The organism is Vibrio sp. R10-SG3-ISO3 (assembly GCF_059834225.1).
In genome coordinates, this window is the sequence record NZ_JCBDHE010000004.1 from 1 (window position 1) to 56,979 (window position 56,979).

Below are 56,979 nucleotides of genomic sequence, written 5' to 3' on the forward strand. Positions count from 1 at the left end.
ACTTCAGGCCGAGCGTGATGGTAAAACTCCCAGCAGCAAGGCTTTGACGCCTGAGCAGCAGAAGATTCAAGAGCTTGAGGCCCGCATCAACCGGCTAGAACGAGAAAAAGCGATTCTAAAAAAGGCAACAGCTCTCTTGATGGCGGACGAGTTCGAACGTACGCACTGATAGACCAGTTAAGAGAGCAAGAGTCCACTGAACTGGTCTGCTCCGCTTTTGGTATTTCCACGTCCTGTTTCTATGAGTACAAGGCCCGAAAACGTAGTGTCGATCCTGAGCGACTAAAACTCCGAAGTGAGCTTCGTCGCCTATTCAAGGCGAGCCGTGGTTCTGCAGGGAGTCGTTCGCTAAAGTCAATGATGCAGGAGCTGGGGTATCAGGTTGGTCGTTTCAAAGTGCGTAGCCTGATGAAAGAGGCAGGATTGTTGTCTAAGCAACCTGGCTCTCATTCTTATAAATCAGCGCAGATGGAACGACCGGATATCCCGAATCGACTAGAAAGGGAGTTCGACGTTGTCGAACCTAATAAAGTCTGGTGCGGGGATATCACATATATCTGGGCTGGCAGTCGTTGGCACTACTTGGCTGCTGTTATCGACCTTCATACCCGGCGAGTCATAGGTTGGGCGATGTCAGAAAAGCCAGATGCAGACTTGGTTGTGAAAGCCCTAGATATGGCTTACCAGCAACGAGGATGCCCTCGTGGAGTCATGTTTCACTCAGACCAAGGTAGCCAATATGCGAGCCGGAAGTTCAGACAACGGCTATGGCGTTATCAGATAACACAGAGTATGAGTCGCCGTGGCAACTGTTGGGATAATGCGCCAATGGAGCGCTTGTTCCGGAGCTTAAAGACAGAATGGATCCCATCAACAGGCTACATGACTGCTCGAGAAGCGAGACGAGACGTGGGTCTGTTTTTGATGGATTACTACAACTGGCAGCGCCCGCATCAGCACAATGATGGGGTGCCGCCCGCTAAAGCCGAGAATCGGCCTAACAAAGTGTCCGGATTTAGTTGACCACTACAATGTAGCGGCAATTATTAGAGCGTCAGCTTTGATTATTGTGCTGTTCATTTAACCTTTAGAGGGGAGGATTGCAATCCTCCTCTTTATAAATCTTCAAACTGCCACTCCAAACATAACAAACGCTTTAAGACGGATTCGCAACGCTCGGCGGTTTTGGTTTGAGTTAGCTTTTGTGGTTACGGCGCAATAATTAAATGCCGTGTAAGCGTTGCTCACCACTTAAGCGGGCGTTAGTTTACCAGTGAAGATCATCACCCTAAATCCAATCCTAGGGTGAAATCTTAATTACAGGTGGTTCTGCGGAAGTTGTGATTGACCGAGTACAGCAACAACTAAAATGAAGCCATCTTCTTTTGTAAAGTAAGCGGTATGCTTGCCCACTGGGAAATAAAAACCACTTGGGTATATCTCATCGCAACTGCGACCAACAGCCGGGTTGTCAGCAAGCATTTGAAACCCTGTTAGTAAGGTATCTTTGTAGCTTCGCCATTGCATCTCAGAGAAATTGTTGACGGTATAGTTTTTGATTTTTTGTAAATGAGCCTGTGCTAATTTACTTAGCTTATATTTATTCTTTTGCATAATGGGTTATAAGGCGTTTAAAAAGTCTTCGCCATCAACCACATTGCCTTGCGCCAAGTCTTGCTTAGCTGACTCGAAACAATGTCTCAGGTAATCAGTTTTCATTGCCTCCAGCTCTTCATAGTCCTTAATCGACATAACAACTACGGCATCTTTGCTATTTTTGCTAATTTTCACTGGCTCACGTTGAGCGCTCAGAAGTAATTCACCAAAATTACGTTTGGCATCATTTGCTGTTAATGTGTGCATGGTTACTCTCCAAATCTGGAATCACAGTAAGATTATAGTTGTTCGCATGAAATGGTCAATATGATTAAATCGTGTGATTTGTGCGGAAGGTAAACTAACAAGCAATTTAAGAGGGATTCTCAACGCTTGGCACTTTTGCTTCTACTTCAAATTTAGTGTTTATGGCACAATTCGTTAGGTTTGGGTGTAGGCGTTGTTCACCCCTTAATTGGGCGTTATAAGCCCCACTAGTATATTGATCCATCAAAAGGTAGTTGAAATGGTTCTAGATATTCCATCTAAAGATGATTTTTTCAACATGGGTGATTCATTGTTGAATTCCTGACCTTTCCCCGAGATTAATACCACCGCCTCGATGAAGTTTCCCATGTTTACGCCACTTGATTGGCATAATCAATTGGCGACATATAATTTAGAGAGCTATGTGGTCGAATATGGTTATAGTGCTCTCTCCATAGATTTATTTCGTAACGTGCTTCATCCAGAGTGCGGAACCAGTGTTGATTGAGACACTCATTTCTGAACTTGCCATTTAGGCTCTCCACAAAGGCATTTTGAGTCGGTTTACCTGGTTGAATAAAGGCGAGTGTTACCGACGTTGTCTTTGACCAAAAGAACATGGCTTTGCTGGTAAATTCCGTCCCGTTGTCGCAAACAATGTTATCTGGCTTGCTGCGCACCTCGGTTAGTTGAGTTAAAAAACGGGCAACTTGTTGGCCACTGATTGATAGGGACACCAGCTGCCCAATGAGTTCTCGTGAAAAATCGTCAACGACATTGAGCACACGAAAACGTCTACCATTGATCAATTGGTCAGAGACAAAGTCCATCGACCAGCGTTGATTGGCTCTTGTGGGTGAATTCATAACTAGTCTCGGGCGCTGTAGCTTTTTGCGCTTCTTCGTTCTGACTTGCAGTCCTTCCTCAGTGTAAATACGATACGTGTGCTTCTTATTCACAACTAAGCCCTCTGCTTTTAGTAAACTGTGCAGCATCAGATAGCCATAACGGGAATATTGAACGGCTAACGCTTTTAAACGTTCTCGTAAGGCCCTATCTACAGGGTTTTTAGCTTTGTATCGAAACGCCGTTCGACTCAAACAGGCAAGCTTACAGGCCGCTCTTTCACTCAGTCGGTGAGTGTCAATAAGGTATCGGGCAATAAGCTTTCGAGAAGATGGCGTTACCACTTTTTTGACACAACATCCTTCATTGCTTCGACTTCAAGCAACTTCTCCGCGAGGAGCCGCTTAAGCTTATTGTTCTCAGATTCAAGCTCTCTCAGCCTTTTGGCTTCATTCACTTCTAGCCCTGCATACTTGCTGCGCCAGTTATAAAAAGTGCCCGATGATATCCCCATGTCGCGACAGATGTCGTCAACCTTAGCGCCCGCTTCATGCTGTTTAATCGCCTTGATGATTTGCTCTTCCGTGTATCGCTTTTTCATTTTGAGATCTCCATTAGTTCTAGTGTATTAGAAATCTCATCAAAGTCATGGTGTTAATTTAGGGGGAAAGCTCACCACCAGCCTTCTCGCCACCTAAGTTGGCTCACTCACGGCGCTCTGCTCGGTTGGCGAAACTGTTTCACTCGGAGAAAATAGGTTGCGGTAAATAAACAAAAGCCCCGAGCGAACTCGAGGCTTTATCTAGCGATTCAACGCACAATCATACTAGCGACGGCTGCTGCGTCTCACGAGCTCAATGACTTTCAATTGAGCGACCGCTTTCGCCAGCTCAGCCGCAGCTTTCGCGTAATCAACGTCACCGTGAGGTAGGTTGATCAGCTCTTCTGCACGCTGTTTTGCTTCTTCCGCTTTTGCTTTGTCTAGGTCTTCACCTCGAACAGCGGTATCCGCCAAGATGGTGACATCGTGAGCCTGTACTTCAAGAATACCGCCCGAAAGGTAAATAATTTCTTCCTCACCTTTCTTTGTTACGATGCGAACCATACCAGGACGAATCAGCGTCAACAACGGAGTATGACCCGCTAAAACACCGAGATCACCCTCTTCACCTGAAACTTGAATGCTGCGAGCATAGCCAGAGAAAATACGCTCTTCGGCACTCACAACGTCTAGGTTAAAGGTCACTGATGCAGTCATAACGCCTCCTTAAAGTCTTCGCTTACATCTTCTTCGCGTTTTCTAGAGCGTCGTCGATGCTTCCGCAGTACATAAATGCCTGCTCAGGAATATCATCATACTCACCAGAAAGAAGACCTTTAAAGCCACGAAGTGTCTCTGTAAGAGGTACGTATACACCCGGGTCACCCGTAAAGACTTCCGCTACGTGGTAAGGCTGAGTCAAGAAACGCTCAATCTTACGTGCACGAGATACGACTTGCTTATCTTCTTCAGATAGCTCGTCCATACCTAGGATAGCGATGATGTCTTTCAGCTCTTTGTAGCGCTGAAGTGTCTGCTGAACGCCACGAGCGATGTCGTAGTGCTCTTGACCAACGACCAATGGGTCAAGCTGACGAGACGTTGAGTCAAGTGGGTCGATCGCTGGGTATAGACCCATAGCTGCGATGTTACGGTTAAGTACAACCGTTGCATCCAAGTGCGCGAACGTGGTGGCTGGAGACGGGTCAGTCAAGTCATCCGCTGGTACGTATACCGCCTGTACAGACGTGATAGAACCCGCTTTTGTTGACGTGATACGCTCCTGAAGTACACCCATCTCTTCTGCAAGAGTTGGCTGGTAACCTACTGCAGAAGGCATACGACCTAGCAGTGCAGATACTTCCGTACCCGCCAGCGTGTAACGGTAGATGTTATCAACGAACAGTAGAACGTCACGTCCTTCGTCACGGAAACGCTCAGCCATCGTTAGACCTGTCAGTGCAACACGTAGACGGTTGCCTGGTGGCTCGTTCATCTGACCGTAAACCATCGCAACCTTTGATTCTTCAGGTTTTTCGATGTTTACTACGCCCGCTTCCTGCATTTCGTAGTAGAAGTCGTTACCCTCACGAGTACGCTCACCTACACCCGCGAATACAGAAAGACCAGAGTGTTGTAGTGCGATGTTGTTGATAAGTTCCATCATGTTAACGGTCTTACCTACACCTGCACCACCGAATAGACCGATTTTACCACCCTTAGCGAATGGACAAACTAGGTCGATTACTTTTACGCCGGTTTCTAGAAGCGCTGTCTCGTTTGATTGCTCTTCGTAGCTTGGCGCTTGACGGTGGATAGAGTAAACCTCTTCTGCACCGATTTCGCCACGCTCGTCAATCGCGTCACCTAGAACGTTCATGATACGACCTAGGGTCTTAGTACCTACTGGTACTGAAATTGGAGCGCCTGTGTTAACCACTTCCACTCCGCGACGTAAACCATCAGAGCTACCCATTACGATACAACGAACTACGCCACCGCCTAGCTGTTGCTGAACTTCAAGAACAAGACGCTCTTTTGAGTCCGTAACGTTTAGAGCGTCATATACACTTGGTACATCGCTCTGTGGGAACTCTACGTCGACTACCGCACCGATGATCTGTACGATCTTACCTGTAGCCATCGTTAATCCTCTAAATTTAATCTGCCTAAATTACACTGCTGCCGCACCAGAAACGATCTCGGATAGCTCTTGTGTAATCGCCGCTTGACGGGCTTTGTTGTACACAAGCTCTAGTTCATCGATCAAGTTTCCAGCATTGTCAGATGCTGCTTTCATAGCAATCATACGAGCAGCCATTTCGCACGCTAAGTTTTCAACCACAGCCTGGTACACCTGAGACTCGATATAACGAGACATCAAGGTATTGAGCAGAACCTTTTGGTCTGACTCAAACATATAGCTCCACGCATGCTTGAACGACTCATCGTCACTCATGGACTTAGGCAAAGGTATTAATTGATCAATTTTGGGTTGCTGTGTCATTGAGTTCACAAACTCATTGAACACTAGGTACAAGCGATCGATTTCACCCTCTTCATACTTCTTAAGCATGACTTTGATAGAACCGATCAGATCATCTAATGATGGCGTGTCTCCCAAACCTGAGGTTTGAGCGACAATCTTCGCACCTATGCTATTGAAGTAAGATGTGGCTTTTGAACCGATCACTGCCAGCTCAATCTCTACACCTTGATTCGACCAATCGTTCATCTCCTTGACGGCTTGCTTGAACAAGTTAATGTTCAAGCCGCCACAAAGACCACGATCGGTCGATACCACAATATACCCAACGCGCTTAGCGCCACGTTCTACAAGGAATGGATGTTTGTATTCCAAGGTACCGTGCGCTAAATGACCAATGACTTTACGTATTATTTCAGCGTAAGGACGAGGGCCTTCCATTGCATCTTGCGTACGACGCATTTTGGAAGCCGCTACCATTTCCATCGCTTTCGTGATTTTTTGAGTGCTTTTGACACTACCAATCTTGCTACGAATTTCTTTTGTATTGGCCATCGTTACTCTCCGTTAATTACAAAACTTGCTTGTAATTACCAAGTTTGGGTTGCTTTGAAATCATCAACCAAGGCTTTCAGTTGAGCTTCGATTTCATCGTTGTAAGCGCCAGACTTGTCGATCTCAGCTGCAAAATCTGCATGCTGAGCACGAGCATACGATAGTAGAGCACCTTCAAAGTCGAGGACTTTGTTGAGCTCGATATCATCGAGATAGCCACGTTCCGCCGCGAAAATAGACAATGCTTGGTCAAACACTGACATTGGCGCGTACTGCTGCTGCTTCATCAATTCAGTCACTTTCTGACCGTGATTTAGCTGGCGTTTGGTCGCTGCATCAAGATCCGATGAGAACTGAGCAAAGGCTGCCAATTCACGGTATGCCGCCAATGCAGTACGGATACCACCTGACAGTTTCTTGATGATTTTCGTCTGAGCCGAACCACCTACACGAGATACTGAGATACCTGGGTCAACCGCTGGGCGTACACCCGCGTTGAACAGTTCAGTTTGTAGGAAGATCTGACCGTCGGTAATCGAGATTACGTTGGTCGGTACGAATGCCGATACGTCACCCGCTTGAGTTTCGATGATAGGTAGCGCAGTCAAAGAGCCTGTCTTACCTTTCACTTCACCGTTGGTGAAACGCTCTACGTACTCTTCGTTTACTCGCGCAGCGCGCTCTAGTAGACGTGAGTGGAGGTAGAATACGTCACCCGGGAAAGCCTCACGGCCTGGTGGACGTTTTAGGAGTAGAGAGATCTGACGGTAAGCAACCGCTTGTTTAGACAGATCATCGTAAACAATCAGTGCATCTTCACCGCGGTCACGGAAGTACTCACCCATCGCACAACCTGCGTATGGCGCTAGGTATTGAAGCGCTGCAGATTCAGAAGCCGATGCTACGACAACAATCGTGTTCTGCAGTGCGCCGTGCTCTTCTAGTTTGCGAACCACGTTAGCAATGGTCGATGCTTTCTGACCAATCGCTACGTAGATAGAGAAAATACCCGAGTCTTTCTGGTTGATGACGGCATCGATCGCCATCGCCGTTTTACCAGTCTGACGGTCACCGATGATAAGCTCACGCTGACCACGACCGATTGGGATCATTGAGTCAACAGACTTGTAACCGGTTTGAACAGGCTGATCAACCGATTTACGGTCGATAACACCTGGTGCAATCACTTCAACTGGTGAGCTCAGTTTCGCATCGATAGGACCTTTGCCATCAATTGGTTGACCCAGTGTGTTAACCACACGGCCAAGCAGCTCAGGGCCTACAGGTACTTCAAGGATGCGTCCAGTACCCGTCACTTTCATCCCTTCTTTAAGGTCTGCGTACGGGCCCATCACTACAGCACCAACAGAGTCGCGCTCTAGGTTTAATGCCAATGCAAAACGATCACCTGGAAGCTCGATCATTTCACCTTGCATCACATCTTCAAGACCGTGAATGCGGAGAATACCGTCACTTACAGAGACGATCGTACCCTCATTACGAACTTCAGACACGACATTGAATTTTTCAATGCGCTGTCTAATCAGTTCGCTAATTTCCGTGGAATTAAGTTGCATTGCTCCAATTCCCCTAATTTAAGACTTAATAACGTCTTTAAGACGAGTTAAACGGCTAACGAGTGAGTTATCCAACACAGTATCGCCATCACGGATAACCGCGCCGCCGATCAAGTGCGCATCAACGATACAGTTTAATTTCACTGTGCCACCAAAACGCTGTTCAAGGCTGGCGATAAGCTGCGACTTTTGCGCTTCAGACAATTCAGTAGACGTCGTAACCGTCACCTCTTTCGTGTTTGAAGCCTTGTCTGCCAGTTTCTTGTACTGCTGATAAATATCACTTAACGCTGAGGTGCGACGATTCTCGATCACCACTTTCAAAAAGTTTTGAAAGGGTTCATCAAAGTATTCCCCGCCAACATCAACATACAATTGCACTAGTTGCTCAGGCTGCAAACTCAAAGCAGCGGTCTTTAGCTCTTTTACTGAAGACATCTCTTTGGCAAATGCAAGCATCTGTGACCATTGTTCAATGGCACTATTATCACTCGCAAAGCCGTATGCAGCCTTAGCATATGGTCGAGCAATAGTTGTCAAATCCGACATACTGATGCCCTCTTGTTATAGTTTTGCTGAAATACTATCAAGGATGTCTTGATGTGCAGCTGGATCAATAGAACGCTCGATCACTTTCTCTGCGCCAAGAATCACTAAGCTCGCCACGTCTTTCTTCAGCTCATTGCGCGCACGCAATGTTTCTGCTTCCAGCTCAGCTTTACCTTGAGAAAGAATATGATCTCGCTCGACAGTAGCTTCGTTGCGGGCTTCATCCAAAATCTGAGCTTTGCGTTTATTCGCTTGCTCGATGATTTCTAATGCTTGTTTCTTCGCGTCTTTCAGCTGGTCTGCCGCATTGTGCTTGGCAAGCTCTAACGCTTTGTCCGCACGTGCAGCCGACTCTAGACCTTCAGAGATCTTCTTTTGGCGTTCTTCAATAGCAGCAATTAATGGTGGCCACACGAACTTCATGCAGAACCACACAAAAATTAGAAATGCTATTGCTTGTCCCAGCAGAGTAGCATTGATATTCACAATGACCCTCCTTTACCTATTCTTAGTTTCGAAACATCGAAACGACGTATCATGAATGAATAAGAGAGGTCTATTACAGTGCGAATAGCATGTACATAGAGATACCAACACCGATCATTGGAACCGCATCCAATAGACCCGCGATGATGAACATGTTGGTTTGTAGAACAGGCGCCATTTCAGGCTGGCGAGCAACTGACTCAAGGAACTTACCACCAAGGATCGCGAAACCAAAACCTGTTGCGATAGCACACATGCCTAGTAGTAGACCTACAACCAAATAAATTTCCATAATTATCTCCAAATCAGATTTGATAAAAAAGTTAGGTAAAAATTAATGTGAATCGTTACTTGCCATGCTGAGGTAAACAACAGTCAGCATTGTAAAAATGAAGGCTTGTAAAACAATTACTAATATGTGGAAGATTGCCCAAATGACGTGCGCGACGACACCTAATCCACCCAATACAACACCAGCACCGTAGGTCACAGCGATCAGAATAAAGATCAACTCGCCCGAGTACATGTTGCCGTAAAGACGTAAAGAAAGAGACACCGGCTTAGCCAGCAATGAGACACTTTCCAAAACTAAGTTGAAAGGAATTAACGCTTTATTGTTAATTGGGTGAAGCGTAAATTCTTTCACAAATCCTTTAAATCCTTTGTACTTGATGTAGTAAACCACCGTCAGTACTAGGACACCTAATGCAAGTGCTAGCGTGATGTTTAAGTCAACCGTTGGTACGATCTTAAAGTACTCAAAGCCAGCCGCCCCCATTAGATGAGGAATAAAGTCAACGGGTACTAGATCCATCAAGTTCATGAGGAAAATCCACACAAACAAGGTGAGAGCTAGTGGTGCGACTAATTTATCACGACCATGGAAAGCATCTTTTACAATGGCATCGACTTGCTCTACGACCATTTCGATAAAACATTGCAGCTTACCAGGCGTGCCTGTGGTTGCATTTTTTCCGACACGATAAAACAACCACAAAAATAGTGCACCTAGACCAACAGAGAACAACAATGAATCCCAATGTAAGGTCCAGAACCCAGCGTCGGCACAACCATAGTTGGTTGCTACGCCACCATCAACCACACAAATCTTCGCGTTGGTTAGGTGGTGCTGAATATATTCCTGCGGAGTATCAGCCATGGTTAATCCCATTTTTATGAAAAAATAAAATTGGTGATAACCAGAAGATCAGCAGTGTGAGCTTGTAACCTGTAAAGAACGCCCCTGGTTTGAGGAACTCGTTGACAGAAAACACCAACACAAACATCACTATGGTAAACACCAGCTTTAACGCCCATCCCACCATCAGGAAGCCAAGAAGAACTTTCCCATCGGACCCTGGTTTAGGGAAAAACGTAAACAGGGCATAAATGTAATTACCCATCACCGCGATAAAGCCGCCTTTTAAAACAAAGCGAGCCGTTTCAGGGCTGATCATCACATAAGCCAAGCTCCCGATGAGGAGCACAAATATCAGCTGGAGGTGGACGAGTCTAAAAGCAGCTCTTCCTTGCTTGCTTCGATTTGCACTAAACATCAAAAGCACCTGTTTCTGTATCTAACACCGCATTGATCACAGTCAATGCATGGTGAAAAAAAGCACGAAAATTATATAGTTCTTACCCAAAAACACAATAATTGCTTCGGTGATAAGCTTTATTCCTACTAGGAAGTGTGAGCTAGGAAGCGGAATCGATGTTTTGTAGTTGTTTTAACATCGATTGAAGTTGCTCATTGTCTGCAAAGTTGATGACAATTTTACCATCGCCTTTTGTTGACATTTGTAGGGCAACTTTTGTGTTTAATTGTTCAGACAAATGCTTTAACGACAACTCCGTCGTGTTATCAATTTCTGGTTTTGGCGTGGTTGATTCAACTTCGCCCTGGAGCGTCTTTTTTACTAAGTTTTCTGTTTGACGCACCGTCAGTTTTTTCTTGGCAACGTGATTGGCGAGAGCCACTTGCTGCGTGGCTTCTAACGCCAGTAACGCGCGAGCATGGCCCATCTCAATCAATTTGGCCGACATCAAGGCTTTCACTTCATTGTCTAACTGGTTGAGTCTTAACAAGTTACTCACAGTGGTGCGTGACTTGCCAATCGCATCCGCCACTTGCTGATGAGTCAATTCAAATTCGTCTTGAAGACGCTCCAATGCTTGGGCTTCTTCAATTGCATTGAGGTCTTCGCGCTGAATGTTTTCAATCAATGCCATCGCAACCGCCGCACGGTCTTCGACATTTTTGACCACGCAAGGCACTTGCTTGAGACCGGCTTTACGCGCCGCACGCCAGCGACGTTCGCCAGCGATGATTTCGTATTTGTCCGCCTCAACCTGACGCACAACAATCGGCTGGATAATCCCTTGCGACTCTATCGATGAGGCCAACTCTTCGAGCGCTTCAGGCTCCATCTCTTTGCGGGGCTGATACACGCCCGGTTGTAACGCATTGATACTCAGTTCAGTCAAATGCCCATCGGACGACAACGCTTGGCTATTGAGCGCACTTTGCTGTTTCTCACGCGCCAGTGAGCTGGTCGATAGCAGAGCGTCAAGCCCTTTACCTAAACCACGTTTAGACATAAGACGGAATCCTTCGGTTGATTATGCGGGTACTTCTTCGCGGCGAAGCATTTCTCCAGCAAGGGCAAGGTACGCTTTTGCGCCCGCTGAATACTTGTCGTAATACATGGCAGGTTTGCCATGACTCGGCGCTTCGGCCAAGCGAACATTTCGGGGAATAACAGTGCGGTACACTTTGTTGCCAAAGTGCTTTTTGAGTTGATCGGACACTTCATTCGAGAGGCGATTACGCGGGTCATACATGGTGCGTAACAAGCCCTCGATTCTTAGATTTTCGTTGACGACAGCAGCGAGCTTGCTGATTGTATCCATCAATGCCGTTAACCCTTCTAACGCGAAATACTCGCACTGCATCGGAACCAAGACGGAATCAGCTGCAGCCATAGCATTGATTGTAAGAAGGTTTAGCGACGGAGGACAATCGATAAAGATGAAATCATAGTTATCACGAACGGAGGATAAGGCGTGCTTGAGACGCACTTCGCGGGCAAACACTTCCATTAATTTGATTTCTGCGGCGGTGACATCACCGTTAGCCGCGATCAAATCGTAATTGCCAGACGTCTTACGACAGACCACCTCTTCGAACGGTACGTCTTCAACCAGCAGTTCGTAGGCAGTGGCGTCGACTTGGTACTTATCAACACCGCTTGCCATGGTTGCGTTTCCTTGCGGGTCGAGGTCAATGACCAACACTTTGCGCTTAGTCGCAGCCATAGATGCGGCTAAGTTGACACAGGTCGTTGTTTTACCCACGCCACCTTTTTGGTTAGCAATTGCTACGATTTTTCCCACAGTGAACCTCGCTATTAATCCTTGCGCGATAAGATTACTAGATGACGCTCGCCTTCCAACTCTGGAACATTCAAAGCTTTGATCTCGCTCACAGAACACCAGTCGGGCAATTGTTCAATCTCATCCTGAGGCAATTGACCTTTCAGCGCCAGAAACACGCCTGACTCCGCTTTTGGAAGGTGATGACACCAACTGACCATGTCTACCATAGAAGCGAATGCGCGACTTAGAACAGCGTCAAACTTCTCTTCTGGTTGAAACTCTTCGACGCGACTTTGAATCGGCGTCACGTTTTTTATCCCCAGCTCATGCAGCACTTGTTTGACAAAGCGAATGCGTTTGCCGAGACTGTCGAGCAAATAAAAGGTTTTGTCTGGGTGCATGATCGCCAAGGGGATCCCTGGCAATCCTGGGCCAGTGCCGACATCGATAAAGCGCTCACCAACTAAGTGAGTACTCACAACAATGCTATCCAAGATGTGTTTAACTAACATCTCAAACGGGTCACGCACTGAGGTCAGGTTGTAGGCTTTGTTCCACTTGTCCAGCATTGCCACATAGCCCACCAACTGCTCGCGTTGTGCATCAGAGACCTGCAAGTCAGTGGTCGCGATCAGCGCATCGAGTTTGTCACGTAGTGCGCTCATGCCGCTTCCTCACCTTTTTTCAACATACCGTGCTTTTTCAAATGCACCAACAAAATGGAGATCGCGGCTGGCGTAATACCTGAGATACGAGAAGCAATACCAATCGACTCAGGTTTGGCTTCTGACAGCTTGGCAATCACTTCGTTCGACAAACCTTTCACTTGTCGGTAATCCAAATCGAGCGGCAACTTGGTGTGTTCATGACGCAATGATTTCTCAATCTCGTCTTGCTGACGCTTGATGTAACCTTCGTACTTGACTTGAATTTCCACTTGCTCTGCCGCTTGCTGATCATCCAGCGCGGGGTGGAAGGTCTCTAGCGAGGTCAGCTGCTGATAGGTGATTTCTGGGCGACGAAGAAGATCTTCACCGCTTGCCTCACGCACCAACGGAGTTTTCAGCAGATCGTTCAGCGCATCGACCCCCGCCGATTTCGGGTTGATCCAGATATCTTGTAGGCGCTGACGCTCTTTTTCCATCTGCTCGATCTTTTGATTGAATCGCGTCCAACGCGCCTCACTCACCAAGCCCAATTCATGCGCTTTTTCGGTCAAACGCAGATCGGCGTTGTCTTCACGCAGCAGCAAACGGTACTCGGCGCGCGAGGTAAACATACGGTAAGGCTCTTTCGTGCCCATGGTTGAGAGGTCATCAATCAACACGCCCATGTAGGCTTGGTCGCGTCGCGGGTTCCAACCTTCTTTGCCCTGGCTGTGCAAACTGGCGTTCAAACCGGCCATCAAACCTTGTGCCGCCGCTTCTTCGTAACCGGTGGTACCGTTAATCTGGCCTGCAAAGAACAGACCAGAGATAAATTTGGTTTCATAGGTTTGCTTGAGATCGCGAGGGTCGAAGAAATCGTACTCGATCGCGTATCCCGGACGCACGATGTGCGCGTTTTCAAACCCTTTCATTGAACGCACGATTTGTACCTGAACATCAAACGGCAAGCTGGTGGAAATACCATTGGGGTAGAGTTCGTGTGTCGTTAAGCCTTCCGGCTCAATGAAAATCTGGTGGCTGTTCTTATCCGCAAAGCGCATCACTTTGTCTTCAATCGAAGGACAGTAACGTGGCCCAATCCCTTCAATCACCCCGGCGTACATCGGGCTACGATCGAGGTTGTTGCGGATCACTTCGTGGGTGCTCTCGTTGGTGTGCGTGATGTAACACGGGATCTGCGCCGGATGTTGGCGACGATCACCTAAAAACGAGAATACCGGGGTCGGGTTGTCACCGTGTTGCACTTCTAGCTGTGAAAAATCCACACTGCGTGCATCGATGCGCGGAGGCGTACCGGTTTTCAAACGATCAACGCGGAACGGTAATTCACGCAGACGATCCGCAAGCGCGATCGATGGTGGATCCCCAGCGCGGCCACCAGAAGCGCTTTCCATGCCAATGTGGATCTTGCCACCTAGGAATGTCCCGACGGTGAGTACCACTGCTTTGGCGCGAAACTTGAGACCCATTTGAGTCACCACACCGACCGCCACTTCGTTCTCAACAATCAGGTCATCCACCGATTGTTGGAATAGGGTTAGGTTTGGCGCGTTTTCCAACGCATGGCGAACATACGCTTTGTACAAAGCACGATCCGCTTGAGCGCGAGTGGCGCGTACCGCTGGGCCTTTGGAAGCGTTGAGTGTACGAAATTGAATACCTGCGTGGTCGATGGCTTGTGCCATCAAACCGCCCATTGCATCGACCTCTTTGACAAGATGGCCTTTACCGATCCCACCAATGGCAGGGTTACATGACATCTGTCCTAGGGTGTCGATATTGTGCGTCAGCAACAGCGTCTTTTGACCTGTACGTGCAGACGCGAGGGCGGCTTCCGTTCCTGCATGACCGCCACCGACAACGATGACGTCAAAGTTTTCGTGATAAAGCATGAACTGACCTCAGGTATTCAATCAAGCAATAGAAAAGTTAAAAGAGCGTTATTCTACCTTCTTTCCAAGGGAGAGAAAATGCTTTTGACGCTTTTGTCTTAAAGGGCTGAAACTCTTATATATATAAGATCTATATATATGATCTTTTATTAGATCTACTATTAGGATCGACGATCTCTGTGGATAACTAGAAAATGATCAACTAGATCATGGATCTTTTTATGATCATATCATGTGATCTTACCTTGATCTGATCGAGGATTACCTGGGATCAAAATCGATGGTTATACACAGGGGTTGGCAAAGGTAAAAGTTGTTATTTGGATAACTAAAGGAAGATAACGGGATATCATCTTAGTTATCCACAGACACTTTGGCTAAAAAAGCAGCGAACAGTACGAGAGGAAAAGAGAAGGTGAGGTGAACAGCGGCCAATATTGCGCACAATACTGGCCGAGGAGGGGGATCAGAAACGGTCGATATGAGTTTCTAGCCAGGCTTGTGCCGCATCTTCTGGTACGTCATGGCTAAGGACATCAATCGTCACGCACTCCGCGAGCGGCGTGGCACCTATGTCTTCCAATAAGGTGTAGGCATGTTGGCCTGCTGCGCAAAAGGTATCGTAGCTCGAATCACCAATCGCGATCACCGCATAGTTGACGTTCGCCATATTTGGCGGCGTGTTTTGCAGCGCGGCAATGAAGGGCTGAATGTTGTCTGGGTATTCGCCCGCACCGTGGGTTGAAGTGATGATGAGCCAAGTGCCTTGTGCCTCTATCTCATTCAGAACCGGTTGGTTGTGGATTGTGGTTTCAAAGCCTTGTTCAATCAGCAGATCACTAAGGTGATCGCCCACGTATTCGGCTCCGCCTAAGGTACTGCCTGTTATTATGTGGATCATGGGTTTTCCTTACGCCAATAAAAAGCGCGACCGTGTGCCGCGCATTGTGAGTTATTTACCGATACAGAATGAAGAGAAAATTCTGCCTAGTAGATCATCAGAGCTGAATTCGCCAGTGATCTCATTGAGATGTTGCTGAGCGATACGCAGCTCTTCTGCGAGGATTTCTCCGGCCATGTAGCCTTCAAGTTGCTGCTGACCGATATCGAGGTGCTCGGCCGCTTTGGCGAGTGCATCGAGATGGCGGCGGCGGGCCATAAAGCCACCTTCACTGCTGCCGGAGAAGCCCATACAGGCTTTCAGGTGAGTGCGCAGTGCATCGACGCCAGCGCCCGTTTTTGCGGACAAGCGGATCAGCGTCGGTGTGTTCACATGGCAGATCCCAAGTTCCTCGCCTGTTTGATCGGCTTTATTGCGGATCACGGTCATGCCGATGCTGTCGGGCAGACGATCGACAAAATCCGGCCAAATCTCTTTGGGATCGGTGGCGTCGGTGGTGGTGCCATCGACCATAAATAGCACACGATCCGCTTGGGCAATTTCATCCCAAGCGCGCTCGATACCGATTTTTTCCACTTCATCCGACGCATCACGCAGCCCAGCGGTATCAATAATGTGCAAAGGCATGCCGTCAATGTGGATGTGCTCGCGCAGCACGTCACGCGTTGTGCCTGCAATGTCGGTCACAATCGCAGATTCCTTGCCTGATAGCGCATTGAGTAGGCTGGATTTACCGGCGTTAGGTCGACCAGCGATCACCACTTTCATCCCTTCACGCATGATGGCGCCTTGGTTGGCCTCTTTGCGCACAGCTTCTAGGTTGTCGATGATGGTTTGCAGATCGGCGGCGACTTTACCATCGGCGAGAAAATCGATCTCTTCCTCGGGGAAATCAATCGCGGCTTCAACGTAGATACGCAGATGAATCAGTGACTCGACCAGGGTATTAATTTGGCCCGAGAACGCGCCCTGAAGCGATTGGAGCGCCGATTTAGCCGCTTCTTCTGAGCTCGCATCAATCAAATCGGCGATCGCTTCGGCTTGCGCCAAATCGAGCTTGTCATTTAAAAACGCGCGCTCGGAAAATTCCCCTGGGCGTGCGATGCGAATCCCCGGAATATCGACGATGCGTTTGATCAGCATGTCCATCACGACAGGGCCGCCATGCCCTTGCAGTTCAAGGACATCTTCGCCCGTGAACGAGTGGGGATTGGGGAAATAGAGTGCAATGCCTTGGTCTAGTTGGCTGCCATCTTGGGCCATAAACGGCAAATATTCGGCGTAGCGAGGACGCAGTGATTTACCGGTCACCGCGATAGCCACTTGCTCGGCAAGCGGGCCTGACACGCGAATGATGCCGACACCGCCTCGGCCTGGGGCGGTGGCTTGGGCTACGATGGTCTCTGTGGTCATAAGATTATCTCTATGGTCAATAAACAGCGAATTAGGCGCTGAATCTGTATGGCGCAATGGTCGTCAGCAAATTGTAAACAGCGCAAAACAAAAAGGCGACCTTTTGGCCGCCTTTTGATGATGCTTAGCTGTTACTTCGAATGTAAGCCTTTTTTCTCCAGCGCCTTGTAAATGAGCGTTTGCTGGATAAGTGTTACCACGTTCGAAACCAACCAGTAAAGCACTAGGCCAGACGGGAAGAACAGGAAGAAGAAGGTAAACATCACCGGCATAAAGGTCATGATCTTCTGCTGCATTGGGTCTGTCACTGTGGTTGGGCTCATCTTCTGGATGAGGAACATCGACGCACCCATCAGTAGTGGCAAGATGTAGTATGGGTCTTGCGCAGAGAGGTCGTGAATCCAACCGAAGAACGGCGAGTGACGAAGCTCGACCGATTCCATCAATGCCCAGTAGAGGGCGATGAAGATCGGCATCTGGAGAATAAGCGGTAGACAGCCACCCAGCGGGTTCACTTTCTCTTTCTTATACAGCTCCATCATCTCTTGGCTCATGCGCTGACGGTCATCACCGATACGCTCACGCATAGCTTGCAGCTTAGGCTGAAGCATACGCATTTTCGCCATTGAGGTGTATTGGGCTTTGGTCAGTGGGTACATGGCACCACGGACAATGAACGTGAGGATCATGATAGAGACACCCCAGTTCACCGCAAAGCTCTGAATGAAAGAGAGCAAAGTGTGCAGTGGTTTAGCGATGAACCATAGCCAACCGTAATCGACCACCAAGTCTAGGTTAGGTGCCGTTTCTGCCATCGCGTCTTGCAGTTTTGGCCCCACCCACAGCGTGGCGTTGAATTGCGCAGACTCACCATCAGCGATGGTTTTGTTTGGCATGCGAACGCCGATGTCGCCCATATTACCGATCACGCGAGTGTACAGATTGGTGCCAGGTTCGTTTCGTGGGATCCATGCACTCGCAAAGTAGTGTTGGATCATCGCTGCCCAACCTTGACCATTCGGTAAGGTAATCGACAGATTACGGCTTTGCATATCATCGAAGCTGTACTTTTTGTAACGGGTGTCGTCACTGGAGTACGCACCGCCACGGTAAGTTGGCATAGTGATGCTGCCACCATCGTCCATCAGGTTTTGACGAAGATGCGCGTACATACCAAAGGTCGCGTTGTTACCTGATAGGTTACGAACATCAAATTCGACATCCACTGCGTAGCTGTCACGCTTTAGGATGTAGGTTTTGGTGTATTCAAGACCGTTGGCCGCGTACGTCATTGGAATGCGTAGCTCATCTTGACCTTCTGCCAAGGTAAAGCTGTCGGCATCAACGGCGTATTGCGGACGATTCGAGCTGCTTAGGTCAATGCCCTGTGGGCCAACAAGGCCACTTTGAGCGATGAACTGGTGGCCCGCTTCGTTTTTGAGAAGAACGAATGGATCGGCGGAATCAAGTTCAGCGGAGTACTGGTTTAGGTCTGCATGAACCACATCACCACCTACCGTATCAATGGTTAACGTCAAAACGTCAGTGGTTACGGTGATGGTTTTTGCTGAAGCTTGTTGTGACGGTGCGGGATCAAGCTCATCTGCAAAAGATGGTGCAGGTAAAGTACTGCTTGATTGTGCCTGCTCAACCGGCTGCGGTGCTGGGTTCTTTGCGACTTGCCATTGTTGGAACAAGAGGAAAGAAACCAGTGCTAGCGCGATTAACAGGATATTACGTTGAGAATCCATCGTTATTTATCTCTGTCTTGTGTTTGGGCTGGTGGAACGGGGTCATAGCCACCTTCATTCAAAGGGTGGCATTTTAATAGACGTTTGCTTGATAACCAACACCCTTTTACAAAACCGTGAGCTTTCAACGCTTCAATGGCATAGGTAGAACAGGTTGGAGTAAAACGACAGCGCGGCCCAATAAGAGGACTAATCAGGCCTTGATAGAGACGGACCAGCCCGATGGCTAGCCACGTGAAGGGCGAGACAGACGCTGCCATAATTTATCAAACAGGGCGAAAATTTCATCATTGCTGAGATCTTGCGCGCTTTTCTTGGCAATAACAACAAAATCTTTATTAGGAAGTTGGTGTTGTTTGTTACGAAAACTTTCGCGAGCAAGGCGTTTAAAGCGATTACGGCCAACGGCAGTTTTGATTTGCTTTTTAGGTACCGCAAGTCCCAGTCTTGGATGGGAAAGGGTATTGTTACGGGCAATGATGGTGAAATGAGGTGAGCCAGCTCGGTGAGCTTGCTGGAAGACATTTTGATAATGCTCGGGAGTTAACAAACGTAACTCCCGATTGAACGCGTACGTATTCAAAATAAAAAATTATTTTGACAGGCGCGCACGGCCTTTAGCACGACGTGCATTAATTACTTTACGACCGTTCTTAGTTGCCATGCGAGCACGGAAGCCGTGAGTACGCTTGCGCTTTAGAACTGTAGGTTGAAAAGTGCGTTTCATGATAATTACCTTTACTGATCAGTAGTTTTAGGTCGATGTTAACCCGGCGTGGGTCAAAGCGTCTTCTTTATTAAGATAAGGAGGACAAACCGACGCCTCTCAACAAAGAGGCGGAATTGTAATCACTGTCACATTAAGAGTCAATGATGAAATTCCGCGCCGGGGGATTATACGTAGTGTGAGCAAAATCTCAAGGATCAAAGGATCCTTATCGGCGATCCTTGTCGCTGTTTACCGGTGATCCCTTTCAGCGGTAGTTACTCAGCGCCTACCTGTCTTAAGAACTTCTTCAGCCTTGGATCTTGTGGGTGATTGAAGAGTTCATCTGGCGATCCCTGCTCAACAATATGGCCTTCAGCCATAAAGATCACGCGATCCGCCACTTCTTTTGCAAACTGCATTTCATGAGTGACCACCAGCATGGTTTGGTGCTTGGTGGCGAGATCTTTCATCAGTTGTAATACCTCACCCACCCATTCAGGGTCGAGGGCTGAGGTGGGTTCATCAAACAGCAGCAGTTCCGGTTGCAGCGCCATCGCTCGACCAATGCCGACCCGTTGCTGCTGACCACCAGAGAGGGCCGCTGGGTAGCTGTCGCCTTTGTCACTAAGGCCAATATCGTCGAGGATTTGCTGCGCGCGAGCCAGCGCTTGCTCTTTTTTCCAGCCACGTACGGTAATCAGCCCTTCGGCAATGTTTTGTCTGGCGGTCATATGGGCAAACAGCGCGTAGTTTTGAAACACAAAGCCGGTTTTGCGCCTTAGGGCTAACACGTCCGATTTGGTGTGTTTGGCACTGTCGACCGTGACATCATCAATGGTGATGGTGCCTTGATCGGCATTCTCCAGGAAGTTTACACAGCGCAGCAGCGTCGATTTGCCGGTACCACTTGAGCCGATGATTACGATGATTTCGCCCTGTTTGATGTTGAGATCAATCCCTTTGAGTACTTCGCTGTCACCAAAGCGCTTATGAATATTGGTCAATGTAATCATCGTACGTACGCCTTATTGAGTTTCGCTTCTGCCCAAATCTGCACGCGGGTCAAAATGACCACCACGCCCCAGTAAATCAGCGCAACCGCCAAAAACGCTTCGAAAAAACGAAAACTGGATGACGCTTCCATCTGCGCTTTGGCCATGATCTCGGCCACGCCAAGGGTAAAAGCAAGCGAGGTCGATTTGATCATGTCGATAAAGTAGTTCATCAGCGATGGCAGCGCTACGCGCGTTGCTTGCGGCAAAATAATGCGGCGCATGGCTTGAGGTGTCGTCATACCCACCGACAAGCTCGCCTCCATTTGGCTGCGATCGATGCCGATGATGGCGGCGCGAATGCTCTCTGCCATATAGGCGGCAAAGTGGAGCGTTAAGCCAATCACTGCGGCGCTAAAGGCATCGAGTCCCACCAATAAAGGAAAAATTTGTGGCAGGCCATAATAAAGAAGAAACAGCTGCACCAACAGCGGCGTACCACGGAAGAAGCTGATATAGAGCTGACTCAACTGATCGAGCACCGGGACGCGAAATACGCGAATATTGGCCAATATCACGGCTAAAATTAGTGAAAACACCAAACCCCAAGTGGCCATTTCCATGGTGGTGCCAAGGTACTTGAGCAGTATTGGCATCAGGTTGAGCATGTAATTAAAGTCGAATCCCATTACGTATCCCAATGACTAAGGCGAGAAAAACAAAACCCACTGCAAGCAAGAGAGCAGTGGGTTTTTTCGTCAATCCGAAACGGATTTATGGAGGCGGAGCCGATTACTGAGTAATGTCAGCGCCAAACCACTTTTGAGAAATTTGCTCTAGTGTACCGTCAGCACGCATTTCTGCCAGTGCTTTGTTCACTTCTGCTTGCAGTTTTTGGCCGTTCTCATTGTTCACAAATGGCCATGCGTTTTGAATGGTTTCAAACGGCTGACCGGCTAATTGTAGCGGTAGGCCCGTTTTTTTGATTAGCTCAAGTGCAGAGAGACGGTCCATAACAAACGCATCCGCGCGGCCTAGTGCCACATCGTGTTCGATACCTGTGTCGTAGGTTTTGATGTTGATTTTGCCGTCTTTGTCGTAGCTGCGTAGCAGTTGCTCAAAGTTTGAACCTAGGTTCACCGCAACGGTTTTACCTGCGAGATCTTCCACGCCTTGGATGTCGTCGTTACCTTTACGCACGGTGATTTGCGCACCATCTACGACGTATGGGTCAGCAAACAGGTATTTCGCTTGGCGCGCTTCTGTCATGGTGATCTGGTTTGAGATGGTGTCGATGCGGCCCGTCTCTAAAAGACCAAACAGACCTGAGAAGTTGGCGGTCACGTATTCCACTTGATAGTCGTTACGTTTGCCAATCTCATCCCATAGATCCACTTCAAAGCCTTGCAGCTTGTCTTGCTCAACGAAGGTGAACGGGAAGTAACGGCCAGACATACCCACTTTGACCTCAGTCGCAGCTTGAACGGTGGCAGCAGAAAGTGCGATAACGGCAACAGCCGCTTTAATCCAGTTTTTCATTTTACAACTCCTAAAATTTATAGGGAGAAATACTACTGTCATCCTTGTCATTTAGATAAATAACAAGTTGCCATAATCTAGATGGATGCGGAATAAGATTATAGCTGTGGATAATCATTGACGCTCTATTGATGGGGTTGGGGCGACTTCTGGCGCCGAGATCCGCAAAATATGATCGCTGTGAAACTATTCATTCACAGAGTTATCACCAGATCGACGATCCTGCGATCATTGCGCCATTGTGGATCAATTTGTGGGTAAAAATGGGGCAGGGTGTGATGATCTCACCAATAATGGCAGAAATATTGTGAATAACTTCGATCTTATTCACTGGATCCTCGATCAATCGCTGGCGATCTCGGTTATCAACAGGTAAAATTGCCAGTCTTTTCCGATCATAGAATTACGAGTGAGGGCATCGTGTCATCTTCGCTTTGGTTGCAATGTTTGCAACAGCTTCAAGAAGAGCTTCCAGCAACTGAATTCAGCATGTGGGTCCGTCCTTTACAAGCTGAGCTCAACGACAATACTCTCACTTTATTTGCGCCCAACCGTTTTGTCCTTGATTGGGTTCGCGATAAATACCTCAACAGCATCACCCGTCTTTTGCAGGAATATTGTGGCAACGATATTCCTCATTTACGTTTTGAGGTGGGCAGTCGCCCTGTGCAAGCGCAGGCACCTGCACCCAAACGCACCCCGGCCGATGTGGCGGCGGAATCGTCAGCCCCGGCACAATTGCAGGCGCGTAAGCCTGTGCATAAAACCTGGGATGATGACCCGCAAGCGATGGCAGACATCAACCACCGCTCTAATGTGAACCCCAAGCATAAGTTCAACAACTTTGTTGAAGGTAAATCGAACCAATTGGGCTTGGCGGCGGCACGTCAGGTGTCGGACAACCCAGGCGCGGCGTACAACCCGCTCTTTCTGTACGGCGGTACCGGTTTGGGTAAAACCCACTTGCTGCACGCCGTGGGCAATGCGATTGTCGACAACAAACCCAACGCGAAAGTGGTTTACATGCACTCAGAGCGTTTTGTGCAAGATATGGTGAAAGCGCTGCAAAACAACGCGATTGAAGAGTTCAAACGTTACTACCGCAGTGTGGATGCCCTCTTGATCGATGACATTCAGTTTTTTGCCAACAAAGAGCGTTCACAAGAAGAGTTCTTCCATACCTTCAACGCCTTGCTTGAGGGCAATCAGCAGATCATCTTGACCTCGGATCGCTACCCGAAAGAGATCAACGGCGTAGAAGATCGCCTGAAATCCCGCTTCGGTTGGGGATTGACGGTCGCCATTGAACCACCTGAGCTTGAAACGCGCGTCGCCATCTTGATGAAAAAAGCGGAAGATCACCAAATCCATCTGGCCGATGAAGTGGCGTTCTTTATTGCTAAGCGCCTGCGCTCCAACGTTCGTGAGCTTGAAGGGGCGCTCAATCGGGTGATTGCGAACGCCAACTTTACGGGTCGTCCTATTACGATCGATTTTGTGCGTGAAGCTCTGCGTGATCTGCTTGCCTTACAAGAAAAGCTGGTCACCATCGACAATATTCAAAAAACGGTCGCGGAATACTACAAAATCAAAGTGGCGGATCTGCTCTCGAAGCGCCGCTCTCGTTCGGTTGCGCGACCTCGTCAATTGGCGATGGCGCTGGCTAAAGAGCTGACCAACCACAGCTTGCCAGAGATTGGCGATGCCTTTGGTGGCCGCGATCATACGACCGTACTTCATGCGTGTCGTAAGATTGAACAACTGCGTGAAGAGAGTCACGATATTAAAGAGGATTACTCCAACTTAATCCGTACTCTTTCTTCGTAAATCGCGCTATTCTAACGGTTTATATTCATGGCCAAGGTAGGGCTCAATCCCTTATCGTGGCCATGTTTGTTCTCTTCGCCAACAACAAGATTTCTTTAAGAGCGTGCTATGAAATTTTCCATTCAACGTAGTCATCTGCTGAAACCACTGCAGCAAGTCTCAGGGGCGTTAGGTGGCCGTGCCACTCTACCTATCCTTGGTAACTTATTGATCAAAGTAGTGGACAACCAACTGACGTTGACGGCGACGGATTTAGAAGTCGAGCTGGTCAGCCGTGTGCAGCTTGAAGGTGAATTTGAAGCGGGCAGCGTGACTGTCCCGTCGCGTAAGTTTCTTGATATTTGCCGTGGACTGCCTGATGACGCGGTGATCACATTTGTTTTAGAGGGCGATCGCGTGCAACTGCGCTCTGGTCGTAGTCGTTTCTCTCTCTCTACACTGCCAGCCAGCGATTTTCCAAACATTGAAGATTGGCAGAGTGAAGTCGAACTCTCCCTGACGCAAAGTGAACTGCGTGGACTAGTAGAAAAAACGCAGTTTTCGATGGCGAACCAAGACGTGCGTTACTACCTCAATGGCATGTTGTTTGAGATTGAAGACACCACGCTGCGCAGCGTGGCCACCGATGGTCACCGTATGGCGGTCGCGCAAACTCCGCTGGTCGGTGAGTTTGCCAAAAAGCAGATCATCGTGCCGCGTAAAGGGGTGCTGGAATTAGTCAAGTTGCTGGATGCGCCAGAGCAACCTGTGGTGTTGCAAATTGGTAGCTCAAACCTGCGCGCTGAGGTCAACAATTACGTCTTTACCTCTAAGCTGGTGGACGGTCGTTTCCCTGACTACCGCCGCGTGATGCCACAAAGCACCACCAAAACATTGGAAGCGGGCTGCGATGAGCTGCGCCAAGCGTTCTCGCGTGCGGCGATCCTCTCGAATGAGAAGTTTCGTGGCGTGCGCGTTAACCTCGATGGCAGCGAAATGCGCATTACCGCCAACAACCCAGAGCAAGAAGAAGCGGAAGAGATGCTCGATGTTCACTTTGACGGCGAGCCGATTGAGATTGGCTTTAACGTCAGCTATGTGCTGGATGTGCTTAATACGCTGCGCTGCGAGACCGTGAGAGTCTCAATGTCTGATGCCAACGCCAGTGCGTTAATTGAGAACAGCGTCGATGACAGTGCCATGTACGTGGTGATGCCGATCCGACTCTAGCATGCCGCTCTCTCGTCTTGTTATTAAGCAATTTCGCAATATCAAAGCCTGTGATATCTCGTTATCATCAGGCTTTAACTTTCTTATTGGCCCGAACGGCAGCGGGAAAACCAGTGTTCTGGAAGCCATTTATTTACTGGGCCACGGTCGGTCGTTCAAAAGCAGTTTGACCGGGCGAGTGATTCAAAATGACCATGATGAGCTGTTTGTTCACGGTCGTTTTTTGAACTCGGATCAATTTGAGCTACCCATTGGCATTAATAAGCAGCGTGATGGCTCAACAGAGGTTAAAATAGGCGGTCAATCTGGGCAAAAGTTAGCCCAGTTGGCGCAAGTGTTACCACTGCAACTGATTCATCCTGAAGGGTTTGATCTGTTGACCGATGGGCCGAAACATCGCCGTGCATTTATTGATTGGGGCGTATTTCATACCGAATCGGCCTTTTATGATGCATGGGGGCGTTTTAAGCGCCTAAACAAACAGCGCAACGCACTGCTGAAAACGGCGCGTAGCTATCGAGAGCTCAGTTATTGGGATCAAGAGATGGCGACACTGGCGGAAAACATCAGTCGTTGGCGTGGTGAGTACGTTGAGCAATTGACGCACAAAGCCGAAGAGATATGCCGGGCATTTTTGCCTGAGTTTGATATCTCGCTCAAGTATTATCGTGGTTGGGACAAAGAGACGCCATACCAAGCGATTCTCGAGAGCCACTTTGAGCGCGACCAGGCGCTGGGTTACACCTTCAGTGGCCCAAACAAGGCGGATTTACGCATTAAGGTAAATGGTACGCCAGTGGAAGATGTCCTGTCTCGGGGTCAGTTAAAGTTGATGGTGTGCGCGCTACGCGTAGCACAAGGCCAACACCTGACTGAGATGACGGGCAAGCAATGCATCTACTTGATAGATGACTTTGCCTCTGAATTAGACAGTCAACGTCGCAAGCGTCTTGCCGATTGCTTGAAACAGACGGGGGCTCAAGTTTTTGTCAGCTCTATTACTGAAAGCCAAATCAGCGACATGCGTGATGAAAATGGCAGGATGTTCCATGTGGAACATGGCACAATAGAGCAAAATATATAGCGGAAGATAACTCATGGCTGAAAATTACGATTCATCGAGTATTAAAGTACTAAAGGGTCTGGATGCGGTTCGTAAGCGTCCGGGTATGTACATCGGCGACACGGATGATGGCACCGGTCTGCACCACATGGTCTTTGAGGTGGTAGATAACTCAATTGATGAAGCGTTGGCGGGTCACTGTAAAGACATCGTGGTGACCATTCATGAGGATAACTCTGTCTCTGTCAACGATGATGGCCGTGGTATCCCAACAGAGCTTCACCCGGAAGAGAAAGTCTCGGCGGCAGAAGTGATCATGACCGTGCTTCACGCAGGCGGTAAATTTGATGACAACTCGTACAAAGTATCGGGTGGTCTGCACGGTGTGGGCGTGTCGGTGGTGAACGCGTTGTCTAAGAAAGTGACGCTGACAATCCATCGCGGTGGAAAAATTCACACTCAAACTTATCACCATGGTGAACCTCAAGCGCCACTGGCTGTGATTGGTGAGACAGAAAAAACGGGCACAGAAATTCGTTTTTGGCCGAGTGAAGAGACGTTCTCTAACACTGAGTTCCATTACGACATTCTTGCAAAGCGTTTGCGTGAGCTCTCTTTCCTAAACTCTGGTGTTTCGATCAAGTTACGTGATGAGCGTGAAGAAGACAAACAAGATCACTTCATGTACGAAGGGGGTATTCAAGCCTTTGTCGATCACTTGAACACCAACAAAACTCCAATTATTGAGAAAGTATTCCATTTCAACTCAGAACGTGAAGATGGCATCGCAGTCGAAGTGGCGATGCAGTGGAATGATGGTTACCAAGAGAATATCTTCTGTTTCACCAACAATATTCCACAACGTGATGGTGGTACTCACCTTGCCGGTTTCCGTGCGGCATTGACGCGTACCTTGAACTCGTTCATGGACAAAGAAGGCTTCTCGAAGAAAGCGAAAACCGCAACGTCTGGTGATGATGCGCGTGAAGGTCTCACCGCGGTTATCTCGGTGAAAGTACCTGATCCCAAGTTCTCAAGCCAAACCAAAGACAAGCTGGTTTCTTCTGAAGTGAAATCTGCGGTTGAGTCTGCCATGGGCGAGAAACTGTCAGAGTTCCTTGTTGAGCATCCAACAGAAGCAAAAATCGTTTGTACCAAGATCATTGATGCAGCACGTGCTCGTGATGCGGCGCGTAAAGCACGTGAGATGACTCGCCGTAAAGGCGCCCTAGACCTTGCTGGTCTGCCAGGTAAATTGGCGGACTGTCAGGAAAAAGATCCAGCACTGTCTGAACTCTACATAGTGGAGGGTGACTCGGCAGGCGGATCCGCAAAACAAGGCCGTAACCGTAAGAACCAAGCGATTCTTCCTCTGAAAGGTAAAATCCTGAACGTAGAGAAAGCGCGTTTCGACAAGATGCTCTCTTCTCAAGAGGTGGCGACGCTGATTACGGCGCTTGGCTGTGGTATTGGTCGTGACGAATACAACCCAGACAAACTGCGTTACCACAACATCATCATCATGACCGATGCGGACGTCGATGGTTCGCACATCCGTACGCTACTGTTGACCTTCTTCTACCGTCAAATGCCTGAGCTGATTGAGCGTGGTTACGTCTACATTGCTCAGCCACCGCTGTACAAAGTGAAGAAGGGTAAGCAAGAGCAGTACATCAAAGATGAAGAAGCGATGAACCAGTACCAAGTCTCTTTGGCCTTGGACAACGCAGCGCTGCACGTCAACGCGGACGCGCCAGCGTTGGCGGGTGAATCTCTAGAGAAGCTGGTTCAGCAATACAATGCTGGCATCAAGCTGGTGGATCGTATGAGCCGCCGTTACCCGCACGCCTTGATTCATGAGTTGATTTACGTGCCACGTTTGACCGCAGAGCAGTGTCATGACGCTGCTGTGGTAGAGGCTTGGACCAAGACTTTGGTTGAGCAGTTGAACGCTAAAGAAGTGGGCGCAAGTCAGTACCAATATGAAGTAGAGCAGCATGCTGAGCTCGGCTTGAACTTGCCGAAAATCATCGTGCGCACACATGGTGTAAGACACGAATACGCACTGAGCATCGATTTGATCAACTCGAAAGAGTTTGCCAAGTTGGGCGAGCTTTCTGAAGCGCTGAATGGCCTTATTGAAGAGGGCGCGTACATCAAACGTGGTGAACGCACTCAGCCTGTGAGCAGCTTTGTCGAAGCGCTAGAGTGGCTGATCAAAGAGTCTCGCCGCGGATTGAGCACACAGCGATACAAAGGTCTGGGTGAGATGAACCCGGATCAGCTTTGGGAAACCACCATGGACCCAGAAACGCGTCGCATGATGCAAGTGACCATCGAAGATGCCGTTGGAGCCGATCAGCTCTTCACGACATTGATGGGTGATCAGGTTGAGCCTCGTCGTCACTTTATCGAAGAGAATGCGCTCAAAGTGGCGAACTTGGATGTGTAAAGTTCCTAGTTTCTAGAAGCGAGTTTCTAGAATTATAAAAAGCGCAGGTCGAACGATCTGCGCTTTTTTATTGGTTTCTATTTTCCATTTCAATCCAATACCTTGTCCCACTCTAGGAACTAGGAACTAGAAACTTTTTTACTCTCTCCTCTTGAAACCATTTTGGCCGATCCCTATATCTATTGTTGAAGAGGGAAGCTGTCTTGCTCCGATGAGAAGAAACAGACCTTCTGGACTCGCTGAAGAGGTATCGCTCCTATGAGGATGGCCTTAACAGCACACGTTAACACTGAGTTTGTTGCTATGTCCTACGTGCTGGCCCTATAGAGGCAGCCAGAGGAATAGTGAACGAATCCCTTAGTCGCTAGGGGTCGAGTTAATCATCGTCCCTACACAGTCACGACTAAGACTATTGCTTAATCAAGAGGATAGTATGATGAGAACTGTAGATTTCACTCCTTTATACCGCAACGCGATTGGTTTTGACCGTCTTCTTAATATGATGGAAGCCAACAGCACGAAAAACAGCTCCGGCGGTTACCCTCCGTATAACATCGAACAGAAAGATGAAAACCACTACCGTATCACCATGGCAGTGGCAGGCTTTGCTGAAGAGCAGCTTGAACTGACGCAAAAAGAGAACACCTTAATTGTTAAAGGTGAGCGGAAAGAGGAAGAGGGTAAGAACTATATTTACCAAGGCATTGCTGAGCGTGACTTTGAGCGCAAGTTCCAGTTGGCCGACTATGTGAAAGTCACCGGCGCGAGTATGGAAAATGGCTTGCTGCACGTTGATCTCGAGCGTGAAATCCCTGAAGCGATGCAACCGCGTAAAATTGCCATCAACTCAAGCCAGTTGCTGGAAAACAAATAAGCGAGCCTGTGCGCCGCTATGCTGCGGATATAAAATGCGGGTATAAATAGTGAAAGAGCGCCAATCGGCGCTCTTTTTTATGCTTGGTAATGTTAGGGCAATTAGCCCTGCTGGTAGGCTTTTTGCACTTCTTCCGCGATGATTTGGATGCCTTTGTGCATCATCTCGTCGTCTTGTACATAGTTCATTCGCAGGCACTGGTGCGCATGATCCCACTCATCTTCTTGGCCGATAAAGAAGTACTCACCAGGAACAATCAACACCCCGCGTGCTTTCAAACGTTGGTAGAGTTCCATGGTGGTGATAGGCAGTGCATCAAACCAGAGCCAGAGGAAAATCGCCCCTTCTGGCTTGTGAATACGAAAGCGCGGATCGGTAATCGCCTCTTGCAGCAGTTCGACCGCACGCTGAGATTTCTGCTGATAAAACGGCTTGATGACCTCTTCACTCAAGCGCAGAAGATCGCCTTTTTCAATCATATGGTGAGCCAGCGCCGGCCCTACACTGCCTGGCGCTAGGCTGATAATGCCATTCATGTTGGTGAGCGCTTGTGTGATGGCTTCATTGGCAATCACAATCCCACAGCGCACGCCAGGTAAGCCTAACTTGGACAAACTCATGCAGAGAATGGTGTTCTCATTCCAAAAGGGCGTCACCTCCTCAAAAATGATATTGGGGAAGGGCACGCCGTAAGCGTTGTCTATGATGAGCGGAATGTGGTTGTCGCGCGCGAGTTTATCGAGCTTGATGATCTCCTCATCGGTCAGCACATTGCCCGTCGGGTTGGTCGGGCGAGACGCGCAGATCGCGGCAATCGAGTCATCGATCTTTAGTTGCTCAAAATCGACGTGGTATTTGAACATGCGATTGTCGAGTTGCTCAATTTCCGGGTGGTAAGAGACAAAAATATCCTCATCAATGCCCGCATCTCCATAGCCAATGTACTCAGGCGCTAACGGCAGCAGAATCTTTTTGTGTGAGCCATCGGGCTGCGTGCCTGCTAGCAAATTAAACAGGTAAAAAAAGCCGCTTTGACTGCCATTGGTTAAGCTGATGTTCTTCTCACTGACCTCCCAGCCATAGGTCTCTTTGAGCAGGGCAGCGAGTGCTTTGACGAAGGCATCTTTGCCTTGTGGGCCATCATAATTGGCGAGCGCTTGAATCCACTCGCCGCTGGTCAGCATCTCTTGGCTGGCTTGGTGAAAGTAATCAATCATGGCGGGAATGGCCGCAGGGTTACCGCCACCGAGCATGATGGCGCCGGGTGTGCGTAGACCATCATTGAGGTCGTCCATTAATTGGGTAATGCCGGAATATTGATTGAATTTTTCACCAAACTTTGAGAACTGCATGACTCACTAACCTTGATCTGATTATTGCTTTACTGAATGGGTGTGCTGATCAGTGCGTGGCTGACCAATAGAGTAATCCTTGAACATACAGCAATGGCAATGTGAGGCAAAGCACTATTTTAGTGCGCAGAACTTGTCTGTTTTGTTGGCATAAAAAAGCCCAACTCATTGAGTTGGGCTTGGTGTCATCTATCCGTACGCGCGATTATTTCTGCAGAAGAGAAATGTCGGCAATCTGCAAGAACAAGTTACGTAGGTTGTTCAGTAGCGTTAGACGGTTCTTCTTCAGCGCTTCGTCATCGGCCATAACCATGACGTTATCGAAGAAGGCATCCACAGGCTCACGTAGACCCGCTAGCTTGCTGAGTGCTTCCTGGTAGTTGCCTGTAGCGAACGCAGGCTCGAGCGCTTCTGTCATCACTTCAACGCTTTCTGCCAGTGCTTTCTCTGCGTCTTCTTGTAGAAGAGCGAGATCGATCTCTGCGGCCAGCTCACCATCGAACTTCGCTAAGATGTTACCGACACGTTTGTTCGCTGCGGCGAGTGCTTCCGCGGCTTCTAACTCACGGAAGTGAGAGACCGCTTTGACGCGTTGGTCGAAGTCTGCCGGTTTGGTTGGACGATTCGCCAATACCGCTTGGATGATGTCCACGCTGAAGCCTTGGTCTTTGTACCATGCATTGAAACGACCCAGCATGAAGTCGATAACGTCGTCTGCAACGTTCGCGTTGGTTAGTTTGTCGCCAAATAGAGACTGCGCTTTCGCGATAAGGTCTGTTAGGTCTAGGTTGTAGCCGTTTTCGACGATAATACGCAGCACGCCTAGAGATGCGCGGCGCAGTGCGAATGGGTCGCTGCCTTTAGGTGCTTGGCCAATACCGAAGATACCCACAATGGTATCGAGCTTGTCAGCCATAGCGACAGCAGATGAGATACCTGTGCTTGGTAGGGCGTCACCGGCGAAACGCGGCATGTACTGCTCGTAAAGCGCTAGAGCCACTTGCTCGTCTTCACCATCGTGGGTAGCGTAGTGCATACCCATCACGCCTTGAGTATCGGTAAATTCGAATACCATAGAGGTCATTAGGTCACACTTCGCGAGTAGACCCGCACGCTTCGATTTTTCAACGTCAGCATCGATCTGCTCAGCGATGTAGCCAGCAAGTTCAGTGATGCGATCAGTTTTGTCTTTGATAGTACCAAGCTGCTTTTGGAAGATCGCTTGCTCTAGCTCAGGGAGACGGTCGATAAGCGGGCGCTTACGGTCAGTGTTAAAGAAGAACTCGGCATCCGCCAGACGTGGACGCACCACCTTCTCGTTACCTTCGATGACGTAGCGAGGCTCTTTCGATTCGATGTTCGATACGAAGATGAAGTTAGGCAGTAGCTTCTTGTTCTCGTCATAGACAGGGAAGTATTTCTGGTCACCTTTCATGGTGTAAACCAGCGCTTCAGAAGGCACTTTTAGGAACTCTTCTTCAAACTTCGCGGTTAGAACCACTGGCCATTCAACCAGAGACGTGACTTCTTCAACGAGATCATCTTCTAGGTCAGCAACACCGCCAACCGCTGCTGCTGCTTTTTGCGAGTCAGCAAGGATGATCGCTTTACGCGCCTCAAAGTCGGCCATGACTTTACCGCGCTCTTCTAGGATAGCAGGGTATTGCTCGGCAGAATCGATAGTGAACTCTTGCTCACCCATGAAGCGGTGACCACGGATAGTGCGGCTGGATGCGACACCTAGGATCTCACCTTCAATCAGCTCAGAGCCCATTAGCATGGTCAGCGTTTTAACTGGGCGGATAAACTGAGTCGTCTTGTCACCCCAACGCATTGGCTTGGCGATAGGTAGGTTAGCCAGTGCTTTAGCAGCTAGGTCGACGACGATGTCAGACGTTGCTTGGCCTTTCACTTCTTGTTTGAACAGTAGCCATTCGCCTTTGTCTGTCACTAGACGGTCAGCTTGTTCAACCGTGATGCCGTTACCACGTGCCCAGCCTTGTGCTGCTTTGGTCGCGTTACCGTCAGCATCGAATGCGACAGAAACCGCAGGACCGCGCTTCTCAACCACTTTGTCCGCTTGGCCTTCCGCTAGCGCTGAAACCTTAAGGGCTAGACGACGAGGCGCGGCGTACCATTTCACACCTTGGTGTGATAAGTCTGCGCCTTTTAGTTCAGCTTCGAAGTTGGCTGCGAACGCTTCCGCTAGGGTGCGAAGTTGTGTTGGTGGTAGCTCTTCAGTACCCAGTTCAATTAGAAATTCTTTCGCCATGATTACTTCTCCTCGCTCTTTGCATCTTGGGTACGGCACATTGGGAAGCCTAGTGCTTCACGTGATGCGTAGTAGGCTTCTGCAACAGACTTGGTCAGGTTGCGGATACGAAGGATGTAACGTTGGCGCTCGGTGACCGAGATGGCTTTGCGTGCGTCTAACAGGTTGAAAGCGTGCGCCGCTTTCAAGATGCGCTCGTAAGCGGGTAGAGGTAGAGGTTTCTCTAGCTCAAGGAGTTCTTTCGACTCTTTTTCACACTGGTCGAAGAAGCTAAATAAGAAATCGACGTCAGCGTGCTCAAAGTTGTACGTTGACTGCTCCACTTCGTTTTGGTGGAAGATATCACCGTACGTCACGTTCGAGCCGTCTGGTGCGACGTTCCATACTAGGTCGTAAACGGAGTCAACTTCTTGGATGTACATAGCAAGACGCTCGATACCGTAAGTGATCTCACCAGTCACCGGTTTACACTCTAAGCCACCCACTTGTTGGAAGTAGGTAAACTGCGTCACTTCCATACCGTTTAGCCAAACTTCCCAGCCTAGACCCCAAGCGCCTAGCGTTGGGTTCTCCCAGTTATCTTCAACGAAACGGATGTCGTGGACTAGCGGGTCGATACCCAACACTTCCAGTGAGCCTAGGTACAACTCTTGAATGTTGTCTGGCGATGGCTTAAGTGCCACTTGGAACTGGTAGTAGTGCTGAAGACGGTTAGGGTTTTCACCGTAACGGCCATCGGTAGGACGACGAGAAGGCTGAACGTAAGCGGTTGACATTGGCTCTGGGCCAAGGGCGCGCAAACATGTCATTGGGTGAGAGGTACCTGCACCTACTTCCATGTCGAGTGGTTGAACAATGGTACAGCCTTGTTGGGCCCAATAATCCTGCAGCGCGAGGATCATACCTTGAAAGGTTTTGATGTCGTATTTTTGCATAGTATTCGCGCGATTCTCTGAGAAAGTTCTGTCTAAATGAAGAAAAAATAACAATCAAGTATACCGAGATATTCGATGTCCGAGTAGAGCAAATCGGGAGAAATTCTCGCTGAAAAATCTCCTTTAATGGAATTTTATCGACTTAATGACCAAATTTTTCTTAAAGTCGCATTTCTATGAGAAATCTCGCCGAACGCCCCTTTGGGTATATGCGCACGTTTGCGACTTGAGATTTTTCAGTGAGATGGATAGAATTGCCGCCATCTTTGGGGAGTAGCTGACCAAATAGAGGGCTTCTGTTTGGTTCGACCGTCAACATAATCGGTGCAAAATCACCGTGGCGCTCGAGATTCATCGCCCGATGAATTAAGCAAGACCTTAGATAAACATCGTGAACCGGGGTGGGGCGCGAGGTTTGTCTATGGTAAAAAATAATAATCCTGCCCCAATGAGCATGTCGTGAGCGTTTTAGCCATTTCTATTACTACTGTTGCCCTTGCTGAGATTGGCGACAAAACCCAATTATTGTCTTTATTGTTGGCCAGTCGGTATCGCAAACCCATCCCGATTATAGCGGCGATCTTTTTTGCCACCATCGCCAATCATGCTCTTGCGGCGTGGCTCGGTGTGGTTGTTGCGGATTACCTCTCGCCAGAGGTACTCAAGTGGGTCGTTGTTGCCAGCTTTTTGGCGATGGCTGGCTGGGTGCTGATCCCCGATAAACTCGATGATGAAGAATCCATTTCCAATCGCGGCCCTTTTGTCGCGAGCTTTGTTGCGTTTTTTATTGCTGAGATTGGCGATAAAACCCAAATTGCGACCTCGATTCTTGGCGCCCAGTTTGCTGACGCGCTGACTTGGGTCATTTTAGGCACCACCATTGGTATGTTGGCGGCGAACGTGCCGGTTGTTGCGATTGGTAAGCTTTCTGCGCACAAGATGCCGCTAGGTTTGATTCGTAAAGTCACCGCACTGCTGTTTGTCGCGCTCGCTTTAGGCGCGGCCTTATGGCCATGATGGCCTCGGCGTCACACAGGCAACATTTGCCCTGAGTCGTGATCCAGGTTTGATTTGCCACTGTGCGTGCGTGTTAACGTAGTGCTGTCGATGATAGCGAGAGGGCAAATGCATGCTGACACGTTACATGGGTATCACACCGAAAAGTCAAAGTTATCTGTTCACTTTTGGTTTGGCGCTTTGCTTATTGGCACTCCCACTGACCGATATGTGGCTGCCTATTGTTGCCGGCTCGTTTATATTAACCGGTCTCACGGTGGAGGCCTGGATTCGAGTCGCGCACATCATCCCAATGCATGAAGAGATGCGGGCGATGCAAAAGCAGTTGCAAAAACTGCAAGCAGAAGTGCGCAGCCTGGAGTACGACGAATAGCGACCCGAAGTCGAGAGAATCAAATCAACAACGGCAGCCAGATGGGCTGTCGTTTTTGTTTGCGAGATCGTTGTTGTTGGGGAGATCTTAGGCGACCCCTTTCTTAATCAAGTATTGATATGGCACAGCGTCGGTCTGCGCAGCCAGCAACTGGTGATCCATAAAACGACAAAAACTCGGGATGTCGCGGGTGGTCGAGGGGTCATCCGCTGTGACCAGTAATACATCGCCATCGTCCATGTTTCGAATTGTCTTCCTGACCATCATAACGGGCTCCGGACAGCGAAGTCCTTCTGCCTCTAAGGTGTGGGTTGCCTGGGTGGTATCGATAGTCATCGGGCGCTCTTTGTCAGGTCAATTAGGCGCTTGATAATACTGGCGGTGAAAAAAACTTCAATAAGCACTTGGCAAATGGATCATTTTGTTTTAACTTAGTTAACAACTTGATAACATTTAAAGCTCAAGGCAGGGATACGCTGACTTGAGTTGACACCAGCAAGGAGCGCTTATGTTGACCGCATTGGATCGATTGACCATTTACTCGGTGCTTTGCTTGATCTCATTTTGCGCGCTTGTGTTACGCGCCCCGGCGGACGCTTCCTTCATGCCTTTGCTCGGTATGGTGGCCTGCGTGACAGGGATATGGTTAGAGATGCACCGATTTTCAAAAGCCTCTGACGAACATAGAGGTTAACGCTTCCCTTCCTAGTGGCGTTGACCTAACCCCATCTCCAAATACATTCCGACACTATCCCCCAGTTTTCTTGGGCTTCCCCGCTGAAAGGCGGGATTTTTTTTTCTTAGCGGTTACACTAACAATACCTTATCTCCAGAGTGGTCATTGTGGAACTAGAAGATGTGTATCGCCGCGACCTCAATTTATTGGTTGCACTGCGAGTCTTGATTGAAGAGTGCAGCGTGAGCAAAGCGGCGCAGCGGCTCAATTTGAGTCAATCGGCCATGAGCCGTGTGTTGGGGCGATTGCGTGATTTACTGGGCGATCCCTTGTTTACCCGTCAAGGTCAGCAGCTTATCCCGACAGAAAAAGCGTTGGAGATAGATCGCGCTCTCGGCGAGCCGTTGGAATCACTGCGGCAATTGCTTTCGCCGCTCGATTTTGACCCGCAGCGCTGCGATCAAACCTTCACCATTGCCACCACCGACTACGCGATGCAAACCATCTTGCCGTTCGCTCTGCCGAGGATTTATCAAGAAGCGCCTAACGTGTCGTTTCACTTTCAGCCGCTTCAGCATGACCGACTTGCCGATCAACTGATTTATGAAGGTGCAGATTTAGCCATTTGCCGACCGACAGGCCCCGTTGAACCGCTGCGCAGTGAGGTGCTCGGCAGAGTGGGCGTGTTGTGTTTGCTGTCTAAGCAGCACCCATTGGCTGAGAAGACGATGCGGCTCGACGACTACCTGCACTACCCCAATGCGATGATTGCCATCAGTGATGGTGTGAACGCCTTGATAGAGCAAGCGCTGGTGGATCTGCCCAAACGAAAAATGGTGCTGCGCGCGTATCATTTAGAAGCCGCGCTAGCGATAGTGGATACCATGCCGCTGATCATTACTGTCCCGGCGGATTTGGCGTATCTGGTCGCGGAGCGTTATGACTTGGTGATCAAACCTTTGCCGTTTCACTTCACGTCGTTTGACTACTCGATGATTTGGCATGCGCGTTGTGAGCATTCGCCGGCGCAAGAGTGGCTAAGAGCGATTGTCAAAGAAGAGTGCGGACGACTCATCGCCAAGCGCATAGAAGATATGGGGTTAGATTAATGCCATGCACCCTCTCGAGTGCATGGCAGAGGTCTCGTCAAACGTGCGTAATTACAGCTTGATGACCACTCGACCCGTGACTTGGCCGTTGGTGATCTGCTCGGCAAATTGCGGCGCTTGCTCAAGGGTAATTTCGTTACACGCTTGCGCAAAGTAACTTTCAGGTAGCAGCTTGGTGAGGCCTTCCCACGCCTGAATGCGCTTTTCGGTTGGGCAAGAGACTGAGTCAACGCCTTGCAGACGCACATTACGTAAGATAAACGGCATCACGGTCGTCGGCAGATCAAAACCACCCGCAAGGCCACAGGCGGCCACGGTGGCGTTGTAATCCATCTGCGCGAGCACTTTTGCCAGTACCTTGCTACCCACAGTATCAACCGCGCCGGCCCAAATTTGTTTTTCAAGTGGGCGCGCAGGCTCTTCAAATTCTGCGCGATCGATGATGCGTTTCGCACCGAGCTTTTCAAGAAGTGGGCCATTTTTTTCAACACGCCCTGTGACCGCAGCGACGCTGTAGCCGAGCTCAGCCAGCAGCGTCACCGCCACTGAGCCCACACCGCCGCTGGCACCAGTGACAAGAATCTCACCTTGTTCCGGTTTGATGCCCGCATCAAGCAGCGCTTGGACACACAGCATCGCGGTAAAGCCTGCGGTGCCGACCATCATCGCCTTCTTGCTATCTAGCCCTTGTGGCAGTGGAACCAACCAATCGGCTTTTAGGCGCGCACGTTGCGCCATGCCGCCCCAATGGTTTTCACCCACGCCCCAGCCGGTTAACACCACCTGGTCGCCCGCTTGGTAACGAGCGTCGTCAGAGCGCACCACGGTGCCCGCTAAATCAATGCCGGGAACCATAGGGAACTGACGGATGATTTTACCTTTACCCGTGATCGCCAAACCGTCTTTGTAGTTCAATGATGAGTAATCGACCTCCACCAACACCTCGCCTTCGGGCAGTTGGTTTTCGTCAATTTGCTCAATCGATGCGATGGTGCGTTTTTCTTCTTGGTTTAGGATCAGTGCGTTAAACATAAAACTCTCCACAGTGGTGCAGCAATAGTAAGAACTGTGTTGAGTGTAGACGCAAAACCACTATGACTAAAATGAAACTTTAGCATTATGTTCATGCGCATCACGCATTACTCTATGGATAAGGAGAGTAGCAAGCGGGTGAGAGGACTGAGGGGAGGGCTGAGGGGAGGGCTGAGGGGCGATGCGGATGAAAGGAAAAAACCAGTAAGAACAAAGCCAGTCCGAAGACTGGCTCACTATTCATTCCCATCGATTTTGATGATCGAGAGATCAGGACAAGAAGAACTGATAGGACGGGTTGTCCGTTTCGTCTTTGTACTGATAGCCGAGCTCGCGTAGGTGCGCACCAAAGCGGGAGAGATCGTCTTCGCTTAACTCAAAGCCACACAGCACGCGACCGTAATCGGCGCCATGATTGCGATAGTTAAACAAGCTGATGTTCCAGTGCGTGCCGAGCGTCGACAAAAACTTCAGTAGCGCCCCAGGGTACTCCGGAAACTCAAAACTGTAGAGGCGCTCCTTGAGCGGTTTCGACGGCTTGCCGCCAATCATGTAGCGCACATGCAGTTTGGCCATCTCGTCGTCGGAGAGATCCACCACCGGATAGCCCCCTTCGCGCAGATCGGCAATGATGTGGTCGAGCTCCTCTTGGCCGCCCTGCAGACGCACACCAACAAAAATATTGGCCAAGGTGTCGTCGCTGTAGCGGTAGTTAAACTCGGTCACGGCACGACCGCCGATCAGGTTGCAAAACTCAAAAAACGCGCCTTGTCTCTCCGGTATGGTTACCGCGAGCAAGCCTTCACGTTTTTCACCCAGCTCACAGCGCTCGGAGACGTAACGCAAACCGTGGAAATTGGTGTTGGCGCCAGAGAGCACAGTGCCGAGGTTTTGGTCGCGCAGCTGATGTTTTTCCGCGTACTTTTTCAGACCGGCCAGCGCCAGCGCCCCAGAAGGCTCTGCAATGGCGCGCGTGTCTTCAAAAATGTCTTTGACTGCGGCGCAGATCTCATCACTGGATACGCTGATGTGACCATCAATGTACTTTTGGCACAGACGGAAGGTCTCATCGCCAATGCGCTTGACCGCGACGCCATCAGCAAACATGCTGACTTGGTCAAGCACCACAGGCTCGCCGGCGTCTAACGCGGCTTTTAAGCAGGCCGAATCTTCCGGCTCCACCGCGATCACTTTGACTTCCGGCATCAACTGCTTCACCAATACCGCCACGCCAGCCGCTAAACCGCCACCGCCGACAGGAACGAAGATGTAGTTGAGGTGGCCATTTTGCTGCAACATCTCCATCCCGATCGTCCCTTGCCCAGCGATCACCAATGGGTGGTCAAAAGGCGGCACAAAGGTATAGCCATGTTCGGCGGCCAGTAACTCCGCTTGGGCTTTCGCTTCATCGAAATTACTCCCGTGCAGCACCACTTCGCCGCCAAAACCGCGCACGGCCTCGACTTTGATGTCCGGCGTGGTTTTGGGCATCACTATGATGGTTTTAATGCCCAGTTTGGTGCCTGAGAGCGCCATCCCTTGGGCATGGTTGCCCGCCGAGGCGGCAATCACACCGGCGGATTTTTGCGCCTGTGTCAGGCTAGAGACCATAGTATAAGCACCGCGAAGCTTGAACGAGTGGACCGGCTGGCGATCCTCTCGTTTGAGCTGCACATGGTTATGGATGCGCGCGGATAGGCGCGGCATCGCTTGCAGCGGCGTTACTGTGGCCACTTCATACACTGGGGCTCGCAGGATCTGGCGCAGATAATCGGCGCCAGAGGGCTGAGGCTTTTTGGTCGTTTTTTTCTCGCTAGTGGCCGTGTCAGTCATGGTTTAGCCCTCGAGTTTGGACTTATCACGCACCGCGCCTTTGTCTGCGCTGGTGGCCATGCTGGCGTAGGCTTTCAGAGCAAAAGAGACCTCACGCTCGCGAGAAACCGGTTTCCAGCCCAGTTTGTCCTGCTCTGCGCGGCGAGTCGCCAGCTCTTCCTCAGACACCTCAAGCGAGATGGTGCGGTTTGGAATGTCGATCGCAATCAAATCACCCGGTTTCACCAGGCCAATCGCGCCGCCATTGGCCGCCTCTGGAGAGGCGTGACCGATAGAGAGACCCGAAGTACCGCCTGAGAAGCGGCCATCGGTAAGCAGAGCACACTCTTTACCAAGCCCCATAGATTTCAAGTAGGTGGTAGGGTAGAGCATCTCTTGCATGCCCGGGCCGCCTTTCGGGCCTTCATAGCGGATGACGACCACATCGCCCGCTTTGACTTTGCCACCGAGAATGCCTTCTACGGCATCTTCTTGGCTTTCAAATACCACCGCAGGGCCAGTGAACTTGAGGATACTCTCGTCCACTCCAGCGGTTTTAACGATACAGCCATCAAGTGCGATGTTGCCTTTTAGCACCGCAAGGCCACCTTCTTGGCTAAAGGCGTTGTCTTTGGCGCGAATACAGCCAGAGACGCGATCGTCATCGAGTCGATCCCAGCGGCAGTCTTGAGAGAAGGCTTTGGTGGTGCGAATACCGGCCGGTCCTGCGCGGAAAAAGGTCAACACGTCAGGGTCTTCGGTCTGCATGATGTCGTATTGCGCCAACTGCTCTTTCATCGATAGGCCCAGTACGGTGCGGGCATCATTGTGCAGCAAGCCGGCGCGGTCAAGTTCACCCAAAATCGCCATGACGCCGCCCGCACGGTGGACATCTTCCATGTGGTATTTTTGCGTCGACGGCGCCACTTTACATAGGTGAGGCACTTGGCGTGACAGACGGTCGATGTCTTCCATATCGAAGTCCACTTCACCCTCTTGCGCCGCCGCAAGCAGGTGCAAAATGGTGTTGGTGGAGCCGCCCATGGCGATGTCGAGCGCCATAGCATTTTCAAACGCGTCAAAGGTGGCAATGTTGCGCGGTAAGGCAGATTCGTCCTCTTGCTCATAGTAGCGGCGAGTCAACTCGACAATGCGCTTACCGGCATTGATGAACAGCGCCTCGCGATCGGCGTGCGTGGCCAGCATCGAACCGTTACCCGGCTGAGAAAGACCGAGGGCTTCGGTGAGACAGTTCATCGAGTTGGCGGTAAACATGCCTGAGCACGAACCACACGTTGGACAGGCACTGCGCTCAATCTGCTCACTTTGCTCGTCGGAGACTTTAGGGTCAGCACCTTGGATCATCGCGTCAACCAAGTCGAGCTTGATCAGTTGATCAGACAGCTTGGTTTTGCCCGCTTCCATTGGTCCGCCCGAGACGAAAATCACCGGAATATTGAGGCGCATTGAGGCCATCAGCATTCCCGGTGTGATTTTGTCACAGTTGGAGATACACACCATGGCATCCGCGCAGTGGGCGTTGACCATGTACTCCACCGAGTCGGCGATCAGCTCACGAGAAGGCAGAGAGTAGAGCATGCCGCCGTGACCCATCGCAATGCCATCATCGACCGCGATGGTGTTGAATTCTTTGGCAATACCGCCTGCTTTCTCAATTTCGCGAGCTACCAGTTGGCCCATGTCTTTGAGGTGAACGTGACCGGGAACAAACTGAGTGAACGAGTTCACTACGGCGATGATCGGTTTACCGAAATCTTCATCTTTTACCCCAGTTGCGCGCCAAAGTGCACGAGCACCGGCCATGTTACGTCCATGAGTGGTGGTGGCGGATCTGTATTTAGGCATTTTGCATACTTCCTTATTTTGCTGCGTCTGCGGGGTAAACGTAATCTAACCAGCCCCACTTATCTTCAGTGGTGCCGTTGAATAGGCCAAAGTAGGCCGTTTGAAGGGCTTGAGTGATAGGGCCTCGGCGGCCACAGCCCACTTCGATTTTATCAATGGTTGCGACGGGAACGACTTCCGCCGCGGTGCCGGTCATAAAGACTTCATCGGCAAGGTAGAGCGCTTCACGCGCAATGTTGGCTTCGCGGACTTCATAACCCATGTCACGCGCGAGCGTCATGATCGAATCACGGGTAATGCCAGGCAAAATCGCACTGGTGGCTGGTGGAGTGGTGATCACGCCATTTTTGATGACGAAAATGTTCTCACCGGCCCCTTCAGACAGGTAGCCATCAACGCTCAACGCGATCCCTTCATCGTAGCCGTGACGACGGGCTTCACCGCCAACTAGCAAGGAAGAGAGGTAGTTACCGCCCGCTTTTGCTGCGGTTGGGATGGTGTTCGGTGCGGCGCGATTCCAACTGGAGATCATGGCATCAACGCCTTTCTCTAGCGCTTCTTCACCTAGGTAAGAGCCCCAAGGGAAAGCGGCAATGATGAGATCCATTTCGGTATCCGCGGGCGGGCAAACGCCCAAGCCGACGTTGCCGACAAAACCGAGCGGACGGATATAAGCGTTATCAAGCTTATTTTGGCGCAGGGTTTCGCGGGTCGCTTCCATTATTTCATCAATGCTGTAAGGAATTGGGAAACGGTAAATTTTGGCGGAGTCTTTGAGACGCTGCGCGTGTTCGCGGTGACGGAAAACAATCGGCCCTTTAGGCGTGTTGTAGCAGCGCACGCCTTCAAACACGGAGGTGCCATAGTGCATCGCATGGGTCAGCACGTGCACATTGGCTTCGGCCCAAGGGACCATCTCGCCGTTGAACCAGATGTAGTCTGCGGTTTTTGTTGCCATGATTGCCTTCCTTATGCGCAAATTTGTTGTTGTAGGTTATTGTTTGGCAATGCGTCATTCGCAATTTGCGTCACTTCGACACTGCGCACGTCCCACAGTTTTTCAATCTGATTGGTGAGAAATGAAATGGGGCGATCGCTGTCGACGATGATCTCTACGCTGGCGATTTTGCTGGAGTGGTTTTGCGTACCGGCCACCTGTTTGACCACAAAGCCACGATGACGAACCACGCGAAGGACACGCTCAAGCAGTACCGGTTTATCATCGGCTTTAATATCAATTAAGTATCTTTCCATGTTAAGTGTTCTCCAGCATATCGTTGTTGGACGCGCCCGGTGGAACCAGCGGCCACACGTTTTCTTCTTCATCGATAAGGACATGCAGTAAGTACGACGTCTCGCTTTCAAGCATCTCTTTTAGCGCAGGGCCGACTTCTTCTTTGCGGCTGATGGTTTTACCCGGAATGTCGAACGCTTTCGCCAACATAACAAAATCAGGGTTGTCATCCAGAATGGTTTCACTGTGGCGGCCATCAAAGAACAGCGATTGCCATTGACGCACCATGCCGAGGCGTTGGTTGTTGAGCAGCACAATTTTCACCGGGATCTGACGACGCTTTAACGTGCCCAGTTCCTGAATGTTCATCATAAATGAGCCATCACCGGTGACCAGAATCGATTGATCGCCCGGTCTGGCAACGGCGGCGCCCATGGCTGCCGGTAAGCCAAAGCCCATAGTGCCAAGACCGGCTGAGGTGATGAAGTTTTGCGGCTCGCGCGGCTGGATGTGTTGCGCCGCCCACATTTGATGCTGGCCAACATCGGTCGAGACGATGCTGCTGTCAGGCATCATATCCGACAAGGTTTTCAATAAGCCCGGCGCGTAAATCAATGAACCTGGATGGTCATAGCGCCACTTAAAGCCACTGCGTAAGCTCTCGCTGTGTTTCACCCACGGTGTAATGTCTTGAGACAATTCGAGCTGAGAGAGCGCAACGCCAATTTCACTGCGAACAGGCGCATTGGCTTGGCGTAGCTTGTGGATTTCGGCGGCGTCGATATCGATATGAATCACTTTGGCGTTGGGCGCAAAGGTATCGAGTTTGCCGGTCACGCGGTCATCAAAACGGGCGCCGACGGCAATCAACAAATCACACTCTTGCACAATCAAGTTGGCGGCTTTGGTGCCGTGCATGCCAAGCATGCCTAAGTAGTGTGGGTCATGACGTTCAATTGTCCCTAAGCCTTTAAGTGTGCTGACCGATGGCATCGGGTTGAGGCGCAAAAACTCGCGCACGGCACCCGTGGCATGGCCAAGTTGCACACCACCACCGACGTATAATACGGGGCGGGCACTGTGTGACAGCAGATCTTGTGCTTTGACAATCTCATCAGCGCTGGCGCGTGGCATGGCAGGTGGAGTGAAAGAAGAAAGAACAGAAACCGGCGCGTTGGCCAGTTGGACATCTTTGGCAATATCGACAATCACAGGGCCCGGGCGGCCGGTTTTAGCGACTTCAAATGCCTCGGATAAGGTCGGTGCCAGTTCGTTGATGTCGGTCACTAGGTAGCTGTGCTTGGTACACGACAGCGACATGCCAATCACATCCATCTCTTGGAACGCGTCGGTGCCGATGTGTGAACTGGCGACCTGTCCGGTGATCGCCACCAGTGGAATGGAGTCCATAAAGGCATCGGCAAGGCCAGTGACCAAGTTGGTGGCTCCCGGTCCTGAGGTTGCCATACAGACGGCCACTTCTTGAGTGGCTCGCGCCATTCCAATGGCGGCCATTGCGGCGCCTTGCTCGTGTCGACACAAAATGTGCTCAACACCGCCATCATAAAGGGCATCGTAAATTGGCATGATGGCCCCGCCGGGGTACCCAAAGACGGTTTGGATGCCTTGCTGTTTTAATGCGGCTACGACTAACTCTGCACCAGTCATCAAAGGCCTCCTTGTGTCTTGTGACTGCGACCTTGTGTCTTGTGACAGCGAGTGGCTTGGCAGTCTTGTTGTGTTGCTTTGCACGTCATGTGCACTCCCATTCTTCCTGCAGTTCTTAATGATGAACTGTCTAACGCTTAAAATTCTGCCATCCCATAGGTTGAAAAAAACCCCCGGACTTTTCAGTGCGGGGGTTTTTTAGAATCTGTGGTTATTTGTCGCCCACCATCCCCCGCGCGGAATCAATAATGACCACGATAATCAGGGCTAGCAGTGAAGTGAAGCGGGCGTAGAAATTCATATTTAATTATTTACTTTGATGTTGTGTCGCCATTCGTACCAATCGCGCATTTCACTGGTTCTGCTGTTTGTGCAGTTTTGGTTACGTGCGTCGGCTTAATTTCGTACGAAATTGATTGCGTCACTAGTGGTAACATAGAATTCCGTTACATGACAAGCAAAAAGTCATTCTTTTTTCACATTCCCGTTGCTTCTCTACACGCTATATAACATCACGCCTAGTCAATTCAATCAGAGAGTACACATGAGTTTAGCCGTGATTCATAGCCGCGCATCGGTGGGGGTCGAAGCCCCGCCGGTAACGGTGGAAGTCCATATCAGCAATGGGATGCCCGGGTTTACCCTAGTGGGGCTGCCGGAAACCACCGTCAAAGAGTCACGAGATAGAGTGCGCAGCGCCATCATCAACTCTCGGTTTGAATTTCCTGCCAAGCGAATTACCGTCAACCTCGCGCCTGCCGATCTGCCTAAAGAGGGCGGCCGCTTTGATTTGCCGATCGCGCTCGGGATTTTGGCGGCCTCAGACCAGATCCCACTCTCGGCGATGAGCGACAAAGAGTACATCGGCGAACTGGCTCTGTCGGGCAAAATTCGCCGCGTGAAAGGGGTGTTGCCCGCCGCGCTTGCTGCCAGTCGAGCCCAGCGCTGCTTGGTGGTGCCCAAACAGAACGGCGATCAAGCGGCGCTAGTAGGCGCCGCGGTGCACAAGTCGGCCAGCAGCTTACTAGAGGTGTGCGCGGATGTGTGCGGACAACAGAGCTTGAATCTGTTTCAAAGTGCACCAGAGCCCACCAAGCCGCTGCGCTCGACCCGTTGTTTGCAAGACATTATTGGTCAGCAACAAGGCAAGCGCGCATTGGAAATTGCCGCAGCAGGTAATCATAACTTGTTGTTTTTGGGTCCACCCGGTACGGGTAAAACCATGCTTGCGTCGCGTTTGTGTGACTTATTGCCAGAGATGACCGAAGCCGAAGCGATGGAAACCGCCTCCGTCACTTCGCTGACTCAGCAAGAAATCAACGCCCATAATTGGAAACAGCGCCCCTTTCGCGCGCCGCATCACTCCAGCTCTATGGCGGCCTTGGTGGGCGGGGGGAGCTTGCCAAGACCGGGTGAAATTTCGCTTGCACACAATGGCTTACTCTTCTTGGACGAGATGCCCGAGTTCGAGAGAAAAGTGCTCGATTCACTGCGCGAGCCACTCGAATCCGGGGAGATCATTATCTCCAGAGCGCAAGGTAAGACGCGCTTTCCCGCTCGCTTTCAATTGGTGGGTGCGCTGAATCCGAGTCCGACCGGCTACTACGAGGGCAACCAAACTCGCGTTAATCCTCAGGCCATTTTGCGCTATTTGAGCCGTTTGTCTGGACCTTTGCTGGATAGATTTGATATGTCGATAGAGATCCCCGCATTGCCTAAAGGCACCTTGTCTGAAGGGGGCGATCGCGGTGAGCCTACCGAGCAGGTCAGGCTGCGCGTTGAGCAGGCAAGAGAGACCATGTTGGCGCGCAGTGAGTGTGTCAACGCGCTGCTAGGCAGTCGCGATATTGAGGCGTTTTGCCCACTCAAGAAAGCCGATGCAGAGTTTTTGGAAACGGCGCTGCACCGATTGGGGCTGTCGATTCGTGCCTATCACCGCATCATCAAAGTGGCACGCACCATCGCTGATTTGGATGGCGCAAAGGACATAGAGCGACCTCATTTGGCCGAGGCGCTCGGTTATCGCGCGATGGATCGCTTGCTCAAGCAGTTGACTGCGCAGGCGGTGTGATGCACCAAGCTGAGGGCCAACGAACGCCGCAAGCCCTGTGGGGCAGGTTAGAACTGAAAGCTTAAACCCAAAGAGAACAGCGCTTGTTTTTCGTCAAAAAAGTCGAGGTTGGCGTCGGTTTCATTGTACCCGGCGAAGGAGACCAAGGATAAATTTGGCCAGCCGAGAAACTGTTGCAGCTCATAAGCGGCAAACACACTGAGTTTGTCTTCACTGCGAGTTTGACCATACAGAGGGTGAATGGCGTCATAGTCGCGGCTGCGATAGCCCGCGGTGAGCACTAGCTGATGACGGGCAATACGCTGAAAGAGGGAGATCTCTCCGCCCCAAGAGCGAAATGAGTTGGCGGCCCCTTCGGCATCACTGCGCGTGTAGATGATCGCAGGCACCACAAAGGCGGCGCGACTGAACGGCACGCGCACACTGCCTTTGAGGTAGTAGTTGTCGCTGTCACGGCGCAGGGCTAAGGCATTGTCTGGCGTGAGTTGTGTCAGTCCTGAACGTTCGTCATCGACCTTTTTTTTGCCGTAAGCGCTATCAAGGTTGATGCCTGTGCCGAGAATATTGCCCAGCTTGAGTCGATACGCGTCGCCTTTTTCATCGGTGGTGGCGCGCGCTACGCCGACAAGATACGGGTCTTGCCACACTTCGCCAGACATCACCGTTGGCAAATAGGAGACATCCACCGTGGTGCCATACGCTAAACGCTGTTTATAGCCGAGCTCAAGTGCGAGGGTGCCGATGGCAATGTCATCGCGCGAGGTACCGGCATAGAGTTGTTTGTCGCCTTTTGAGCCAAAGGTATAGCGAAGGTTGCCAAGCGGCGCAGGGATCACACTGCTGTCGCTGGTGCCACTTTGATCGATGCTGTTGATGACCTCATCACCTGACGTGTTGAAGTTGGAGGTGGAGGAGAGATAGAGCGCATTGAGCGAAATCTCGCCACTGAGCCCAGGGCGACCGTTCGGATTAGCAGCGGCGCTTGCAGAACATAACGAGGTGGCGATAAGTGATAAAACCGGTATTGCAAAGCGAACATCCATTTCCGTCTCCTAAAACTTCAGTGCGTGGCGCGGCCAACTACTCAGACCATCGCCTTAATGATTCCAATGTGGTCAAGGACTTGTATAATTGCACGCGCTTTTTTAAAACCCAAGTTATCTTGACCACACGACAAGATTATTACGCAACATACATCGTAAACTACTCATTGGATCTCACTATTTCACTATGTTGGCCTATTTATTACTGGTAATGAACGTGTTGCTGGTGGCGCTCAATTCTGCTGTCTGCTCTCTGCTCATTTGTCTCATTGCGCTGTTGAAGTTGCTGTTACCAACGCCCGAGCTGAAAGCGAAGGGGACGGCATTGGCCAATCGGGTGATGTGGTTGTGGGCGACGGTCAACACCGCGATTTTGAGCCTCTCAAACCGTGTGGAGTGGGATGTACAAGGGGCAGATGCGCTGAAGCGCGATGGTTGGTATCTGATGATCAGCAATCATCTAAGCTGGACCGACATTGTGGTGCTCTGCTCGGTGTTTAAAGACAAAATCCCGATGCCGAAGTTTTTCCTCAAGCAGCAACTGCTCTACGTGCCGTTTATTGGCATGGCGTGCTGGGCGCTGGACATGCCATTTATGCGCCGTTATTCGCGCGAATATCTGCTGCGTCATCCTGAAAAACGGGGACAAGACTTGGTGACCACACGTCGCTCGTGCGCCAAATTCAAACATAGCCCGACCACAGTGGTGAACTACGTGGAAGGCACCCGTATCACGCCAGAGAAATTGCGTCGCAGCAAAGCCGGTTATGAGTATCTGCTGCAACCGAAATCCGGTGGTATAGCCTATACCTTAGCGGCGATGGGCGAGCAGTTTGATAATATCCTAGACGTAACGCTCGCGTACCCGAATAACCCAGATAAACCGTTTCGCGATGTGTTGATGGGCAAAATGACCAAGATCGTAGTTCGCGTGCACGTGTTGCCGGTGGATGAGAAGGTGCTGGGTGACTATTTCAATGATAAGCCCTATAAACGCCAGTTTCAGCAGTGGCTCGGTGAGGTTTGGCAGAGGAAAGATGCGCAGCTCAAAGCAATCCATGAGCCGCCATCATCAAACCCACCGCCATCAAAACAGTGACCCATCAAAAAAGGAGCCGAGGCTCCTTTTTTCGTTTGACGATAGTGACTGTCTTATTGAGTCAGCAGGTAGTTCACCAAGTCAAAGTATTGCTCTAGGGTAAAACCGCGTGGTGGCTGAACCAAGTAACGGTTGTTGACCACGATAGAAGGCACACCCGTTAGGCCGCTGTCTTTGAACTGCTTGTCAAAGCGGCGCACCATAGAGTCCACCGCAAAACCATTGAAGTTCGAGTCGAATTTTTTGCCATCGATGCCTTCGTCAGTGAAGATTTGGCGCAGCTCTTCGTCACTCTTCGGTGCTTTACCCAAGTTGTGGATACGGTTAAACATCACCGGCACCATTTGATCTTCCACGCCAAGCGACACCATAGTCGCGTATGCTTTGCTCATGGAAAGGCCCATGTTGCCACCCATGAACGAGACGTGATTTTTCTGCAACTTCACCCCTTCAGGTAGCTGAGCTTTGAGCTGGACAATCACAGGCTCCATCGAGTTACAGTGTGGGCAGTAGAAAGAGAAAAACTCCGTCACCACAGGCTTGCTTGACGGTTCCATGTTCAGCACTTTGTAGTGCTCACCTTCGTTGTACTGAGCCGCGTGTGCCGAAACACTGAGGAATAGGGCGGCGACAAGTGCAAACAGTTTTTTCATAATGACTCCATTTTAAAAGGCTTTTTTACCACTGTGGCATCAATGACAAGGGGGGCTCACTCAGTGCGGATATCTGCTCTTTGAACCCGAGTACCTGATTTTCCCAATATTTTGCGTCGTTAAACCAAGGAAAGGCGAGTGGGAACGCAGGATCTTGCCACCGTTTTGCTAACCATGCCATGTAGTGCACCATACGTAGACCGCGCAGCGGCTCGATTAGTTTCAATTCGTTAACATTAAAATCGTGAAACTCTTGGTACGCTTCGAGGATAATATCAAGCTGCATCAGTTTGTCACTACGTTCGCCACTGAGCAGCATCCAAAGATCTTGAACACTTGGTCCATTGCGCGCGTCATCGAGGTCGACAAACATCGGACCATCACGCCACAAAATATTGCCTGGATGACAGTCACCATGCAGCCTGATCGGCGTATAGCTGTTGTCCCACTGTGCTTCGAGTGAGGCGATCAGCAGGTCGAGATCGTTGAAAAAGGCGCTTTGCAGATGAAGAGGAATAAAGTCGGAATTTTGCAGCAGCGCTCTCGGTTGGTAGAGGTATTCTTCAAGGCTCATGCTGGGGCGATGAACAAACGCTTGTTTGGCTCCGATACTGTGAATACGCCCTAAATAGCGACCGACGCCCTCGAGCTGCTCTACATTATCCACTTCAAATTGGCGGCCGCCCACGCTGGCAAACAGCGCAAAGCGATAGCCTTGGTAGTGATGCAGCGTGGCACCATTGATGGCCAGTGGCGGCGCGACGGGGATCTCCGCTTCGACCATCTCTTGGGTGAAATCGTGCTCTTCCTGAATTTGTTCGGCGCTCCAGCGCTCAGGACGATAGAACTTGACCACATAACGTTGGCGCTCTTCATCGCTAAATTGATACACGCGGTTTTCATAGCTATTGAGTGGCAAAAAGCCGGATTCAGCGCGAATGCCGATGCTCTCTAGCGCGTACCACATAAAATCCGGGGTAAGGGCATCAAAGTTAAAGGCGTGTGTTGAGGGAATCTTTTGTGTCATAGCCGGTTTCTTGTGACTGAGAAAAAGAACCATGCATGACGCGAGCATGGTCGTGAGGGGCAAAAAGGGCTCATCATGAGCCCTTCACCCTAGATCGTCGCCTCTCGACGCATTTTTATCAAGGTGATTGAATTGACCTTCTTTTGCTAAACGATGGTCACAGCTTCTTGATAAAGCGACTTTCCACTTGGGTGGTAAAGTCTTGGCTGTCGGACAGTATAAACTGGATTGTCGCGACAGGTGAGCTGAGATTGTCCGGGTCAACACCCAAGCTCATTGGCAAGTTGAGGACTTCCCCAGGCGCCACTTGTACTGTCTGTTTACCGTACCAAGTGACATCACTCAGCCCTTCAACAGAGAGCTGATACGCCTGACGTTGCTGGGTTTTATTGATGATCTTCAACGTGTAGGTATTTTCAATTTCCCCAGAGCCGTTGACTCTAAACAGCTGATTACGGTCACGCAGCACGCTCAGCCCTGCGGGGTCAACGCTGGCGACTTGAACGAAGAACAGGCCAATCATCACCAATAGTACTGCGCCGTAGCCGAGCAGTTTTGGCCTCATCACCTTGGTGTGCTTGCCGGAGAGACGGTGCTCGGTGGTGTAACTGATGAGTCCTTTGTCGTAGCCCATCCGCTCCATGGTGTGATCGCACGCATCGATACAAGCGCCGCAGTTGATGCACTCATATTGCAAACCATCACGAATATCGATGCCAGTCGGGCACACTTGCACGCAAAGATCGCAATCGATGCAATCGCCTAAACCGAGCTGTTTGGGATCGGCTTTGCGCGAGCGCGGGCCGCGCTGCTCACCGCGTGCACTGTCATAACCGACGATAAAGGTGTCTTTGTCGAACATTGCCGATTGGAAACGTGCATACGGGCACATGTGAATACACATGATCGAGCGCATCCACCCGGCATTGCCGTAGGTACAGCCGGCGAAAAACAGCACCCAAAACACCGGCCAAAATGACGCGTTGAGGGTAAAAAACTCGACCACTAAGGATTTCACTGGCACAAAATAGCCAACGAAGGTAAAGCCCGTGGCTAACGCAATGGCCAGCCACGCCATGTGCTTGAGGGTTTTTCGCCACGCGAGTGAGGCGGTCAAGCGGCCAGAGTCTTGTTTGCGGCGTTTATTTGCGCTGCCCTCTAGTTTCTCTTCAAACCAGATGTACATAAAGGTCCACACGGTTTGCGGGCAGAGGTAGCCACACCAGACACGGCCTAAAAACGTGGTGATAAAAAACAGCGCAAAGGCCGCAATCACGAACAGCAACGCGAGCAAGGTGAGATCTTGCGGATAGAGTGTGGTACTAAAAAAGTTAAATTGTTGCTGACCGATGTCGAGCAAAATCGCCTGACGATCGCCGTAAGGGATCCAGGGGATAAGCGTAAACAGCAACAATAGAAACCAGCCACCATAGCGGCGCAGCCTTTGGAAGGTGCCTTTGCTTTCTCTGACGTAGATGCGATTGCTTGGGTTAAATCTGTCGCCGTTGTTTTTGTGAGTTTTGGGATTGAAGGTTTTCGGAGTCACGTCTTTGACATCGATCTTATCTTGACTCATGGTGCTTCCTTATAGGCTAAAGCAAGGGTGTGTTGCCCTTGTTGCGTCCGACTTTGCTCTGGTCTCCTGTCACTTGGCCCAGTGCGATGCAGCCGAGTTCAAGTTGTTGGAGATCTTGTGATCTTTTTTTTATTGTTAGCTGGCGATTATATACGCAATAGGAATGGGTTTTCTTTAAGACTATCAAGCTTTAACCACAAATTAGCCTACATGCTATAACCATAATGACTAATAACACGTGCTACTAGATGGTTTAGCGATAAAAAAAGCGACCCTAAGGTCGCCATATCTGATCCGTGACGCAATGTGTCGCTCAATCAATTAAACCGCGCGCACGCAAAATCGCGGTTTTAAAGTCATCTTCTTGATCTTTTTTGAGCCCGGGAATAATCTCGTCTTTTGCGCTATTGCGCATTTTTAGATGATAGATAAGTACATCATCGGTCAGCTCTTCAAGTTTGCCTTGATACCCCGCCTCTTGGCTGAGTTTGACGATAAACGCCAATAAGTTCATCTCTTGGTCTTTTTGCCATTCTGGCTCAAGCAGTTCCAATAACTCTTCAATACGGTGACACTTCATGCTGTTCTCCACAATTTTTATAATGTTTTGCCTTAAGGTAGCAAAAGGGACGTGTAGAGAGCAACGCGAATCGTGCCGTGCTTATCGTCAATGGGCGTAATCAGGGGGCAAAGAAAAAGCGCAGACGAAGCTGCGCTTTTCATTATGCTGCTTTTACCGCTTTTGATGGGGCAGACATCAAAAGAGTTGTCTGTTCCACTAACGTCATCGCAGGGTTGACTTTTTTTGCCGTTGGAGCAGACGCAAATCCACTACGACGACGCATCGCACTACGGTTTGTGTGCGAAAACCTGACTGCTGCTGGGCGCATCGATGTACCTAACTGTCAGGCATCTCCATTGCCAATTTAATGGCCTGTATTAACTATGAGTTGAGCTTCAACGTCACCTTGATGCTGCTGAAGGTTGGCTCTTCTGGCTTTCGCCAATCCAAATAATTAACCAGGATTGTTGATATGCATGCATATCAATCGTTAGAGTAGCACTAAGGGTAGAATTGGTCGATAACTAATCGATCACTGTTTTTCATTCTCTATTATTCTGTGAGTAGACAGAAACTTTGGCGAGATAAAGCGCGCTATAGTGAGGGTCTGCTTGGTGGTTTCACCCATAAGGGAGGTGTATATGTCGTTTTTCAAGAAAACCCTCGCGAGCTTTGGTATTGGAAGTGCCAAAGTGGATTCAGTGCTGCGCCAAGAGGTGTTATACCCGGGGCAGAAGGTGAACGTCACCATTCATGTCTATGGCGGTTCGAGTGCGCAAGAGATAGACAACATCGAACTCAAACTCTACTGCCGTTACATCAAAGAAGTGCCGGACAATCACCATAAAAGTGACCACAACGCCGGTCGAATGCGCCGCGTGCCCACCAGTTATACACTGGCGACGTGGACGCTGCCTTACGCGTTTACGATTGAGCCTGGTGAGACGCGCGATTTCGAAGTTGAGTTGGATGTGCCGTGGAATACGCCGGTCACCATTGGTGACTCCAAGGTGTGGCTTGAGACTGGCCTCGACATTGCGATGGCCAAAGATCCAACCGACAAAGATATTTTGACGGTGCGCCCCGATCCTCTGCTTGATGGCATCTTTACTGCGTTAGAAGCACAGGGGCTGCGTATTCGCCAGGTAGAGTGTGAAGAGGTGGATGGCTTTGCTCTGCCTTTTGTGCAGGAGTTTGAGTTTGTGCCGACCACAGGGCCGTTTCATGGTCGTTGGCGAGAGTTAGAAGTGGTGGCGTATCGCAGTGAAGACGAACTGCAAATGTGGTTTGAAATTGATCGCCACCGTGAAGGGGCAAAAGGGATGCTCGCGAGTCTGCTAGGTATGGGGCAGTTGAAACGCCAGCTTTCCATTCCGCTCAGTACCCCCGCAGAAGAGGCGGGCGAGCAGGTACTGAACTACCTCGATGCGCATTCTTGAGGCGCATTATTGATGCTTGGGCGCGACATCGACAGCGAGCCTCATCAGTAACCTTATCTAATTTAAGCTTACACTTGTAAGCTGAATATGGCATACTCTGGAGTGTTTATTCTAATGCTCCAGAGTGATGCCTATGTCGACGCTTTTATCCTCTTACAGCCGCGAAGAAGAGCGAGCCAATATGCTCAGCCACGGTCTGGGTTTATTGCTCAGTGTGGTCGGGCTGTTGGCCTTGCTGCTGCGCGCCTTCGAGCAACAGGCGGATGCCTTGTCATGGGTCAGCTATAGCCTGTACGGCGCCAGCATGATACTGCTGTTTTTGGCGTCGACCCTCTATCATGCCATTGATGTGCCGCGTGCCAAACGGGCACTGAAAACCTTCGATCACTGCGCCATTTACTTGCTGATTGCCGGCAGCTACACGCCATTTTTATTGATTGCGCTTAGAACGCCGCTCGCGATCGGTTTGATGGTGGTGATCTGGCTGATTGCCTTGGTGGGTATCGTGATGAAAGTGGCGTTCGTTTATCGCTTCAAACGCCTCTCACTGGTGACCTATTTATTGATGGGGTGGCTGTCGCTGGTGGTGATTTATCAACTGGCGATGACCTTACCGCTGGAAAGCTTGATGCTGCTGGCGATTGGCGGCGTGGTCTACTCACTGGGCGTGGTGTTTTATGTCGCGAAGCGTATTCCCTACAACCACGCCATTTGGCACCTGTTTGTTTTGGCGGGCTGTGCCTGTCACTTCTTTGCCATTTATCAGCTACCGGTCCGATAAGCCCACAGAGGAAGGCCGAGTGCCTATCGGCGCCAAAAGGCGGGGAAGAACAACACGAGCAAGGTGAGAATTTCTAGTCGCCCCATCAGCATCCCAAAACTGAGTAACCATTTAGCGGTATCGGGCAGGGGAGCGAAATTGCCCGTAGGACCGATGACACTGCCCATACCCGGGCCGACGTTGGCGACCGCGGTAATCGCACCGGAAATGCTGGTGATAGGGTCAAGGCCGAGCGCACTTAAGCAACCTGCAATGAAAATAATGGTGATGAAGAACATCAAACCAAACGCCACCACTGAGCGCACAATATCATCGTTGACTGGGCGCTGATTGTAGCGCTGGACGAAGACCCCAGACGGGTGAATCAGTTTCATCATCTGCTTATTAAGAAGCGTAATGGCGATTTGAAAACGGAAGATTTTGATGCCGCCAGAGGTGGAACCCGAGCAGGCGCCCGCCATCATTAAGAAGGCAAACAAGGTGGTCGGTAGCGCGCCCCAAGCGGTGAAATCTTCTAAGCCGAACCCGGTGGTGGTGACCACCGAGACGATGTTAAACATGGAGACTCGCAGCGCATCCGCCACCGCGTAGCCATCACGCACCACCAACCAACTGGCAATGATCACGCTGCTGGCGAGAAACAAAAGGGTGAAACCGCGCACTTGCGCGTCGCGGGCGAGCTCATTCAAACGGCGTTTGCGCAGCGCGGAGACAAAAAGCAAAAACGGTAACCCGCCCAAGAACATAAAGAGTGTGCCCACCCAATGCGCGCCGTGGGAGAAATGGTTCATCGAACCGTCAGAGGTCGAGTAGCCGCCCGTGGACAAGGTGGTAAAGGCATGGTTGATCCCTTCAAATAGCGTCATGCCCGTCATCAAGTAGCCGAGCAGGCAAAGGGCGGTGAGGGTCAGATAGACGATGACGATGTTTTTCGCCACGGTTTTGGCGCGCGGGCTGCTTTTGTCTGACCAATCAGAGGATTCGGTATGAAACAGTTTCATGCCGCCGACATTGAGCATCGGCAAGACGGCGACCGCCATAACAATAAAGCCAATGCCGCCAAGCCACTGCAAAATCGAGCGCCACAATAAGATGCTCGGCGCCATCTCATCGAGCCCGCTGAGGACCGTTGAACCTGTGGTGGTGATGCCCGACATGGTTTCAAAATAGGCGTCGGTGAAGCTGATGTGATTGATGAACACAAACGGCAGCGCGGCAAACGCGCTGGCAATCGTCCACACCAAGCTGGTGATGAGGAACATGTCTCGCACGCTCAGGCGAAAGCGCCGAGTTCGGCCAATCGTCAAGCAGACAAAGGCGACCAAGTGGGTGATCAGCACCGATTGACCAAACTCCAAAAAGCCTGCAGTGCCGGTGACAAACGCCACCAGCGTCGGCACGTACATAAACAGCGCCAGCTTAGAGAGCACGAGCCCAATGACGAATAGAACCGGGCGAAAATTCACCATAAGGTCGTCCCCTTAAAGGAAGAACGGACTCGGTTGGAAGAGGGTTTCCACGTCAGGGATGTATTTCTTATCGACAAGGAACATCACCACGTGGTCATCTTGTTCAATCACGGTTCTGTCGTGTGCAATAAGCACTTCTTCACCGCGAACAATGGCACCAATGGTGGTACCTGGAGGCAGTTTGATTTCACCAATCGCGCGGCCGACCACTTTCGAGGTCGATTCGTCACCGTGTGCCACTGCTTCAATCGCTTCTGCCGCGCCACGGCGCAATGAAGAGACGTTAACAATGTCAGCACGGCGCACGTGCGTCAGCAGCGCTGAAATCGTCGCTTGTTGCGGC

Annotated in this window: 56 protein-coding genes and 1 pseudogene (1 of these 57 only partly in view); 14 read left to right on the plus strand and 43 right to left on the minus strand. The window is 50.2% G+C overall.

What is annotated here, in order from left to right; genetic code table 11:
* Positions 1 to 1,023: pseudogene (locus tag AC6R1A_RS00420) on the plus strand (IS3 family transposase); the annotation flags it as partial.
* Positions 1,024 to 1,317: 294 nt separating this feature from the next.
* On the opposite strand, the gene AC6R1A_RS00425 reads toward AC6R1A_RS00420, so the two are convergent.
* The 25 genes from AC6R1A_RS00425 to AC6R1A_RS00545 all read right to left on the minus strand — a co-directional run bounded on the left by AC6R1A_RS00425 (position 1,318) and on the right by AC6R1A_RS00545 (position 22,145).
* Positions 1,318 to 1,614 carry a type II toxin-antitoxin system RelE/ParE family toxin gene (locus AC6R1A_RS00425; RefSeq protein WP_500633626.1) on the minus strand — a complete coding sequence of 99 codons (297 nt, stop codon included), beginning with the start codon at positions 1,612 to 1,614 and terminating at the stop codon, positions 1,318 to 1,320.
* A gap of 6 nt (positions 1,615 to 1,620) precedes the next feature.
* Entirely contained in the window at positions 1,621 to 1,863 is a 243-nt protein-coding gene (locus AC6R1A_RS00430; protein WP_000557295.1) for a type II toxin-antitoxin system Phd/YefM family antitoxin, read from the minus strand.
* Between the two features lie 371 nt (positions 1,864 to 2,234).
* Positions 2,235 to 3,310, minus strand: a protein-coding gene (locus AC6R1A_RS00435; RefSeq protein ID WP_500633422.1) for an IS3 family transposase whose coding sequence is annotated in 2 segments (ribosomal slippage) — positions 2,235 to 3,061 and positions 3,061 to 3,310 — 1,077 coding nt in all. Because the reading frame shifts where the segments join, the coding sequence is not laid out codon by codon here.
* A 225-nt stretch (positions 3,311 to 3,535) separates the two neighbouring features.
* On the minus strand, positions 3,536 to 3,967 hold the full coding sequence (locus tag AC6R1A_RS00440; protein ID WP_487902950.1) for a F0F1 ATP synthase subunit epsilon: 432 nt from the start codon (positions 3,965 to 3,967) through the stop codon (positions 3,536 to 3,538).
* 22 nt (positions 3,968 to 3,989) lie between these two features.
* Positions 3,990 to 5,393: a F0F1 ATP synthase subunit beta gene (gene atpD, locus AC6R1A_RS00445; RefSeq protein WP_334555544.1), complete on the minus strand. Its 1,404-nt coding sequence runs from the start codon at positions 5,391 to 5,393 to the stop codon at positions 3,990 to 3,992.
* Between the two features lie 30 nt (positions 5,394 to 5,423).
* A complete protein-coding gene (atpG, locus tag AC6R1A_RS00450) occupies positions 5,424 to 6,290 on the minus strand; it encodes a F0F1 ATP synthase subunit gamma (protein ID WP_334555543.1) in 867 nt (288 codons plus the stop codon).
* A gap of 35 nt (positions 6,291 to 6,325) precedes the next feature.
* Entirely contained in the window at positions 6,326 to 7,867 is a 1,542-nt protein-coding gene (gene atpA / locus AC6R1A_RS00455; RefSeq protein WP_500633423.1) for a F0F1 ATP synthase subunit alpha, read from the minus strand.
* Positions 7,868 to 7,885: 18 nt separating this feature from the next.
* Positions 7,886 to 8,416 (minus strand): F0F1 ATP synthase subunit delta, encoded by a 531-nt coding sequence (locus AC6R1A_RS00460; protein ID WP_487902951.1) that lies wholly within the window; start codon positions 8,414 to 8,416, stop codon positions 7,886 to 7,888.
* 15 nt (positions 8,417 to 8,431) lie between these two features.
* Positions 8,432 to 8,902: a F0F1 ATP synthase subunit B gene (gene atpF, locus AC6R1A_RS00465; RefSeq protein ID WP_487902952.1), complete on the minus strand. Its 471-nt coding sequence runs from the start codon at positions 8,900 to 8,902 to the stop codon at positions 8,432 to 8,434.
* Between the two features lie 73 nt (positions 8,903 to 8,975).
* Positions 8,976 to 9,194 (minus strand): F0F1 ATP synthase subunit C, encoded by a 219-nt coding sequence (gene atpE, locus AC6R1A_RS00470; protein ID WP_334555539.1) that lies wholly within the window; start codon positions 9,192 to 9,194, stop codon positions 8,976 to 8,978.
* A gap of 42 nt (positions 9,195 to 9,236) precedes the next feature.
* Positions 9,237 to 10,061, minus strand: a complete 825-nt coding sequence (gene atpB, locus AC6R1A_RS00475; protein WP_334555538.1) for a F0F1 ATP synthase subunit A — start codon at positions 10,059 to 10,061, stop codon at positions 9,237 to 9,239.
* On the minus strand, positions 10,054 to 10,458 hold the full coding sequence (locus tag AC6R1A_RS00480; protein ID WP_334555537.1) for an ATP synthase subunit I: 405 nt from the start codon (positions 10,456 to 10,458) through the stop codon (positions 10,054 to 10,056). The genes atpB and AC6R1A_RS00480 overlap by 8 nt, the downstream gene beginning before the upstream one ends.
* Before the next feature lie 142 nt (positions 10,459 to 10,600).
* Complete coding sequence (locus AC6R1A_RS00485) at positions 10,601 to 11,503, minus strand: ParB/RepB/Spo0J family partition protein (protein WP_500626268.1); 903 nt, start codon at positions 11,501 to 11,503, stop codon at positions 10,601 to 10,603.
* A 21-nt stretch (positions 11,504 to 11,524) separates the two neighbouring features.
* A complete protein-coding gene (locus AC6R1A_RS00490) occupies positions 11,525 to 12,298 on the minus strand; it encodes a ParA family protein (protein WP_334555535.1) in 774 nt (257 codons plus the stop codon).
* A gap of 14 nt (positions 12,299 to 12,312) precedes the next feature.
* Complete coding sequence (rsmG, locus tag AC6R1A_RS00495; RefSeq protein ID WP_500633424.1) at positions 12,313 to 12,945, minus strand: 16S rRNA (guanine(527)-N(7))-methyltransferase RsmG; 633 nt, start codon at positions 12,943 to 12,945, stop codon at positions 12,313 to 12,315.
* Positions 12,942 to 14,840, minus strand: coding sequence for a tRNA uridine-5-carboxymethylaminomethyl(34) synthesis enzyme MnmG (gene mnmG, locus AC6R1A_RS00500; RefSeq protein WP_500633425.1), 1,899 nt, complete (start codon positions 14,838 to 14,840; stop codon positions 12,942 to 12,944). Before mnmG ends, rsmG begins: the two co-directional genes overlap by 4 nt.
* A gap of 466 nt (positions 14,841 to 15,306) precedes the next feature.
* Entirely contained in the window at positions 15,307 to 15,741 is a 435-nt protein-coding gene (gene mioC / locus AC6R1A_RS00505) for an FMN-binding protein MioC (RefSeq protein WP_500633426.1), read from the minus strand.
* A 51-nt stretch (positions 15,742 to 15,792) separates the two neighbouring features.
* Complete coding sequence (mnmE, locus tag AC6R1A_RS00510) at positions 15,793 to 17,154, minus strand: tRNA uridine-5-carboxymethylaminomethyl(34) synthesis GTPase MnmE (RefSeq protein ID WP_500633427.1); 1,362 nt, start codon at positions 17,152 to 17,154, stop codon at positions 15,793 to 15,795.
* A 131-nt stretch (positions 17,155 to 17,285) separates the two neighbouring features.
* Positions 17,286 to 18,905 carry a membrane protein insertase YidC gene (gene yidC, locus AC6R1A_RS00515; RefSeq protein ID WP_487902958.1) on the minus strand — a complete coding sequence of 540 codons (1,620 nt, stop codon included), beginning with the start codon at positions 18,903 to 18,905 and terminating at the stop codon, positions 17,286 to 17,288.
* 2 nt (positions 18,906 to 18,907) lie between these two features.
* Complete coding sequence (gene yidD / locus AC6R1A_RS00520; protein WP_334555529.1) at positions 18,908 to 19,165, minus strand: membrane protein insertion efficiency factor YidD; 258 nt, start codon at positions 19,163 to 19,165, stop codon at positions 18,908 to 18,910.
* Positions 19,132 to 19,455, minus strand: coding sequence for a ribonuclease P protein component (gene rnpA / locus AC6R1A_RS00525; protein WP_334555528.1), 324 nt, complete (start codon positions 19,453 to 19,455; stop codon positions 19,132 to 19,134). Before rnpA ends, yidD begins: the two co-directional genes overlap by 34 nt.
* A 42-nt stretch (positions 19,456 to 19,497) precedes the next feature.
* Complete coding sequence (rpmH, locus tag AC6R1A_RS00530) at positions 19,498 to 19,632, minus strand: 50S ribosomal protein L34 (RefSeq protein WP_005378825.1); 135 nt, start codon at positions 19,630 to 19,632, stop codon at positions 19,498 to 19,500.
* 257 nt (positions 19,633 to 19,889) lie between these two features.
* A complete protein-coding gene (locus tag AC6R1A_RS00535; RefSeq protein ID WP_500633428.1) occupies positions 19,890 to 20,627 on the minus strand; it encodes an amino acid ABC transporter ATP-binding protein in 738 nt (245 codons plus the stop codon).
* Positions 20,624 to 21,295, minus strand: coding sequence for an amino acid ABC transporter permease (locus AC6R1A_RS00540; RefSeq protein WP_334555526.1), 672 nt, complete (start codon positions 21,293 to 21,295; stop codon positions 20,624 to 20,626). The genes AC6R1A_RS00535 and AC6R1A_RS00540 overlap by 4 nt, the downstream gene beginning before the upstream one ends.
* Before the next feature lie 103 nt (positions 21,296 to 21,398).
* On the minus strand, positions 21,399 to 22,145 hold the full coding sequence (locus AC6R1A_RS00545) for an amino acid ABC transporter substrate-binding protein (protein WP_334555525.1): 747 nt from the start codon (positions 22,143 to 22,145) through the stop codon (positions 21,399 to 21,401).
* A gap of 420 nt (positions 22,146 to 22,565) precedes the next feature.
* On the opposite strand from AC6R1A_RS00545, the gene dnaA reads away from it, so the two are divergent.
* The 5 genes from dnaA (at position 22,566) to AC6R1A_RS00570 (ending at position 29,570) form a co-directional block, all read left to right on the plus strand.
* A complete protein-coding gene (dnaA, locus tag AC6R1A_RS00550) occupies positions 22,566 to 23,972 on the plus strand; it encodes a chromosomal replication initiator protein DnaA (protein ID WP_500626274.1) in 1,407 nt (468 codons plus the stop codon).
* Positions 23,973 to 24,080: 108 nt separating this feature from the next.
* Complete coding sequence (dnaN, locus tag AC6R1A_RS00555; RefSeq protein ID WP_500626275.1) at positions 24,081 to 25,181, plus strand: DNA polymerase III subunit beta; 1,101 nt, start codon at positions 24,081 to 24,083, stop codon at positions 25,179 to 25,181.
* Position 25,182: 1 nt separating this feature from the next.
* Positions 25,183 to 26,265, plus strand: a complete 1,083-nt coding sequence (recF, locus tag AC6R1A_RS00560; protein ID WP_334555522.1) for a DNA replication/repair protein RecF — start codon at positions 25,183 to 25,185, stop codon at positions 26,263 to 26,265.
* 13 nt (positions 26,266 to 26,278) lie between these two features.
* Positions 26,279 to 28,696 carry a DNA topoisomerase (ATP-hydrolyzing) subunit B gene (gyrB, locus tag AC6R1A_RS00565; protein WP_500630504.1) on the plus strand — a complete coding sequence of 806 codons (2,418 nt, stop codon included), beginning with the start codon at positions 26,279 to 26,281 and terminating at the stop codon, positions 28,694 to 28,696.
* 436 nt (positions 28,697 to 29,132) lie between these two features.
* Positions 29,133 to 29,570 (plus strand): Hsp20 family protein, encoded by a 438-nt coding sequence (locus tag AC6R1A_RS00570; RefSeq protein ID WP_487902974.1) that lies wholly within the window; start codon positions 29,133 to 29,135, stop codon positions 29,568 to 29,570.
* Between the two features lie 101 nt (positions 29,571 to 29,671).
* On the opposite strand, the gene AC6R1A_RS00575 is transcribed toward AC6R1A_RS00570, so the two are convergent.
* From AC6R1A_RS00575 to glyQ, 3 genes are all read right to left on the minus strand, one after another.
* A complete protein-coding gene (locus AC6R1A_RS00575) occupies positions 29,672 to 30,922 on the minus strand; it encodes a valine--pyruvate transaminase (RefSeq protein ID WP_500633429.1) in 1,251 nt (416 codons plus the stop codon).
* Between the two features lie 205 nt (positions 30,923 to 31,127).
* Positions 31,128 to 33,194 (minus strand): glycine--tRNA ligase subunit beta, encoded by a 2,067-nt coding sequence (glyS, locus tag AC6R1A_RS00580; RefSeq protein WP_500633430.1) that lies wholly within the window; start codon positions 33,192 to 33,194, stop codon positions 31,128 to 31,130.
* Between the two features lie 2 nt (positions 33,195 to 33,196).
* Complete coding sequence (glyQ, locus tag AC6R1A_RS00585; protein ID WP_334555518.1) at positions 33,197 to 34,129, minus strand: glycine--tRNA ligase subunit alpha; 933 nt, start codon at positions 34,127 to 34,129, stop codon at positions 33,197 to 33,199.
* Between the two features lie 459 nt (positions 34,130 to 34,588).
* Between glyQ and AC6R1A_RS00590 the strand changes: the two genes are divergently transcribed.
* Positions 34,589 to 35,146: a TMEM165/GDT1 family protein gene (locus tag AC6R1A_RS00590; protein WP_500630506.1), complete on the plus strand. Its 558-nt coding sequence runs from the start codon at positions 34,589 to 34,591 to the stop codon at positions 35,144 to 35,146.
* Between the two features lie 112 nt (positions 35,147 to 35,258).
* Positions 35,259 to 35,519, plus strand: coding sequence for a hypothetical protein (locus AC6R1A_RS00595; protein WP_334555516.1), 261 nt, complete (start codon positions 35,259 to 35,261; stop codon positions 35,517 to 35,519).
* Between the two features lie 87 nt (positions 35,520 to 35,606).
* Here AC6R1A_RS00595 and tusA read toward each other — a convergent pair whose 3' ends face one another.
* Positions 35,607 to 35,855, minus strand: coding sequence for a sulfurtransferase TusA (tusA, locus tag AC6R1A_RS00600; protein ID WP_334555515.1), 249 nt, complete (start codon positions 35,853 to 35,855; stop codon positions 35,607 to 35,609).
* Positions 35,856 to 36,027: 172 nt separating this feature from the next.
* Here tusA and AC6R1A_RS00605 point away from each other — a divergent pair, with 172 nt between their 5' ends.
* Together AC6R1A_RS00605 and AC6R1A_RS00610 are read left to right on the plus strand one after the other, a co-directional pair.
* Positions 36,028 to 36,213, plus strand: coding sequence for a hypothetical protein (locus AC6R1A_RS00605; RefSeq protein WP_334555514.1), 186 nt, complete (start codon positions 36,028 to 36,030; stop codon positions 36,211 to 36,213).
* 149 nt (positions 36,214 to 36,362) lie between these two features.
* Entirely contained in the window at positions 36,363 to 37,304 is a 942-nt protein-coding gene (locus AC6R1A_RS00610) for a LysR family transcriptional regulator (RefSeq protein ID WP_500628983.1), read from the plus strand.
* Positions 37,305 to 37,355: 51 nt separating this feature from the next.
* Here the strand turns inward: AC6R1A_RS00610 and acuI are convergent, their stop codons facing one another.
* From acuI to ilvG, 6 genes are all read right to left on the minus strand, one after another.
* Positions 37,356 to 38,336, minus strand: a complete 981-nt coding sequence (gene acuI, locus AC6R1A_RS00615) for an acrylyl-CoA reductase (NADPH) (RefSeq protein WP_500633431.1) — start codon at positions 38,334 to 38,336, stop codon at positions 37,356 to 37,358.
* Positions 38,337 to 38,606: 270 nt separating this feature from the next.
* Entirely contained in the window at positions 38,607 to 40,169 is a 1,563-nt protein-coding gene (gene ilvA, locus AC6R1A_RS00620) for a threonine ammonia-lyase, biosynthetic (protein ID WP_500633432.1), read from the minus strand.
* A gap of 3 nt (positions 40,170 to 40,172) precedes the next feature.
* Positions 40,173 to 42,014: a dihydroxy-acid dehydratase gene (ilvD, locus tag AC6R1A_RS00625; RefSeq protein WP_500630508.1), complete on the minus strand. Its 1,842-nt coding sequence runs from the start codon at positions 42,012 to 42,014 to the stop codon at positions 40,173 to 40,175.
* Between the two features lie 13 nt (positions 42,015 to 42,027).
* Positions 42,028 to 42,972 carry a branched-chain-amino-acid transaminase gene (ilvE, locus tag AC6R1A_RS00630; protein WP_500628979.1) on the minus strand — a complete coding sequence of 315 codons (945 nt, stop codon included), beginning with the start codon at positions 42,970 to 42,972 and terminating at the stop codon, positions 42,028 to 42,030.
* 11 nt (positions 42,973 to 42,983) lie between these two features.
* Positions 42,984 to 43,268 (minus strand): acetolactate synthase 2 small subunit, encoded by a 285-nt coding sequence (ilvM, locus tag AC6R1A_RS00635; RefSeq protein ID WP_334555508.1) that lies wholly within the window; start codon positions 43,266 to 43,268, stop codon positions 42,984 to 42,986.
* Position 43,269: 1 nt separating this feature from the next.
* Positions 43,270 to 44,916, minus strand: a complete 1,647-nt coding sequence (gene ilvG, locus AC6R1A_RS00640; RefSeq protein ID WP_500633433.1) for an acetolactate synthase 2 catalytic subunit — start codon at positions 44,914 to 44,916, stop codon at positions 43,270 to 43,272.
* Positions 44,917 to 45,460: 544 nt separating this feature from the next.
* On the opposite strand from ilvG, the gene AC6R1A_RS00645 reads away from it, so the two are divergent.
* Complete coding sequence (locus tag AC6R1A_RS00645) at positions 45,461 to 46,987, plus strand: YifB family Mg chelatase-like AAA ATPase (protein WP_500633434.1); 1,527 nt, start codon at positions 45,461 to 45,463, stop codon at positions 46,985 to 46,987.
* A gap of 47 nt (positions 46,988 to 47,034) precedes the next feature.
* On the opposite strand, the gene AC6R1A_RS00650 is transcribed toward AC6R1A_RS00645, so the two are convergent.
* Positions 47,035 to 48,030: a DUF2860 domain-containing protein gene (locus tag AC6R1A_RS00650; RefSeq protein WP_500628976.1), complete on the minus strand. Its 996-nt coding sequence runs from the start codon at positions 48,028 to 48,030 to the stop codon at positions 47,035 to 47,037.
* Between the two features lie 187 nt (positions 48,031 to 48,217).
* On the opposite strand from AC6R1A_RS00650, the gene yihG reads away from it, so the two are divergent.
* On the plus strand, positions 48,218 to 49,129 hold the full coding sequence (yihG, locus tag AC6R1A_RS00655; RefSeq protein WP_500633435.1) for a 1-acylglycerol-3-phosphate O-acyltransferase, YihG family: 912 nt from the start codon (positions 48,218 to 48,220) through the stop codon (positions 49,127 to 49,129).
* A gap of 53 nt (positions 49,130 to 49,182) precedes the next feature.
* On the opposite strand, the gene AC6R1A_RS00660 is transcribed toward yihG, so the two are convergent.
* The 5 genes from AC6R1A_RS00660 to AC6R1A_RS00680 form a co-directional block, all read right to left on the minus strand.
* Positions 49,183 to 49,782 carry a thiol:disulfide interchange protein DsbA/DsbL gene (locus AC6R1A_RS00660; protein ID WP_500628974.1) on the minus strand — a complete coding sequence of 200 codons (600 nt, stop codon included), beginning with the start codon at positions 49,780 to 49,782 and terminating at the stop codon, positions 49,183 to 49,185.
* A gap of 25 nt (positions 49,783 to 49,807) precedes the next feature.
* Positions 49,808 to 50,809 carry a serine/threonine protein kinase gene (locus tag AC6R1A_RS00665; protein WP_500628973.1) on the minus strand — a complete coding sequence of 334 codons (1,002 nt, stop codon included), beginning with the start codon at positions 50,807 to 50,809 and terminating at the stop codon, positions 49,808 to 49,810.
* A 157-nt stretch (positions 50,810 to 50,966) separates the two neighbouring features.
* A complete protein-coding gene (gene ccoG, locus AC6R1A_RS00670; protein ID WP_500628972.1) occupies positions 50,967 to 52,385 on the minus strand; it encodes a cytochrome c oxidase accessory protein CcoG in 1,419 nt (472 codons plus the stop codon).
* Positions 52,386 to 52,698: 313 nt separating this feature from the next.
* The gene (locus AC6R1A_RS00675; RefSeq protein WP_500633436.1) at positions 52,699 to 52,965 is read right to left on the minus strand and encodes a YihD family protein; all 267 of its coding nucleotides are present in this window, start codon (positions 52,963 to 52,965) and stop codon (positions 52,699 to 52,701) included.
* Between the two features lie 142 nt (positions 52,966 to 53,107).
* Positions 53,108 to 53,275 carry a hypothetical protein gene (locus AC6R1A_RS00680; RefSeq protein WP_334555499.1) on the minus strand — a complete coding sequence of 56 codons (168 nt, stop codon included), beginning with the start codon at positions 53,273 to 53,275 and terminating at the stop codon, positions 53,108 to 53,110.
* A gap of 313 nt (positions 53,276 to 53,588) precedes the next feature.
* Between AC6R1A_RS00680 and AC6R1A_RS00685 the strand changes: the two genes are divergently transcribed.
* Entirely contained in the window at positions 53,589 to 54,386 is a 798-nt protein-coding gene (locus tag AC6R1A_RS00685; RefSeq protein ID WP_500633437.1) for a sporulation protein, read from the plus strand.
* A 133-nt stretch (positions 54,387 to 54,519) separates the two neighbouring features.
* Positions 54,520 to 55,167 (plus strand): PAQR family membrane homeostasis protein TrhA, encoded by a 648-nt coding sequence (gene trhA, locus AC6R1A_RS00690; protein WP_500633438.1) that lies wholly within the window; start codon positions 54,520 to 54,522, stop codon positions 55,165 to 55,167.
* A gap of 23 nt (positions 55,168 to 55,190) precedes the next feature.
* On the opposite strand, the gene AC6R1A_RS00695 is transcribed toward trhA, so the two are convergent.
* A complete protein-coding gene (locus AC6R1A_RS00695) occupies positions 55,191 to 56,636 on the minus strand; it encodes a TrkH family potassium uptake protein (protein WP_500633439.1) in 1,446 nt (481 codons plus the stop codon).
* Between the two features lie 12 nt (positions 56,637 to 56,648).
* Positions 56,649 to 56,979, minus strand: the final stretch of a protein-coding gene (trkA, locus tag AC6R1A_RS00700) for a Trk system potassium transporter TrkA (RefSeq protein WP_334555495.1). 1,046 nt of this gene lie beyond the right edge of the window; 331 of the gene's 1,377 nt are visible here — the last part of the coding sequence; its start codon lies beyond the right edge, outside the window; it ends in the stop codon at positions 56,649 to 56,651.

Excerpts from the sequence above, each read along its gene's own strand:
- AC6R1A_RS00430 (WP_000557295.1), bottom strand. The coding sequence starts at position 1,863 with ATGCACACATTAACAGCAAATGATGCCAAACGTAATTTTGGTGAATTA.
- acuI (WP_500633431.1), bottom strand. The coding sequence starts at position 38,336 with ATGTTTAACGCACTGATCCTAAACCAAGAAGAAAAACGCACCATCGCA.
- yidD (WP_334555529.1), bottom strand. The coding sequence starts at position 19,165 with ATGGCAGCGTCTGTCTCGCCCTTCACGTGGCTAGCCATCGGGCTGGTC.
- trhA (WP_500633438.1), top strand. The coding sequence starts at position 54,520 with ATGTCGACGCTTTTATCCTCTTACAGCCGCGAAGAAGAGCGAGCCAAT.
- rpmH (WP_005378825.1), bottom strand. The coding sequence starts at position 19,632 with ATGAAACGCACTTTTCAACCTACAGTTCTAAAGCGCAAGCGTACTCAC.
- AC6R1A_RS00575 (WP_500633429.1), bottom strand. The coding sequence starts at position 30,922 with ATGCAGTTCTCAAAGTTTGGTGAAAAATTCAATCAATATTCCGGCATT.
- AC6R1A_RS00460 (WP_487902951.1), bottom strand. The coding sequence starts at position 8,416 with ATGTCGGATTTGACAACTATTGCTCGACCATATGCTAAGGCTGCATAC.
- AC6R1A_RS00535 (WP_500633428.1), bottom strand. The coding sequence starts at position 20,627 with ATGATTACATTGACCAATATTCATAAGCGCTTTGGTGACAGCGAAGTA.
- AC6R1A_RS00425 (WP_500633626.1), bottom strand. The coding sequence starts at position 1,614 with ATGCAAAAGAATAAATATAAGCTAAGTAAATTAGCACAGGCTCATTTA.
- ilvE (WP_500628979.1), bottom strand. The coding sequence starts at position 42,972 with ATGGCAACAAAAACCGCAGACTACATCTGGTTCAACGGCGAGATGGTC.
- atpB (WP_334555538.1), bottom strand. The coding sequence starts at position 10,061 with ATGGCTGATACTCCGCAGGAATATATTCAGCACCACCTAACCAACGCG.
- ccoG (WP_500628972.1), bottom strand. The coding sequence starts at position 52,385 with ATGAGTCAAGATAAGATCGATGTCAAAGACGTGACTCCGAAAACCTTC.
- AC6R1A_RS00650 (WP_500628976.1), bottom strand. The coding sequence starts at position 48,030 with ATGGATGTTCGCTTTGCAATACCGGTTTTATCACTTATCGCCACCTCG.
- dnaN (WP_500626275.1), top strand. The coding sequence starts at position 24,081 with ATGAAATTTTCCATTCAACGTAGTCATCTGCTGAAACCACTGCAGCAA.
- AC6R1A_RS00570 (WP_487902974.1), top strand. The coding sequence starts at position 29,133 with ATGAGAACTGTAGATTTCACTCCTTTATACCGCAACGCGATTGGTTTT.
- AC6R1A_RS00680 (WP_334555499.1), bottom strand. The coding sequence starts at position 53,275 with ATGCGCCCAGCAGCAGTCAGGTTTTCGCACACAAACCGTAGTGCGATG.
- mioC (WP_500633426.1), bottom strand. The coding sequence starts at position 15,741 with ATGATCCACATAATAACAGGCAGTACCTTAGGCGGAGCCGAATACGTG.
- AC6R1A_RS00485 (WP_500626268.1), bottom strand. The coding sequence starts at position 11,503 with ATGTCTAAACGTGGTTTAGGTAAAGGGCTTGACGCTCTGCTATCGACC.
- AC6R1A_RS00695 (WP_500633439.1), bottom strand. The coding sequence starts at position 56,636 with ATGGTGAATTTTCGCCCGGTTCTATTCGTCATTGGGCTCGTGCTCTCT.
- AC6R1A_RS00675 (WP_500633436.1), bottom strand. The coding sequence starts at position 52,965 with ATGAAGTGTCACCGTATTGAAGAGTTATTGGAACTGCTTGAGCCAGAA.
- AC6R1A_RS00665 (WP_500628973.1), bottom strand. The coding sequence starts at position 50,809 with ATGACACAAAAGATTCCCTCAACACACGCCTTTAACTTTGATGCCCTT.
- tusA (WP_334555515.1), bottom strand. The coding sequence starts at position 35,855 with ATGACTATCGATACCACCCAGGCAACCCACACCTTAGAGGCAGAAGGA.
- AC6R1A_RS00645 (WP_500633434.1), top strand. The coding sequence starts at position 45,461 with ATGAGTTTAGCCGTGATTCATAGCCGCGCATCGGTGGGGGTCGAAGCC.
- ilvG (WP_500633433.1), bottom strand. The coding sequence starts at position 44,916 with ATGACTGGTGCAGAGTTAGTCGTAGCCGCATTAAAACAGCAAGGCATC.
- rsmG (WP_500633424.1), bottom strand. The coding sequence starts at position 12,945 with ATGAGCGCACTACGTGACAAACTCGATGCGCTGATCGCGACCACTGAC.
- yidC (WP_487902958.1), bottom strand. The coding sequence starts at position 18,905 with ATGGATTCTCAACGTAATATCCTGTTAATCGCGCTAGCACTGGTTTCT.
- gyrB (WP_500630504.1), top strand. The coding sequence starts at position 26,279 with ATGGCTGAAAATTACGATTCATCGAGTATTAAAGTACTAAAGGGTCTG.
- yihG (WP_500633435.1), top strand. The coding sequence starts at position 48,218 with ATGTTGGCCTATTTATTACTGGTAATGAACGTGTTGCTGGTGGCGCTC.
- glyS (WP_500633430.1), bottom strand. The coding sequence starts at position 33,194 with ATGGCGAAAGAATTTCTAATTGAACTGGGTACTGAAGAGCTACCACCA.
- mnmE (WP_500633427.1), bottom strand. The coding sequence starts at position 17,154 with ATGACCACAGAGACCATCGTAGCCCAAGCCACCGCCCCAGGCCGAGGC.
- AC6R1A_RS00605 (WP_334555514.1), top strand. The coding sequence starts at position 36,028 with ATGTTGACCGCATTGGATCGATTGACCATTTACTCGGTGCTTTGCTTG.
- ilvM (WP_334555508.1), bottom strand. The coding sequence starts at position 43,268 with ATGGAAAGATACTTAATTGATATTAAAGCCGATGATAAACCGGTACTG.
- AC6R1A_RS00595 (WP_334555516.1), top strand. The coding sequence starts at position 35,259 with ATGCTGACACGTTACATGGGTATCACACCGAAAAGTCAAAGTTATCTG.
- atpE (WP_334555539.1), bottom strand. The coding sequence starts at position 9,194 with ATGGAAATTTATTTGGTTGTAGGTCTACTACTAGGCATGTGTGCTATC.
- atpD (WP_334555544.1), bottom strand. The coding sequence starts at position 5,393 with ATGGCTACAGGTAAGATCGTACAGATCATCGGTGCGGTAGTCGACGTA.
- ilvD (WP_500630508.1), bottom strand. The coding sequence starts at position 42,014 with ATGCCTAAATACAGATCCGCCACCACCACTCATGGACGTAACATGGCC.
- AC6R1A_RS00440 (WP_487902950.1), bottom strand. The coding sequence starts at position 3,967 with ATGACTGCATCAGTGACCTTTAACCTAGACGTTGTGAGTGCCGAAGAG.
- atpG (WP_334555543.1), bottom strand. The coding sequence starts at position 6,290 with ATGGCCAATACAAAAGAAATTCGTAGCAAGATTGGTAGTGTCAAAAGC.
- AC6R1A_RS00540 (WP_334555526.1), bottom strand. The coding sequence starts at position 21,295 with ATGGGATTCGACTTTAATTACATGCTCAACCTGATGCCAATACTGCTC.
- recF (WP_334555522.1), top strand. The coding sequence starts at position 25,183 with ATGCCGCTCTCTCGTCTTGTTATTAAGCAATTTCGCAATATCAAAGCC.
- ilvA (WP_500633432.1), bottom strand. The coding sequence starts at position 40,169 with ATGACTGACACGGCCACTAGCGAGAAAAAAACGACCAAAAAGCCTCAG.
- AC6R1A_RS00685 (WP_500633437.1), top strand. The coding sequence starts at position 53,589 with ATGTCGTTTTTCAAGAAAACCCTCGCGAGCTTTGGTATTGGAAGTGCC.
- AC6R1A_RS00545 (WP_334555525.1), bottom strand. The coding sequence starts at position 22,145 with ATGAAAAACTGGATTAAAGCGGCTGTTGCCGTTATCGCACTTTCTGCT.
- atpA (WP_500633423.1), bottom strand. The coding sequence starts at position 7,867 with ATGCAACTTAATTCCACGGAAATTAGCGAACTGATTAGACAGCGCATT.
- AC6R1A_RS00480 (WP_334555537.1), bottom strand. The coding sequence starts at position 10,458 with ATGTTTAGTGCAAATCGAAGCAAGCAAGGAAGAGCTGCTTTTAGACTC.
- mnmG (WP_500633425.1), bottom strand. The coding sequence starts at position 14,840 with ATGCTTTATCACGAAAACTTTGACGTCATCGTTGTCGGTGGCGGTCAT.
- AC6R1A_RS00660 (WP_500628974.1), bottom strand. The coding sequence starts at position 49,782 with ATGAAAAAACTGTTTGCACTTGTCGCCGCCCTATTCCTCAGTGTTTCG.
- glyQ (WP_334555518.1), bottom strand. The coding sequence starts at position 34,129 with ATGCAAAAATACGACATCAAAACCTTTCAAGGTATGATCCTCGCGCTG.